The sequence below is a fragment of the Bacillus sp. FDAARGOS_235 genome (assembly GCF_002073415.2).
Taxonomy (GTDB): domain Bacteria; phylum Bacillota; class Bacilli; order Bacillales; family Bacillaceae_G; genus Bacillus_A; species Bacillus_A toyonensis.
Genome location: NZ_CP020437.2, coordinates 230,686 through 288,356, shown reverse-complemented (window position 1 = coordinate 288,356; position 57,671 = coordinate 230,686). Strand labels below are relative to the sequence as shown.

The following is a 57,671-nucleotide window of genomic DNA, read 5'->3' as shown; positions in this document are numbered from 1 at the left end:
TGTTTCAATTCGGCAAATTTGAGAATTTTTAAAACCTAATACTTTAAGTGCTCGATCTACAGAAAAATGAGTTTGGTTAGAAAAATACACAACCGCATTTTCTATGTCATTATTCAACTTGACCTGTCTCGCTACAGTAAGTGCAGTCAAATTAGCCATGGAACCGCCACTGACAAATAGCCCTTCAGCTGAATCAGGGAATCCTAGCATTGATTTTAACCAGTTGATTGTCGTTAATTCAATTTGTTCCGCACCTGCACCTACTATCCAAGCTGTAGGGAATACATTAAACCCACTTGCTAAAAAATCTGCTACTACACCAACATAATTATTCGGACCTGGCACAAAAGCCATAAAATGAGGATGGTCCACATGAGTAATTTGATTAAACACATTGTTATTAAGAAAATGAAGTAACTCTTTTGGGTTGGATCCGTTTTCTGGAATTGTTTCAATTAGATTGTCTCTAAAAATATTACTATCAATTGTTTCCGAAACTGGTTTACTTTTTAAATGATTCATATGATCAACAATCAAGTCCACAGCTTGATATCCTAACTGACGCATCTCTTCGGCTGATAACTGCAAGTTTTTTGTCATTTAGTTTACTCCTATTCTATTTAAAAAGGCGAGTTCTTGCTCGCCTTTTTATTTTTTATAATTTGTAATCACCGATTGCCTGTATTGGATTTTGAAGAATTGTGTTGATTAACTGATGGATGTGATTCAATATTTCCTGTATTTTTTCCGCTTCATATACGGTTTGATCATATCCAAACTTTATTGTAAGTTTCTCTTCAGGGAAGCACATAATTCCAAACTTTACATGCGGCTCATCAACAACTTCATAATCTGTGATGGCAAAATTTCTGTGTTCATTTGAAGAAAAGATAGCTGGGTTAGTCGGATAGTTTTCAAAAACCCAAAGATGGTCAGTCAACTGATTTTTTAATTCACTTTGTTTTTGTATATCAACAAATGAATAGTATGCATACTCATTACATTTCAATGTTTCTAGTTGTACTTTTTGCAGGAAGTCCACAAAAGATTGCGTTTCTGTCCATGCTAGTCGGATAGGCAAAACATTTGTGAACAGACCGAACATATTTTCAATCCCTTCTACTTCGGGAGGTCTGACTGATACTAGATTAGGTAATACTACTTCTCTCACTCCGTTGTATTTGCCAAGCAATATTCCCCATACAGCCAGTAATGCTGAATTCATAGTTATATTGTTTTTAGTTACAAATGTCTGTAACTGATTAGTCAAATCCTTATCTAATGTTAAATCCTTAAATATGAAATTTAACCCTTCACTTTGAGTTGGTACTTTCTTTTTAGGAATGCTAATTTTCCGATTGTATCCTGATAAATAATCCCGCCAAAAATGACGTGCTTTTTCATGATCACGTGTTACAGTCCAATCTATGAATGTCTCAAAAGGTTTCACCATAGGTAACTCTGCCGTAGTTCCCGCATTTATTGTTTCATAGAGCTGGAATAATTCGTCTATCAAAATGCTGACGCTCCAACCATCACATAATAGATGATGGGAACTCCAAACCACCTTATGCTCGTTATTACCTAGTTGGAATATACAGAGACGGGTCATGAGTTCATCATTTTTGAATCCTTGACTTAAATTTTCATTCATCCACTGGTCTAGGAATTCTTGCTGTTCTTGTTTCGTCATCTCAATCAAGTTTTTTATCTCTGAAATCATTTGAACATCTTGTAGAACAGCTTGCCAAGGTTGTGCTTGTTCATCTTGCACAATTATGGTTCTTAGAGAATCATGACGAGCAACTAATTGTTGGAAACACTGAATAAAGAGATTAATATCCAGCTCCCCCTCAAGTGCCCAAATTGTTTGTTCGAAATATGCATTTGTATCAGGTTCAGTCGCAGCATGCTCATAAATAACTTCCTGGAAAGGTGCCAATGGGTAAATACGTTCTATTTTTATTTCGGGCATTTTTTCTTGTATTTTGATGAGTGTATGTTGATTAAGCTGTTTATCTTTAACATTTAGTGATGTAACTTTATTATCGTTCATTTTGTTTACATCACTTGTTTGCGAATTTGGAAGATATTCTAGCTTTTTAACAAATTGAACCATGTCTCCTAATATAGGAAATGAAAATAAATTTTTTGGTTCTAGCTCAAATCCTTGTCTATACAGTCTGACGGAAACTTGAATAGCTTTTATCGAATCTCCACCTAAGGCAAAGAAATGATCATTTACTCCAATCCGATCTACTTTGAGTACTTCTTGCCAAACACTAGTTAATATTTTTTCCATTTCAGTTTTTGGAGCAATAAATACTTCACTTTTTTGTTTCGCCGGAGTAGGGAGTGCTTTTCTATCTAATTTCCCGTTTGGAGTCAAGGGCAATTGTTCCAAATAAACAAAATAAGAAGGAATCATGTAATCTGGCAAGTGATCTCGCAAATGCTTTCGTAGTTCTGTTGTGCTAATATTTTGCTCAGTTACCACATATGCGACTAAAAATTTTATTCCATACTCATCTGTCTGATCAATCACTACTGCATGTTCGACTTGTTTGTAAGTGAGAAGACAATGGGCGATTTCTTCTAACTCTACTCGATATCCTTGAATTTTGACTTGATAATCTTGTCGGCCTAAAAATTCAATATATCCCTCAGGATGCATTTTTCCACAGTCTCCTGTCTTGTATATAAGACCAAAATCAGGATGTGATACAAATGCTTCATTTGTTTTCTGTTCATCATTTAAATATCCTTTAGCAAGGCCCACTCCCCCGATATATAAATCCCCAATTACACCAACAGGGCACATTTTCTTTTCATAGTTCAACACATAATACGTTTGGTTTGCCAAAGGCATCCCGTATGGAATACTATTCCAATGTGATGCCACCTGATTGACCGGATAATAAATTGACCAAATCGATGCTTCTGTTGCTCCTCCTAGTGAAATTACTTCTGCAATTGGAAAATGTCGTTTTATTTTTTCTGGTAAAGAAAGTGGAATCCAATCTCCACTATGTAAAACTAAACGCAAGGAAGAATGTTCAAAATGAGAACCTACTTGCTCCAATGCCAAATCCATGATTGCAGGCACTGTATTCCAAATTGTAATTCCTCTACGTTCGACAGTACGGATTAATTCTTGCATGTCTCTTGGATCACGAATCATTACCAACATTGCACCTGTGCTCAAAGTTCCGAAAATATCGTATACAGATAGATCAAAACACATGGAAGAAATACCAATAGTACGATCATCTTCATTTACCTGATATTTTTGATTAATATCTTGAATTGTATTTGAAACCGCTTGATGAGTAATAATTACTCCTTTCGGTTTTCCAGTACTTCCTGAAGTGTAGATAATATAGGCAAGATCTTCCGGACCAGCAATGGCAGGCATATCTTCTGTTGTATATAATGACAAATGCCTTTCTTCATAAAGACTAGCTTCTAATAAAAGTTTGCATGTGCTATTTTCTAAAATATATGTTTGACGATCTAAAGGATGGTCAGGATCAATCGGTACATACGCGGCACCCGCTTTTAGAATACCTATCATATTAACAATTGTCTCAACTCGTCTTTGTGCTAAAAGACCAACTTTGTCACCTAGACCAATTCCTTGTTCTTTTAAAAAGTGCGCAACTTGATTGGAACGCTTATGAAGCTCCGAGTATGTTAACCAATCTTGTTCAAAAACCACTGCTACTTCATCCGGTGTGCGTTTTACTTGGTCTGTAAATAATTGATACAGAGTAGTTGAAGGTATTTTTTCTGTTGTCTCATTGTATTGCTCAGTTAAAGTTTGATCCGATTCTTTCATCTGCAAAGATGTTACGTCGCTTTGTTTCACCAATTGTTCCAATAAGTCAACAAATTGGGCGAACATTGCTTCTATCACATCAACATCAAACAATTCTTCAACATAGTTCCAGCTAATTAATAACTCTCCATTTTTTTCAATTACCACATTATCCAAATACACTTGTGGAGTCCGAGCATGAATATGGCGAAGTGAACCAAGCTGTTCCCAAGCAAAAGCACCCGCACCTGCTAGCATCGAGGTGAAAACAATTGGCATAACTGCTTTTGGCGTCATTTGATGATATCGAGTAAAATCTCGAATGAAATTAACTCCATCGTAATGGCGATGTTCAAGGCCATCTAATAAAGTAGATTGCGTTTCTTTTACTCTAGTAAAGAAAGATTGCTCTGGTTTTACATCAATATCCAACAAGATGAGTGAAGTGAAATCTCCCACAATTTTCTCTACTTCTTCATGAACAGGATAACGGTTAAATACAGTCAAATTAATTGCCAATCGATGTTGATTACTCCAATATGCCAACACATCACCATATATTGTACAAAGCAGAGCAGAAGGAGTTACTTCTTTCTCTTGTGCTAACTTTCGTAGCTTTGTCCATTTTTCATTGTCTAGGATTTTAGTAAGTGATTGGAATTTAGGAATAGCAATCTCTATCGGGTCCTTTTTTAACAGCAAGGAAGGCGCAAATGGAAAATCAGGAAGCTTACTTGTCCAATAATCTTTTGCTGTTTTATATTCTGTGCTTTGTTCCATTTCATTATAAATAAACATGTAATCTTGAAAATCAAAAGATAGAGGTCCTAATCTTTGCTCTGGTTTATAATAATAATGAAACAAATCCTGTCCAACAATGTTCATACTAGCTCCATCCATTAATAAAGCATCGTATCGAAAACATAATAAATACGTGTCTTCTTTTACAAGAAAGGCTTTTAATTCAAACAAAGGCCATTGCCCCAAAGGGAATACATGGTTAGTCATTCGAGAACGTTCTTCTCGCAAGCGAGCATTTTGTTTCCCATCATCTAAATCTATGAGGCTCACTATTTCAATCTCGTAATCAGGAACACTTTCTAATATTTGCTGTTTTCCCTCTGATAAAATTACAGCTCGCAACATTGGATGACGATGAATTACCTTTTGAAGACTTTTTGAAAGACGATTGATATCCAATTCTGTTTCATATTCAAAATATGTTTGAGGTGAAATACCACTTAATTCAAACTGTGAATTCCTTCCTAACATATACGCTGTCTGAACTTCTGTTAAGGGAAATGGCTTAGACAAATTTTTAACATGAGTTGGTCTATTTTCAAACCTTTCCTCTTTATGCTCTACCTCTATACAAGAACTAAGTTGAGCAATCGTAGGGTGCTTAAAAAAATCTGTTGTACTTATTTTCAAACAGTCTTTTCTTAATAAATTTATTACCTGTAATGCTTTAATCGATTCTCCTTTTAGTGCGAAAAAATTATCATGAATACCAATTCCCTCAATCTCCATAACTTTTTCCCATGCATGCACCAATTTTTGTTCAATTTCATTGCGCGGGGCAACGTATGGAATTGATACATAATCAGTTTGTGTTATATCCAATAACCTTTTCCTATCTACTTTCCCATTTGGATTCAACGGGATCTCTTCCACCTGAATCATTTTTTCAGGAATCATGAACTCAGGTAATTTATCACTTAAATATTTTCTGATTTCACCAAAAGGGACCTTATTATCCGATACATAGTAAGCAGCTAATAATTTCCTATTTCCATATACTTGATCAACAACAATAGCTTGGTTTATTTCTGGATACTCCCTTAACTGACTTTCGATTTCTCTTAATTCAATCCGATACCCCCGAATTTTCACTTGATGATCCATTCGACCTAGATATTCAAGCTCCCCATTAGGCAACCAACGAACAAGATCACCCGTATGATACATCATTTCTCCTACCATAAATGGACTCTGTACAAACTTTTCATCTGTCAGTTTAGGTTTACCAAGATACCCTCGTGCTACCGCCACGCCAGCAATGCAGAGTTCACCCGGAATTCCAAATGGTTTTAATTGACCATACTTATTCAATATATAGGAATGATAATTCGGATTGGGATTTCCAATCGTAACTTCTTTGGCAGTGCTTAAATCCTTTACTGTTGCACAAATAGTTGTTTCTGTAGGACCATAAATATTTAAAATCGTTGCTTCACTAATACATCGAATCTTTTCAACCAAATCAATGGAAAATGCTTCTCCTGCTAACAAAATAGATTTTAAATCTTTTAGAAAATTTGCCCCTTCTGGATCACTCAAAATAACTTCCATTCGCGATGGCGTTGACTCCCATAGATCCACATTATGCTCTTTGACCAAATGAGCCAATTCTTTTGTTGCAAACTGGTCCTCTGTAGCAATAACTACTTTCGAACCTTGAGTTAAAGGAAGACATATTTCTAACAGGGAAATATCAAAAGATACACTAGCAAGAAACAAGAATGAATGATTATCTTTTACTTTTTCTCTCATTACACTTAAAAAATGGACAAGAGATTTCTGTTCCACCATTACTCCTTTTGGATTTCCTGTCGATCCTGATGTGTAAATAACATAAGCCAAATCATTAGGATGACTTTCTCGAACTAAATTACTTTCTTCACCTTGGAAGAAATGCCCCTCATCAAGATACAGCACTTCACCCGCAAATTGTGGCAATTCTACTTCTGTTCGCTTGCTCAGTAAACATTTTGCTTGACTATCTTGTAACATATATTCAATTCGTTCATTTGGATAATTAGGATCGATTGGTAAGTATGCTGCTCCGGCTTTCAATATCCCCACCATACCAATGATCATTTCTAATGACCGATCCACCATAACCCCAATAATACTTTCTGTCGAAACATCTTTACTTTGAAGAATAGAAGCCAATTGATTTGCTTTCTTATTCAATTCTCTATATGTCAAAGATTGATCATTACAAACAACAGCAATTTGATCTGGGGTTTTTGATACTTGCTTCTCAAACAAATCTTGAAATGATTGAGACAATTCTATGTCCGCCTGACCTTGATTCAATTCTTTTAGCAACTCTTTCTCTTCTTCTGAAATGATACAAATATCTTTCACAGCCAAATTCGAATTTGTTGACACTTGCTTTAAAACATAAAGATATGAATTTGCAAACTGTTGCAAAGAAGAGAATGAATGAGACTTGAAAGAAATTTGAAATTCAAATTCATTATGTATTTCATTCCATTTTCTTCGTATCCATATGGCTAAATTATTCTCTGCGTATTCTTCTATCGAATTTTTATTATGTAATCCTTCCATCCCAATAACAATTTGAAAAGGAGTTAAATGGTGTTTCGCTAATAATTCAGAAAGTGGATAACTCTGATTGTCATACCCGAATAAAGTCGCTTGTTCAATCTGATTTACTACTTCTTTAAAGCTGTGATGAGGATGGATTTCACTTCCTAAAGGAATCAATTTATTAAGATTCTCGCTTTGTTCAAGATTTTTTTCAATTACAGGAATACCAATAGTAATTTTTTCTTGATCTGTATAGTGTGCCAAACAAATCCTTAACGTGGCCTGTAACCAACTAAATAATAATAAATCTTGAGACTTACTTACTTTTTGTATACTTTTACTAAACTCTACATTCATTATGACTTGAACGTGCTCGCAAGGATTTTCTTTATTTAGTTGGTAACCGCTATTAAATACAGAAAAATCGAGAACCTCGGAAGATAACTGCTCCTTCCAAAACGCCTCTACCCCTTTATTTTCATGAATCGAACTTCGATCTTTAATGTGCATTTTTATCTTTATCCCCCTAATATTCATTTCATCTATTCGTTAATTTTCAAGCCAACTTCAAGCCCATGGAGAAATACTTGATGGCTATCCAAACATAAAAATTGCTCAATCTCTTCAAATTTCATATGACCAACTGAACAAACGCCTAAATTCAAAGTCTCAGCCACCATATTTAAGGTAGCAGTGATAATACCAGACTCAATACAAGCAAATAAATATCCATCTGAACCGTATTTTGGGATGGAAGCGTTCGCATTATAAACCAAATAAACTGAAAAGGCAGACTGAGTAAATAAATCTTGGTTAATTAACTCATGATCACTTTTGATTACTTGATCAATATTATTTACAATCACAAGACAGTTTTTTGATGGGTTATAATAATAAAATCCAGCTTTCATACCTTCTATACGTTTTGGTTTTATATAAATAAAGATATCAATAGGGTAGAGCCCGCCTGCACTTGCGTAATGATAGTATATATTTTCTTTCCTAACCTGTTTTAGAGTTGATATGAATTGGGAAAATTCTAAAAAACTAATATGTTTTTTCATATCGAATTGGCGACAAGACCTACGCTCCTTGATTATAGTTGGTAGCTCATTTGTTGTTTCAAGTTGAATTTCGGCTGGTCGCGCGGAAACGTGCGTTCGATTCAATTGTTCACTCATATACATATCTAAATATTCTTTAGAAAAGCGAATCTGGTCGCTATATGGATTTGGAAAAATCTTTTCTTGTGTGGAAAATACTTCTCTTGGGTGTAATATGTTACTTACTAACACACGATTTTTTATCATAAGCTCTATTGTTTTTTGTGTCTCTTCTACATTTCCTAAAGAAAAGCGTTCTACTAGTTCACTAATTTTCACACCTTTTTGAGTCAAAAAATAAAACTCAGGAAACCACTCAGACAGAATACCTGTAAATCTCATTTCCCCTATCAAAACTTCATTATGCAACTTCTCCCAATGTTTAATAGGAGACCAATAATAAATTTTCTCGCTCATATAACCCTCCATAAACTTTTAACTTAATTTTCAAATACACTTTTCTAATCTACAAAAATAATTTTTAGATTCTTCCTCTTGTCTCGAAGTGATTATAAATACATGTACTTCAATAAAGCTTGAGAATAATAAAATAACTTTTTCTTCATTAAAATTTTTTATTTCATCATAAAAAATATTTTTTTATTAGACATTTCACATCCTTTCCCATAGTAATCCTATAAGGTATAAACCATTTAGAACATTGAGAATATTCGTGTATTTCCAATGTGAAATTATTGTAATGGATTGGAAAGCAGATGGATATAGTTATTAAACACAATAATATTGAGAAAGTTTTATTTGTTATAGCAATAAAATTTTCTAATGAGATTTATTACATATAGCTTAAGAAAAGAATTTAATATTTTTCTTTTGAAGTTAGTGTGAAAATGCAACTTACTTTTACATACAAGTTATTTACTAACATATCGTATTTAAAATAGAGAAAAGACACCTTAAATGGTGTCTTTTCTCTATTTTAATTCCATATACTTTTTCATCTTTGCTATTTTTTAAACGATTTGTAGGAATTAATACAAAGATATCTTCTCCTCCTACTGTTACAATAGAAATAATTTCTTGTCTATTTCCTTTATTAAATTGTAATATAATTACAGTATGTGAAATTATATTAATTTAATTTTAAAAGCGAAGTGAAAATAACCGTCACTTCGCTTTTTGCATGTACAATCCTTATTACATGTACTCAATTCAGTATATACTTCCACATGACTTGCTTTTATTTAATCGGTTTCGCTGTTTTTAAAACGAATGAACTTAATGCAGGAACTTTAATTTTATTATTATGGACAACATAAAGTGTTTTACTACCTGCCTGCTTACCATCTACTAGTACTTTCCAAGGACCTTTCGATGGCAAAGTTATGTCAACGGATTCTCTATTTGCATTGTGAGCCACCATAAAGTTTTCATTTTTATTCCCATTGCCCTTTCCATCTATTGAATAAGCTATAACATTTTTGGGAGCATCTATAAATGATATATGCTTTTTAATTTGCTCAGTAGATGTCATTCGAAAAGCTGGGTACTTTTTGCGTAAATCTATTAAGCCCTTCATATAATCTACTTCATTATTATATGCTGCACGGCGTAACCAATCCATCTGGTTAATTGAATCAGGAGATTTGTAACTGTTATGATCACCATATTTCGTGCGCATAAACTCTTGCCCTGCATGTAAAAATGGAATTCCTTGTGATGTTAATAAAATTGAAGAAGACAATTTGTGCATTTGTTTTCGCACTTCTGCACTGTCACCTGGATTAGTTAACTCAAGTTTATCCCATAATGTATGATTGTCATGAGCTTCCACATAAGTTAATACCTGTTCCGGATCTTGATAGGTAGACGAATTTGTATCATAGTCAATGCCTGCTGTAATGCCTTTTTTAATACGGTCTTCCATGTTTTGCTTTCCATTTACAAAACCATTTTCTTTCTCTTCAAATACACTACCTTTCAATCCATCACGTATATTATCGTTAAAATGAGCAATCCCTTTCATTTTCTCCGCGTTTTTTTGATTTGCTTTCAACTCAGCTGCAAGAGGTGTATTTAAATCCCAGCCTTCTCCATGCAGTATAATGGAAGGGTCAATTTGATCAACAGCTTTACGTATCTCATTCATTGTTTCATAATCATGAATGCCCATTAAATCAAAACGGAATCCATCTAAATTGTATTCTTTTGCCCAATATGTGACAGAATCAACCATAAACTTCCTCATCATTTTTCGTTCTGAAGCAGTATCATTTCCTACTCCAGTTCCATTTGCAAATGTTCCATCTTCATTGTATCGGTAATAATAACCTGGAACTAACTTATGAAAATTAGATTCAGCCGCATTATACATATGGTTATATACTACGTCCATTACAATACGAAGATTATTATCATGTAGCACTTGAATCATTTGCTTTAATTCAGTTATTCGAACAGTCGGCTCATATGGATTTGTAGAATAGGAGCCCTCTGGGACGTTGAAGTTTTTCGGGTCATATCCCCAGTTGTATTGTGGTTCATTTAAAGTTTCTTCATTGACTGATGCATAATCAAATATCGGTAAAAACTGAACGTGCGTAACACCAAGATCTTTCATATGATCAAGTCCTGTTTTTACACCTTCAGGCCCTTTTGTTCCTTTTTCTGTTACCCCTAAATATTTTCCTTTCTGTTTAATGCCACTTTCAGGTTGGATGGAAAGATCGCGTACATGCAATTCATAAATAATAGCATCTTCCGGTTTTTTAAATTCCGGTTTTTTATTTGCTTTCCATTTTTTCGGATTTGTTTCGTTTAAATCAATGACTACACCTTTATCTCCATTTACAGAAGCAGCACGCACATATGGATCAACTGCTTCAGTCCATTTATCCCCAATTTTCACCTTATACGTATAAAAGAGACCTTTTTGTTTCCCTTTAATTTCTGCTTTCCAAGTTCCCTTTTCACCTTGTTGCATGTTTATTTCAGTACCTATTTTATCGTTCCATTTTTTATATGTAACTAACTTTGCTTCACTCGCAGTAGGAGCCCATACACGGAATTTTGTATGTTGCGGGGAATATATATTCCCTAGATCGTTACCACTATAATAAAATAATTTATCAAACTCTTCGCTACGAATGACTTTACCGATTTCAGTATTCATATAAGCTAAGTTTTCTATTTTAACTTTGTATGTCTGTTTTAAATCAATTTTCTGTTCTGTAATTATTTTCACCTTATTAGTAATATCTCCACCATTTTTATCAAAAGGATTAATTTCCTTAATTTTAATGCCCTCAATTTCAATTTTCTGTTCCTTACTATTAAAAGGAACATTAGTCGTTACAGTGATTTCATTAAAACTATCAATAGTAGCTTTTTGAATTGTGAGATCTGAAGAAGGCTTAGAGTTATATACTTTTTCATCACCCGAAAGAATCCATACTTCAGCACGACCGTCCTTTATATTTTCAATCCAACGATCGCCACCATCTTTTTCCCACTCATTCGTACGAATAATAAATCCTACACGATTATAGTCACCATCTATTTTAATCTTTGCGTACTTTCCAAATTCATCTTCACCAGTAAATTCATATGATTTACCATTTGCATTTTCTCCCCACATCCAAAGATTCCAGTCTTTTGTGTTTCCAGACTGCTCTTTGTAATGAACGATAATTTCAGTTGTTTTTGAATTTGAAACTGCCTTCACATTCTGAAAAGAGAAAACAGATGATAACATAACGATTATAGTAAGTAATAAAACTGATTTGTTAATTAATCTTTTTGTTATTCGCACCACATACACCCTTTCTTTAAATAGTACGAGCGATTTATTATGCTCGTATAAATTACACTGCTTAAATTAAACTAGAAATCTCTTTTACTTCACCTCCATATTGGCTATTTTCACATATGTATTTCAATGACCTTTTAATACGAAAGCGTTTGCATTAAAACTTAAAAAAATAGATTTTTTATGCCTTTATATACTTATAAATACTAAAAGATCAGGGAAATCATTTTAAAGCAATCGTTTGTTATCGTTTTCATTCTATAGCACTTTCTATCAAGAGGTCAATATATTATTAATTTTCTGTTTTTATATACATTTAACCTTATATATTATTCGCAACGTATTGAAGATAGACAGCCTAATTATCGCTTAGTAAGTTTATTATCAATAATGCATTGCTGTGTAAAAAAACAGCTAATATCCTTAAAGTGGCATTAGCTGTTTTTCATAATGTATTAATATAAGAATGAAAATAATACTTCTAACTTACTTAATTTTTGCTGCATCAAATGCCTTTTGAACTGCTTGAACTTCAGCTGTATTCGCTCCATATTTATTAGTTGCCACTCGAATACATGCAGACTTCAATTCTTTGAAATTAGAAGTCATGTTTAACTCATCTGTATTTGCATAATAGAAAATATCAAACATTTTATCTTCACCAATTCCTTTAACAGTTACTCCGTTATGAGTTCCACCTTTTGCAATGAGATACGCAACTTTATTAATAATGCTTGAATTAAAATGAACGCCGCCTTGATCCCAGCCATTAAAATCGTTAAATTCACTGTAATCATCTGGATAAGGTACTCCAAGTGAAGATGGCACAGAAGCTGGGTTTTCCATATCACGGAAAACAGATCCGGTTTGTTCACCCATTGTCCAGTTAAATGTTCCGTTATTTACGTATTTCTCAATAGATGTTCCCATAATATCAGATAGTGCCTCATTGATTGCACCAGATTCACCGTAATATTCAAGATTAGATTCGCTAGAAGTAACAGCATGTGTAAATTCATGTCCAGCTACGTCATATGCTTTAACGATAGGATCGCCATATACAAGCATACTTCCATTATTAGCACTTAATGCATTCTGCCAATTTTTCGGATCGTTCGTATCTTCAGAATCCCAAGCATGTACAACTGAAACTACCTTTTGTCCCTTATTATCAAAACTATTACGCTTGTATTTATCTTTGTAAAAATCAAATACCTTTGTTGCTAAGTAATGAGCACTTACTGCTTTTGGATCGTTAAATGTTGTTGAAGTACTAGTTGCTAATGTACCAGGATAATAGCTTTCTTCTTTAGTAATATCTTTGTAATTCACATCATAAGTTTCAATTCCTTGCCCTCTTGTATAATCAGCAAGCGCATATTTGCCATTACTTTGTTTAGAAATACCAAATGAACGAGAAATACCTAAATCATCTTTTCCTGTTCCAGTTAATGATGTAAGACTGCTTTTTTTACTTTCCTTTAAGGCCCCAACTAGTTTTTCACTTGCTTTTAAGTTAGATTCTTGTACCATATTTTTTAACATATTGCCATTTTGCGCATTTACTAAATAAGTTCCAGAAACATAGTTTGGTGTTGCAGCTTCAAATGTAACTTGGTATGCATTGCTAGCTTGTCCATTATTTTCATCAACAAAAATAACTTCCTTAATTTCTGGCTCAGAAATAAACTTGATATCGTTCCCGTACTTCGTAAAAATATATTGTTTTGCTTCATCTTTTGATAGATTAATAGTTTTTTTCAATTCTTCTTGTTTTAAATTTTGCGCGCTATCACCTGAAACACTTTTAATAACCCCCTTATTATCTACGTGTGCGGTTAATTGATGGCCATATACTTCTTTTCCTTCATATGTTTGCTGGATACGTACGAGTGTAGTCCCATCATACGAATCACGTTTTTGAAGAACTTTATAATCTACTCCTGTTTCTCCATTGACTTGTTTTTGGGACAGAGCTTGTTCTGTTTTCTCCTTAAGTGCATCCTTTACTACATTTTCTGGTGCCTTTTGTGACGGTTGTGTAAGTTCACCCGAACGGAACGATTCCTCCTGAATTTGAACTTGTAGTTGATCTGTTTCCTCTGCATGACCTATTCCGTATGGTGCCACAGCTGTTAAAGCTAATCCTGTTGTTAATGCTACCTTAGTTAATGTCTTTGTGTTTTTCATTTTTTCACCTCGTATAATTTTTGAAATAGAAAGCTTGTACAAAGTATACTGTCTATTTATGTCGAAAAAAAGAGAAAATACAAAATTTATGTAATATTATGCAAAATTACATAAATTGTGGTCAATATTGTAAATAATTAACGGAACACATAAGTACATTAATTTGAATAAAAAAAGAATCCTTTTTGGCAGCGCTCATCCAATTGGTTAGTTATTAATTACCTATATTTATTCTAATAAAAGTACACTTACATCTAAATAACAACATAAAAACCCACTCTTTACTATTGTAAGAGTGGGTTTAATGCTATTAAAATAACAATTACTATAAGAAACCTTATAATTTATATTTTTTTAGTAATCCTACTAAGTTTTTTATAAAATTCACCTTTTGTCTTTGTATGATTAAACTGATTTGGATTAATATTAGCTTTTTGCGAGAGTGCTACAATCTCTTCTTTTGTAATTGAATCTTTAGTATTTATAGATGCTATATTTGTATATTTTCCATCTTCTGTTTTTGGAATTTCTAAAATCCCTTTATTTACAAGATCAACTACAGCTTTATGCTCTGAAGAATGTGTATCTACACCAGTAATTTTCCAATTACGCATAACTTTTGGCGTATATACACCGTTCTTTACCTCTTTTAAATACGTAATAGCAAGGTTACGAATGGTTCCACCTGTTTCTCCGAATGCATTCTCTTGTTTAGATGACCAAGTTTGTTCAAATTTACGTCCCTCTAAAGCTCCCCCTTTTGCCTGTAGAGCCTCCATTCTATACGCATTCATTCCTAGCGTCATAACATCGCTCATTTTAATCGGTTTATTTGTACGAATAGAGCGTAAATTTGTAATTCTACTACCATATGGCTTTGTTAAATCAATTTCGTATTTTACGCCTCCAAAGAAATCATTCGTACTGTATTTAGACGCGCGACGGTTTTTATCAAAACTAACTGTTACATCTCCGGCACGAGATGAGTTAAAATATCCTGCTGCCCATTCCATATAGTCTTTTAAATCTTTTCCAGTTATCTTGTAAACTGTAATTTCTCCCAAAGCATATTGATAATTATACGCAATATCTTTCTTCTTTATAGGCCCTATATCCAAACGGGCAGAATCATTATCAATTTGATGGGCTACTACATCCGCTTTACTGTAATGGAGCATAACTTCATGAAAGAAATCTGATAAAGGTGTCTCTTGAATCTGCACACTTGGAATACCCTTTATTTCATTTTCAGGAACAAGGTTTCTCCCTTTTAATTGAGCAACTACAACATTTGCATCTCCTCTTGCATACTCATGAAAAGGTGTTAATGTTTCTTCAAGTGCAGAATCAGATAATACTGTTGTTCCATCAGCATTTTTTACAGGTATAGCGGTAGCTGTTTTATCTTTTAAAACAAGCTTTCCATCTTGCTTTGTAAAAGTAAGGTCAATACGTGAAATATGCGTTCCATATTTATCTGGTTCTGTAATAATTACGCCATTTACAACTTCTTTTTTTACAAGTTTATGCATATGAGCCGCGAAAATAGCGCTTAGTTCCGGACAAGCATTCGCAATATCTTGAACACCAGTACCTGGGATTCCATTCTCATTTTCTAGTCCCATATGCATAACCCCTACCATTACATCTACTTTACCTTCTAATTCTTTAATTGCCTTTTTTGTCTCTTCTACTGGATTTTTCACTACTAAACCATCCAAATGATCTGTCCCTTTTTCAAAATCACTAATCATTGGTGTATTCATACCAATAATCCCGACTTTAATTCCACCTTTTTCAACAATCGTATATGCAGGAAGAAAACGCTCTCCATTTTCCTTATAAATATTTCCTGCTAACGTCTTTCCTTTATATTGCTCACTAACTTTTTTCAATGTATCTAATCCAAAGTTGAATTCATGATTTCCAAATGCCCAGGCGTCATATCCCATTGTATTCATCGCTACCATCATTGGCGATTGTGGCTTATCGTTGAATAATTCTACTGAGTTTCCTTGAATTGTATCCCCGGCATCTACTAATATGGTATTTGGATTTTCTTGACGTACCTTCTTTATAACCGTATAAAGCTGCGTCAAACTTCCACTCATATTTGCTCCATCAAGCGCATAATCCCAAGGCATAAATCTACCATGAATATCTGCAGTACCTAACAATGTAATGTTAACATCAGATTCCTCAGCCTTAGAAATAGCTGGTTTGACTGTTACTGCTGTTACAAGAAGCATAAGAATAATAAAATAGCATACATAGTTCTTCCATTTCATTTTTTGCATAATAACAATATTTCTCCCCTTTTTGTACTGGCATAAAGTTGCTTGAACTTTAAAAATGTAACTTATTATTCGGAAAAATTCAACTACAAAAGATAATTTTGGAGGTGGTTTTACTGTGAAAATATAGAGAATCAAATGCATATTTCCCCTAACAGAATAGTATGTTATCGTTTTCTAACAAAATACTTCTTCCTCCAACGTGTGAAGAGCGCTAAACCAACGGTAGATGTATATGTGCTTTCAAAATTTTGGACATATAACTCATTTTCGGATTTCATTACCAATTTACTTCCTTCTATATGAAAATACTGAGATCACTTCCAAAAATAATAACCCCGCTCTTCATTTAAGACGGGGTTCCACTTATACAGCAAATCGGATTCAGTTTTTTTTCGAATGTTCGTTTCCTCTTCAGGAGTAAGATCTGCTAGTTTCGTATTTTCTTCTGCTTATTAGTTGCGTTCAACTACATTCATCATAATTTTAATCAGGATTTGAATTTTATCACTCGAATCCTTGATACTATCCCAAATCGCCCAATAAAAAGATAATGATTTTTACTTTTCAACTTCACAAAGCAATTTTATCTCTTTAATTTGTTCTATATGACGCTGTTCATGCAAATAGATCAGTTCTATCCACTGATCTAGAAGTAATTCTCCAAGAGCTGGATGCATCACTGATTTTTTCGCTAATATAGATTCATCTTCTATTGTACGCAGGAAACGCATCAATTCTTTTCTAGCGTTGTTTAACAAATCAATCATTTGCTGTACTTCAAATGTTTCTATACTTGGTTCAATCATTTCTGGAGCTATAAATTTTATCGATCTATCTAATACAATAGCGTGAATTTCTTTACGCTCATTTTGGATACTATCCATCTTTTTTAATCCTGACGAAATAACTGTTATAACTCTCTCGTCTAATAAAACTAAGTGATGACAAACTTGTGCTATACTCCATTTATCCTGATCTGGTTTTCTATTAAATTGAGCATCACTTAACAAAGTAATTTCCTCAAATAATTGCTTTCTCGTTTCATCAAACTTGTCATTTACAAATGTATTCATGTGAATTCTCCTTTCATTAGAACCTACATACTTAGATTCCTACGTTAGAAATATTCTCTATAGAAAAAAGATTTTCCTTCACTACTATTTCAATCAAATCTTTTCTTGCTTTAATAGTTTCTCTAATTCACGACGAAATATATGCGTTTTCTCAAAATCCTTGAGGTTTTCATGTGCTACAGTTACACCATAATACTTTCCACTGAATCCTTTCGATACAACTACGTAAAACGTTCCTAATTATCAATCTAGCATTAAGTAAATGTAAAAAATCACCCTATTTATTCATTTTTCATGCGTATGTATGTACATTTGTTAATTTATTCGATATATTATGGGTATTGAATGATTACGAAAAGATAATAGGTCGCTCGTATAACACCTTATATTTTTATATCCGTGAAAACTGCAAAATGTATGAAATTCCATTTGTCAAATGAATTTAATGCGGAAGGAGGTTTGTGGTTACTTCATCGGGATATAATAATCAGTTTTGAACTGATAAAAATATAGGAGGCGACATAATGTTTCGTACGATTTCAAATTTCATGAGAGTAGCTGAGATAAGAAACAAAATTCTTTTTACACTAGCGATGCTAATTGTTTTTCGAATTGGCACATTTATTCCAGTTCCTCATACTAACGCAGAGGTATTAAAGGTACAAGATCAAGCCAACGTTTTAGGTATGCTAAACGTATTTGGTGGAGGAGCATTGCAACACTTCTCGATCTTCGCTGTAGGTATTACACCATATATTACAGCTTCCATCATAGTACAATTACTACAAATGGACGTTATACCTAAATTTTCGGAATGGGCAAAGCAAGGTGAAATGGGCCGTAAGAAGTCAGCTCAATTTACTCGATACTTTACAATCATTCTTGCATTCATACAATCCATTGGGATGTCTTATGGTTTTAATAATATAGCAGGTGGACAATTAATAACAGATCAAAGCTGGACTACATACTTATTTATTGCGACAGTTTTAACTGCAGGTACTGCATTTTTACTTTGGTTAGGTGAACAAATTACCGCTAATGGTGTTGGTAATGGGATTTCAATGATTATCTTCGCAGGACTTGTTGCGGCAATTCCGAATGTTGCTAATCAAATTTACTTGCAACAATTTCAAAATGCAGGCGATCAATTATTCATGCACATAATAAAAATGGTTTTAATTGGACTCGTAATTTTAGCGATTGTTGTTGGTGTCATTTACATTCAACAAGCTGTTCGTAAAATACCCATTCAATACGCTAAAGCTGTATCAGGAAACAATCCATATCAAGGAGCAAAAAACACTCATTTACCACTTAAAGTAAATAGTGCTGGTGTAATTCCAGTAATCTTTGCTTCAGCCTTTTTAATGACGCCGCGTACAATTGCGCAGCTCTTCCCTGATTCAGGCGTATCCAAATGGTTAGTCGCAAACCTTGATTTTGCACACCCAATTGGAATGACGCTTTATGTCGGTCTTATCGTTGCTTTCACATACTTCTACGCATTTATTCAAGTAAATCCTGAACAAATGGCTGAGAATTTGAAAAAGCAAAACGGTTATGTTCCTGGTATTCGTCCTGGTAAAGCGACAGAGCAATATGTAACCAAAATTTTATACCGTTTAACATTTATCGGTGCAATTTTCTTAGGTGCAATTTCAATATTACCACTCGTATTTACGAAAATTGCTACGTTACCACCTTCTGCTCAAATTGGTGGTACAAGCTTACTTATTATCGTCGGTGTAGCACTAGAAACAATGAAGACGTTAGAAAGTCAACTTGTGAAACGTCATTACAAAGGGTTTATTAAAAAAGTGAATTAATTATAAAAACACAGTTGGTTATTTTCCCAGCTGTGTTTTTGATTTTACTAGCCCGATAATATACAGGGCCGTTACATTATCCAACTACATTTCCTTCTCTAATAACCGTCCTTGTTTGAAATAAGTCCGTAGTGTTGAACGATTGGCCAAAAATACACCTATCAATATGAAACAAGCACCTATACCCATTGCAGGATTTAATGGTTCTCCTAATACAATATATCCTACAATAATTGCTATTAATGGTGATACATATAACCACGTCGATGGGAATACAGGATTTGTTTTTGATAAAAGCCAGTAATATAATCCGTGCCCACCAATTGATCCGATAAATATGAGGTATAAAATAGGCCACTGTACGCTCCATGAGGTTAATACAGTTACATTCGGCTGCTCTACTATGAATGATACGATTAGTAGCAAAATCCCTCCATAAAACATTTGAATACCATTAATAAGAAATGGTGATACACTTCGTAAATCCGAAAGTATTTCTTTTGAGCGAATAGAACCTATTCCGTAAAATAACTCCCCTACTACTAAAATAATACAAGCAATACTCCATATGAAACTTACTTCTTGATGCATTCCTGGTAAAGAAACAAAAACAACGCCTATTAACGCAATAATTAAAGCGAAAAATTGCTCCTTTTGCAATTGTTTCTTATTTCTTCTTGCTTGTAATAATAAAATCATCATAGGACCTGTTGCAGAAAGTACAGCAGCTAACCCAGAAGAAATATATTGTTCAGCCCAGTACAAAGATGCGAATGTCATGAACGTTAAACAAAAGCCAGCATACATAATACGTTTTGAAAATACATGCGGCATAATTTCTTTTCGCTTCAACTTAAATATAAACATCAAGATTACTCCTGCTAAAAAGAAACGAATTCCTGCTGAAAATAATGGAGGCGCTCCTGCTTCAATTCCGATTTTTATCGTTAAAAATGTTGTGCCGAAAATAATACATACTAAAATATAATTGAAAATGACCATTTTTCTTCCTCCTTTTTACTCTTAACATGAGTATAGAGGGTTTCGTGTATAACAGTGTATCTATGCTTATAACAGTTACATCAAATTGTAGTTGATTCTCTTTCTTTTTTTCGCTTTAATTAAATAAAAAAGAAACAAGGTGAAGCCATGAAGATTGTAATACGGAAAGAATCCAACATACCGTATTATCAACAAATATATATGCAAATTGTTGAAAGAGTACAAAGTGGCATGCTTTCATATGGTGACTCCCTTCCATCATTACGTTATATGGCCGAAGATTTACAAATTAGCTTATTGACTGTTCGTAAGGCGTATAAGCAGCTAGAAACGAAAGGATATATACGCATCGAGCAAGGAAAAGGCGCTTATATATATAAACGTGTAAAGAAAGAGTTCAAAACTATTCCTTATAAATGGCAACAAACGAAAACTATTAATGTTATGCGTTCTCAATATGCAATGAATCAACACCGAAAATATTATGATTTTTCACAAGCGATTTTATATCCACGTCTATTACCAAATCCATTTCTAGCAGACGAAATGCACAAATTGCTGGATAAAAATCCGATGTTACTAGCAACTTATGGACCTATTCAAGGCGATTATGAACTTCGAGTTGAAATAGTTAATTATCTAAAAGAACATCAGAAATTAGTGACAGACCCCTCTCAATTATTAATTACAAGTGGTGCCCAGCAAGGAATTGATTTGATCGCTCAAACATTATTCAAACCTGGAGATATAGTATTAGTAGAAAGCCCTTGTTATGGCGCAGCACTTGATGTTTTTCTCAACAAAGGAGTGCAGATTATACCTATTAGTCTTGATAAAAACGGCATTCGCTCAGACTTAATAGATGACCTTTGTCAAAGAAAGAATCCTGTTTTGTTATATGTGAATCCTACTTTTCAAAACCCAACAGGTACAGTAATGAGTAAAGAACGGAGATTGGAACTTATAGAACTAGCGGAGTTATATGAGTTTTTTATAATTGAAGATGATTCTTTCGGAGAAATATATTTTGAGGATGCTATAGTTCCTCCTCCAATCAAAAGTTTTGATACGAATGGTCATGTAATATATTTAAAAGGTTTTAGTAAAACGTTAGCACCTGGACTACGTATCGCTGCACTTATAGCCGATGGGCCTATTTTTGAATGGTTATATGCTGTGAAGGGTTCGATGGATATCGGTAGCCCGTTATTAACGCAAAAAGCACTACTTCCTTTCTTACGTGCAGAACGTATGAAAAATCATTTAGAAAAATTACGCACCGCTTTACAAATTAGACGCGATTTAACAATCGCTATATTATCGCCACTAAAAGAAATACACTTTAAAATACCAAATGGCGGCTTTAATTTATGGATTACACTTCCTAATACAATTGATCCTTTTAACTTATTACAAAAAGCAAATGAAGCAGATGTCTCTTTTTTACCTGGAACAGCTTGTCTATTAAATAACGATACAAATAATAACCAATTAAGAATTAGCTATTCCATGTTAAATGAAAAAGATATGGCGATTGGATTAGAGAAATTACATGATACAATACGAAACTTTAATTTTTAAAAGTATGTTCACTAGCCCATCAAACTAAGAAAAGCTAATACCCCAAAATAAAAGTACTTTGGGGTATTATAAAATTATGGAGTACTCCAATTTATCTTTATTCACTACAAGTCAATATACAGCGGCTATCATCATTCCACTTTAATTACAATCTTACCTCTAACATGTTGCCCTTCACTCAAAATATGAGCTTCTCTAACCCCTTCTTCATTAAGTGACACAACTTTACTTATGATCGGTTTGATTTTTCCATGTACAATTAAATTTGATAACTCTTCTAATTGTTTTCCACTTGGTTTTAGCCATAAAAATCCTGATTTTATCCCTTTCATTTTATAATTTGGTTCATGAACAATCGAAACTAGAACACCGCCAGGTTTAATAATTTGAAAACTTTTTTCTTGTACTTCGCCACCGATTGTATCTAATACAATATCAAAATCTGATAGTAGCTCTTCAAATTTATCTTTTTTATAATCAATAACGAGATCCGCTCCTAAATCCTTTAAAAATTCTTCATTTTTACCACTTGCAGTAGTTGCAACAAAAGCTCCAAATGATTTTGCAATTTGGATTGCCAAACTTCCGACACCACCAGCTCCAGCGTGAATAAATACTCGGTCATTTTCTTTTATTTTTGCGTAATCTACAAGACTTTGCCAAGCAGTAAGTCCTGCGAGTGGAATAGAAGCTGCCTCTTCAAAACTTAGGTTAGTAGGCATATAAGTTACTAAATCTGATTTTACCGCAATGAATTCAGCATAAGATCCCTTCCCTATATTTTCAGGTTTCGTAAACACTTTATCTCCTATTTTGAAACCTTCTACCTCTTCTCCAACCTCTTCGATAACTCCAGCTACATCTAACCCTAAAGTAATTGGAAATGAAAATTGCAATTGTTGTTGTAAGTCTCCTTTTCTAGTTTTCCAATCAACTGGATTAACAGATGTTGCGAGAATGCGTATTAATACCTCGTTATATGTAACAACTGGTTTTAAAATTTGTCTTTCTTTTAGTTCTTCAACACTACCATATTCATCAATAACAATTGCTTTCATTTCCTCTCCTCCTTGCTGTTTATTTTAATAACTTACAATTATTTTTCAAATTTTTTTGCTTTGAATGACAATAAACATGTTTAGAGGTGGTATTTATGCTACGCTATTAATTAATGTGAGTTCCAAATTCAATTTTGTGTACATCTTAGAATCATACAGAATTTTATTTTCTATGTTTGTAATAAAATCCAAAAGAAATGGAGATAACACTATGACCGAAAAGATGATTAAAACAAACGGGACTGATATTTGTACAGAAAGCTTTGGAAATCCTAATAATCCAGCAATTTTATTAATTATGGGAGCTACGTGTTCAATGGTTTATTGGGATGAAGAATTTTGTGAACAGTTAGCTAGCACAGGGAAATTTGTCATTCGCTTTGATAACCGTGATGTAGGACGCTCTGTTACATACGAACCTGGAACTTCCAATTATACGGTAACAACTATGGCTGAAGATGCAATTGGGGTGCTGGATGCCTATCATATTGATAAAGCGCACTTATTTGGTATGTCATTAGGTGGCATGATTGCTCAAATTGCCGCTGTAAAACATCCTGAAAGAATTTTAACGTTAACTTTACTAGCAACAAGTGTTATAGGCTCAGATAACAACACTCGCGATTTACCTCCGATGGATGAAAGAATTTTAATACATCACGCAAATGGTGCAAATTTAGATTGGTCAAATCAAAACGCTGTGACAGAGTATTTAGTTACAGGCTCTCGTCTATTGTGCGGCTCAAAACGTTCATTTGATGAAAACAGAGTTTATACACAAGTAAAACTCGAAATAGAAAGGGCTAACAATCTATTAAGTATGTTTAATCACGCTTTACTTCAAGGTGATGATGCTTATGAAGGTGTACTTAGCTCCATACAAGCACCCACATTAGTAATTCACGGAACTGACGATACAGCACTACCATTTGAACATGGTCTCGCACTTATTGATGAAATTCCAAACTCAGCACTTTTAACTCTTGAAGGAGCAGGACATGAAAATCATCCTGATGACTGGAAAAACATTATTCAAGCAGTAACAGAACATACATCTAAAATATAGATAAATAATAAATAGAAGGGGCACAAATTTGTATTGTGCCCCTTCTATTTATTGGACTAGTGGTACACTAACAAAAACCCATCACTGTATCCATATGTATAGTGATGGGCTTACCTATATTTTTCTATGTTTAAAAAAATGGACAATCTAATTGATCAACAGATTCCCATGATTTTTTTTTTACACTTTCGGTGGATTTATTCGCTTCTAGTGGTACGTTTTTAAAAGGATTTACTTCGACTTTTAATAAGGATGAGGGCTCCATATATAATGAGAAAACATGGCTATTTGGTAAAGTTTTTGACACATCAATATCTCCTACTTGTTTAAATAATTGCTGTGCTGCAAAGAAAAAGAAATTAGTTGGGTTTGATTGTTTATTAAGCCATGCAAGCATTTCAGGTGATACTGATTTATGAATATTGATTTTCACTCGATCACCACGTTTATATCGCCTAGATCGCATGTTGCCACCAACTAACTTATCGTTAAGTTTGTAAACCCTAACTCTTTTTGTTTATGTTCTCTATACTTTGGCGAACAAGTGTAGACCAATAATCCTCTTGCATTTGTAAATAATGGATTATCGACAAAGATTACATTTGTTAAACGCCCTTTTTGTTTTAAAATCATTTTCAAGCTATTTTTAATGATAACTGCGCCCCCGCCATAAATAAACACGTATGGATCGTCTTTCATATCATCAATTTTGTTAATAATATCTGTTGCGACACGCGCCGCTAATCCTAATAGTGCTGGTTGTGATTCCTCAACTAATAATGCATTCCTAGGATGTTTATCATTTAAATAAATTTGATTGAATTCTGTAATACTGTCAATCGTTTTTGTTGGATACTTCCGGTTCCATCTCGTAATAATTTGTAGTAACGTTTCTTTTACACCGTACGATAATCCTTTACTTAATTGCGGACGGAAATTTACCCCTAACGAAACAACTTCTTCTGTTGTCCCCGCTCCAATATCAAAAGACAATAAAGTTTTATCAACAAAATCTATTTCTGAAATTTGATTTTGTTCACATTCTATTTTATGTTTCACAACATTTCCTTCTTCATCATATACAATGCCCCACGTCCCAGAAGCGCCCTCAGGCAGACATTTACAAAACTCAATAGAAACATTAATAGTAACATCACGACCGTTCGGATAATGGAAAACAACTTTATGATTTCCCATATAACGTTTTGCATTTTCGGCAGCTATTTCTTGTGTAATAAGCTGCATAGGAAGAGCGACAGATAAATCATATCGAATGTTAATATGACTAGAAGTTGGACTTTGACGCATAGCACTTACTGCTAAACCCGATAGTATTGTAATAACCATTAGCTCATCCGTCGACTTATTCGATTTCTTCTCCACTTCAGTACCTTTTAATTGATCTTGAATGACTTTTTCTCCAACGATGTACCGTACATTATTTAACATTAGCGATGGAGAACTAATGGTCACATCGATATGATTTTCTAATTCAGATAATGACACATCCCCCTCATCTAACAATCCTGTAGGCTCACCTATATATAAAGAATAAATACTCGGAATAAAAATAGGGTCTTGCCCTTTCACCATTAACTTCAAACCGTTATTTCCTGCATCTGCACCAGCTTTTAAAAGTATAGACATAACTACCCCCTAAATTAATCTGACATCCCTTCCAAATATATGCGAGCCTATTCTTTTACATTCAAATGTAATGTAATTTTTTATTTATCATTAAAACAAAATACTATATACCTTCGCCTTGCTTGTAAAAAGTATTTGACATGAACCTTTTCCAATTTTATACTATAAATGGAAAGAGTTTTTTACAATCGTGGGGGTGTTGTTCTAATATGAATCGTAAAAAATTCATTTTAATAACAATTGTTTTATCATTAGTCGGAATACTTATACACGGAGCTTATAAATACATCAATGGAGGTGTAATTTTAGGTGGAACAATTTTTACAAGCGCTTTAATACTTAGCTACCTCATCAATCATATTACATGGGGAGATCCCCACGGTGTATCAGAAGAAAGTCAGGATGAAATGGGACAGCAAATTACATATAAAAGCTTTAAAATCGCGTATTTTGTACTTGTAGTTGTATTGTTCCTTCTATTACTCTTCTCGGAAGGTTTTTCTATGGGTTCCAATTTAGATGGAGTTAAAAACCTACCACTGTTTATCGCACTTTGTTCTTCATTCTTTATTTATCCTATTGTCGAACTCATAGTTGCAAAACAATATAAATAAAAGATGAGGTTTTCTATATATAGAAACCTCATCTTTTTATATTTACATACCCTCTACAATTGCTTTTAATTTATTAACAGTTCGCCAATTCCTTACTGTAGCTGGTGTATGTAACTTCTGAAATTGGTTCATTAATTTAGAATTCCGAATGGTATTTTTGAAATACAAATATACAACCTTCTCATCTATATAGCAATCTTCAAGTTCACTTTTGTACATAAGTAACTGCTTCCTCTCATCTTCAGAAAATGGATGAGCTAAAAAGGCAACGTGTATACTTTCTCCTTCTAACAAAGCATCCGCCTTATAAGGGGAATATTTTATAGTATTTATTAATTCTTCATTTGTTTTTAGGATGACTTGAACATCAAAATTAAATTCCTTTTTAATTTCAAATTCAATTTTTACTTTTAGAGCGTTTATATCTTCCTTAGATTCAAACACGATATTACCGCTTTGAATATATGTTTTCACTTGTTTTAATCCTATTGATTCAAACAATCGTTTTAAATCTGCCATTTTGATTATTTTATGTCCACCTACATTGATTCCCCTTAGTAACGCAATATAAATTGTCATATCATTACTCCTCGCATATTCATTGACCTTTCAACTATATATATTGAAACCTTTATCTTTTTTGATACCGACTTTCGTTTTTACTAACATAGCACAAAATAAAAAAAACTTACTACAAGAATGTTCAAGAGTAAGTTTTCTATCCCGTTATTTTATTATAGGTAAATGCATTATTATTTGTTGACCAATCGGTCCCATTCTTCTAAAGCCTCTATCTTCGAAGCCAACTTTTTCATATAACTTTTGTGCTGGCATATTTTTTTCATTTACAGCAAGTACAACTTCATTTTCAATTGGAAAATAACGTTTTACAAAATCTTTTAATAATGCCAATGATTTTTTAGCGTATCCTCTTCTTTGTTTATTATAATTTATAGAAAATGATGTTAAAAGTAAAGCATCTTCATTCTCTGTGAACTCTTGTACTCTTTCGCCTGTTTGTAATGCGAAAAGACCAACAGGTACCCCGTTGTAATCTAAAATAACAATTACATTTTTTGTGCGATCGCTTTTTGCTTTTTTCAATAATTCGCCTGGATCTGATGTGAATTGAACTTGTTCACTTGGTAAAGTAAATGATTGTATAATTTCTTTATACGTCTCCTTATACGGAACTAATTGTATTTCCCCAGTATGTATGTTCATGCTATACTCTCCCATTTTTATCAAATTAACTTAAACCTTGCTGTGATTTAGAATGCACTTTTCCATCCAAAAATGTAATTTCAACAAATGAATTTGGATTATTCCCCTTCCAAGCAAAAATTTGTTTAATTTGTGTAGAATGTTCTACCCCTTCTTCTATAAGTAAATTTCCTTCAAAACCGATTAAATCTTTCACTTCTGTATAAGTCATTCCTTCATCTATTTTTGAGAAATGATTTATATTGATAAATTCTTTCTTCTGACTTTCCATCACAGTAGAAGAAGTCGCTGTTTGCTTTTTCACTTCTTTCTTTTGTTCACAGGCTGTCATACTGAAACTTAGGCAGAAACCACATAAAATAAATGCACTTTTTTTCATCATAACAGTTGTCCCTCCCACAATAATTAAACCATATATTCCCTTAAAAATAAACTGAATATTTAATATTATATTTAAAAAGCCTCGTACAATTTAGTACGAGGCTCATTTTACTTATTCAAATGATTATTAGATTGGTCATTCTGTTCTTTTCTTAGCTCTTGTTCTTCATCTTTTGGTAATTGCTTGTCATTATCTTTAATTGGATTCGTTTCTCTATTTTCAATCATATCATTCGGAACTTGTGGCATCACGCGGCCAACAATTGCTGCTAATTCATCCAGTATACCTTCGCCAGTTTTCCCTTTTTTAATTTGCTTTCCAATTTGTTTCAGCCGTTCATACGTATCAACATCAGCTACAACGACTGCATTCGCACCATCCGGATCGTTTTTTAAACTTTCTGCAACAGAGTACTTAATTGACTCAACACGAGTTCGGTCTAGTTTCGCTTTTACATCAATACCTACAATAGCATATTTTCCAACAACTACTGCTGTTGCATCATTCACACCTGGCACACTTGCCGCTAAAGATGCTAAATGATCCGCTGCTTTTTCATTTGGCTTATTTGATTTGTTTGTATAATTAACATTTTTCATTGAGACATTTTTTTGTTCTGGCTTTTCATTTGGATTGTCTTTTTTTCCAATACTGCATCCAGTTATAAAAAAGCAAAGCATCAACACATATATTAGGATTTTCATTCTTTTCACCACTTTACTATTAAGGTTTAATCATAAATTTTTTCAACAGCTTGCATTTTTTTCACTTTTTCTTCTGCTCCGCTATTCGCATTGATGAAAATTTGATACGTATCTTTCCCTAACGTTCCAACAAATTCATAGCAAAGTACTTCATTATGCAAATCATTTACTACGACTGCTTTTCGCTCTTCCATCACTTTCACATCAGGGTTAATTTTCTTCCTTGCTTCTGCTGCAGTTAGCTTGGCAGACGGAATTGTTCGTTTTTGATGTGATGCTAAATATTCTTTTGCAGAAAATCCAACGATAGATCCGTCGTCTAAAGCAATTTTCATTTGGATTGCTTCCGGATAGATCCGTACGCCATTCTCATTTACTACATAAGTAAACACGCCGATAGTATCATATTGGGAACTATCATAAAGCTCCATATTATTAAACTTATGATCCTTTAAAAACGTCAATCCTTTACTTCCTGCATCGTTTAAACTAATTTTTTGTTCTTTAATTTCTCGATTATTCATTACCCAAATTGGATATCCGCCTTTTCCGGTAATATCCATGTAAAACTCATTATTCGTTGCAGAGTCTTTAATCTTCACACTATAGAATGATTCTTTCGCACCTTTTCCACTTTTCTCTACATCGACTTTTTCATTTCCTTTTAAATTTAAAAATGATTTTGCGATTTTTGCTGCTTCATCTTTAGAAATTGCCTTTCCTTCTGCTTCAAATCCACCTTTTTTATTTTTTTGTGCACTTGTAAAGGTCGGTCCGAAGTTTGTAGAAGAGTATGATGTTACGTTTTTCTCTACAGTTTTTAATCCATCAATAATTGTGTTATCTGCTGGATCGCGATTTGATGCAAGTGCCATTTCAACATCCATCCAGCGTAAATTATTTTTCAAAACAAGATGTTGTACTTTCCTTAGTTCATCTTGTATATTTCCCGCATTTGAATATAAAGTTTGCAACGTTTTATATTCTTGTTCATTTAACGGCTCTTTTTCTAAATCACGAATGGCTGCACGGTAACTAAAATCACCGATATTTGCTAAAAACTCTTCCGTTTTATTAAACGGCATTAATGTTAACGGGAGTTGTCCTACATCTGAACGAGCTTCAGATGTTAAACGCCATACATCTGCTAATGCAGGTGATAAAGATGAGCGTGAATTCATCGCAAGTGTTGTACCAATTTTATCGTGTAATAAATCAACTTCGTATGCTAAATCATGGAATGCTCGTTGATAACTATTTTCCGCTCGAATTAAAACCGCATTTTTCTCTTGGTGCTCTTTATAGCCCCAATATCCTGTTCCAACTACACCAACTGTTAATAATACAATGATAATACCTCTTAACATTATCCCACCTCCGCTCTATTTACAGAAAATATGTTTACCAATTTTTTTAATTTGTGGACGAGTCCAAATCCATTTACTTGTCGCAGTATCTGGGTTGAAATAATATAAAGCATTTCCTGTTGGATCCCATCCGTTTATCGCATCTAAAACCGCTTTTTTTGCTGTTTCATTTGGCGTTAAATATATTTGTCCATCTGCTACCGCTGTAAATGCTCTAGGTTCAAAGATTACACCTGAAACAGTATTGGGGAATGACGCACTTGTAACACGATTTAAAATAACAGCAGCTACTGCAACTTGTCCTAAATACGGTTCACCACGTGATTCCCCGTATACTGCATTTGCCATAAGCTGAATATCATTTTGAGAATAGCCGTTCGGAACATTTGTCCCTTTATTTTGAGGTGGTTTATTCTCTTGTGCAGAGCCACCACTATTTCCTTTATTCGTTGTCGTCCCTTTATTAGCAGTTGACTTGTCATACTTCGTTGCCTTCACGAGCATTTGCTTCGTTTTAGCTCCAGCTAAACCATCAACGGGTAATCCGAATTTCTCTTGAAAATTCCGAAGTGCCCAGTATGTACCCCATCCGAAAACACCATCCACTTTTCCCGTATAAAACCCGTTATATTTCAAACGAGATTGTAGTTCAATGACATCTTCGCCAGATGCTCCTCTTTGAATAACTTGATTAGAAAAAGCTTCTACATTCTTTAGTTGTATACTACTGACCATTAAAGACAGTCCTATGAACGCAAGTAAAACTGCTATTTTAAAAATAGCTTTTTGGCGCATAATTTTCCCTCCTTAATTACAGAAATGATTTCTTGGTTATGTTTTGTAAAAGCCTCGCTTTTATGTAAAGAAGACAAAAAAATCCAAACTTATATCGTTGAAAGAATATGTAAACAATATACAAAAAGGAGAAAAGGAGTTCATTATGAAGCAATTGTTAAAGCGTATCGCATTCGTCATTCTTTTATTAACAACATGTTTAAATATATATACCGGGTCATCGATTGTTCATGCACAACCGCCTTATGCAAAATGGGGTAAACTTGCTGTAGAAAAGACGAAAGAACAATATCCGAAAGCAGAGATTGTTGATTATCTTCATATAGGTAGAAAACCAAAAACGGTTCAAATAACTGTTGAAAAGTTTAAATTGTGGCTACGTGAAGATGGAAAAGAATATGGTGTTTTTGTTGATGTAGAATTTGAAACGAAGACAGAGAAATTTATAAAGTTGTCGTTTCAGAAGACGAGTAGATAAAGTAAAACTTTAATCAGTGGGGGGTTTGTTCATCTCCCACTGATTATTAGTTGAACCAATCGGGTTGATCCCCCATCTAACTTCTTTGCTTTCGCTGAATTTTGAGGTGGGGGTCTTACTGCCCCGTTAATGCGGGATAAAATGAAACCCCACTGTTAAAAACGGAAACAGTGGGGCTCCTTGCATTTCTAAAATTCTTTCCTAAAGTTTCGATTCCCTAAAAATCTTACCAATATACAAATAGCGCCAATTACAACCGCTATCCCTATACTGTATAAAAGTACTTTACCATACCCACCTATTCTTGGATCTAAAAACGGATATGGATACCAATTCACGATTGGGCCACGTATTAAGCTATATACAACGTAAAAAAACGGGAATAAGAGCCAACTTGCAGATTGTTTCCAAGTGATTTTCTTAATAGGTGGATTTAAAATCCAATCTAAAAGCATTGCAATCGGCATGATATAATGTAGCACTGTATTTACCCATGGTATTGCCGTTTGAAGTGACTCTTCTAATCCTCTTAATAGCAAAAAATAAATGAGTCCTGTCGTAAGTATGTATACCGTTGCCGCACCTCGAAGTATACTAAATTGTTCTGAGCGACCAAATGTAGCTGTTCCGATACTACTTAAAAGGAGAATACATACAACTAAAATGTTACTTTCAATCGTAAAGAAACTAAAAAAATTAACTGGATTGAACGGTTTCAATTGTGCCCTGATTATGAATTGCGTAATAATGGCACTACATGCTAGAAGACTTAAAAATAGTCTAAATAAAGATAAAGTTTTTTCATCCCTCATACATTCCCTCCTTTTCTTATATATAATTGGAATTTCCCTGTACATGCTCAATAAATAATTTTAATGGAACGAGCCCACGTTTTGGCATATGACTACTTATAATAGCTACTACTTCTAACTGAGGAATGATAACGATGTATTGTCCGCCGTACCCCATAGCGAAATATATACAATACGGTATGTGAAATCTTTCGTTATGTAATACCCACCAGTGATATCCATATGCGCCAACATGTTCATATGTTTCAAATTGCGCCCTACTTGACTCTTCTAACCATTTCGCTGATACAATTTCTTTCTCATTCCAATATCCATTTTGCAAACATAGTTTTCCTAATTTTAATAAATCGGTAGATTTCATTTTCATACCGAAGCCGCCGACATATATACCTTGCGGATCTTGTTGCCACTCATATTCGCTAATTTCTAATGGCTCAAATAAATATCTTTTCACAAACTGCTCTGTCGACATCCCAGTAGCTTCTTGAATAATATAGCTAAGTAAATGTGAAGAACCTGAATTATAATTCATTTTTGTAGCAGGTTCTTCAATTATTGGCTTTTCTAATATGTACTGTACCCAGTTCTCTGATTCTACAAAGTCATTTGGGAATACTACTCCATTCCCAAACTCTTTCCAATCCTCACCAGTAGTCATTGTTAATAAGTGATACAGCGTTAAATCATGTTTTTCCCCAGGTACATTTTCAATCCACTCTGTAATCGGTGTATGTATATCATTTATATAGCCCTTATCAATTGCAATACCAATTAATAAAGATATGATACTTTTTGTAATCGAATTTATTTTATATAAGTTATTTGCACATTCGGGTGTTTTATAATACTCAGTTGTTAATTCCCCTTTTTGATAAATAAGAAATGTATTCACTTTTTTCTTTTCAAATTTATTTTGTAGTTGCTTAAAATCCAAAAATCTTACCTCCATTAAAATAGTTACTTCATTTATTATATCTTGTTCCTTTTATTAAAACATAATTGTGCTCAAATAAAAAAATAAGCTTATCAGCCATAATTAGCTGACAAGCTTATTCCTATAATTTCGTACGAACATTCCAAAGTTCAGGGAAGAACTGTTGATCAAGTACTCGTTTTAAATAAGATACACCTGAAGATCCGCCAGTTCCCATTTTATTTCCGATAATGCGTTCTACCGTTTTCATATGACGGAAACGCCATTGTTGTAGCCAATCTTCGATATCAATTAATTTTTCAGCAAGCTGATATAAATCCCAATATTTCTTCACGTCCGCATACACTTCTATCCAAGCCGCTTCTACAGTTGCATCTTCTTCGTAAGGCTGCGTAATATCACGATTTAACACATCTTTATGAATTTGGAAGCCTTCTTTAACAAGCGCCTGTATCGCAACATCATACAAACTTGGTGCGTGTAGCGCTTTATGAAGTCGAGCGTGTAATTCTGGATCTTTTTCATAAATCTTTAATGCATGTGGTGTTTTATAACCAAGTGCGTACTCAATCATTCGATATTGATACGATTGAAAGCCTGAAGCTTGACCGAGTGAATCACGGAATTCAATATACTCAGATGGCGTTAATGTCGCAAGAATATCCCAAGATTGAATAATTTGCGATTGAATTTTTGATACACGTGCTAACATTTTAAATGCCGGTGCTAATTTATCGTTTTTAATCGATTCAATTGCTGCATTTAGTTCATGTAAAATAAGCTTCATCCAAAGCTCACTAGCTTGGTGAATAACGATAAATAACATTTCATCATGATGGTCTGATAATCTCTTTTGAGAAGATAGTAAACTATCTAATTGTAAATACTCACCATACGTCATATTTTCCTTAAAATCCGTGTGAATCCCTTTTTCCATAATTACCTTTTCATTTTCTTTCATATTAGTCAAGCACCCCTTTTATATGTTTCTACTTATATTGGTCTAATGACAGCTCGAACTGGACTTCCATCTGCATCTGTTAACGCAAGTGGTAATGCAATTAATTCGTAATCGCCGTCTGCTACATGATCTAGTACGACATTTTCTAAAATATGAATTCCATATTTAAACAATTGATGATGTGCTGCTAGTTCTTTATCATCTAACGGATCAACTGATGGTACATCCACTCCGATTAAACGAATTCCCTTATCAGAAAGAAACGGTGCAATATCAGCACGTAAATGCGGGATCACATCTGGAAATTCTTCTGCTTTACCATGTGAAGATGTACGTAATAATAGTCGTTCTACACCTTCTAAATGAAAACTTTCTAATTCTTTTTTTCCGATGCTTTCAAGATTAGAAACGTCAATGATTCGCGTAGGTCCGACATAAACTTGAACATCTAAATCTATTACTTTCTTTCCGTCATTATCAAAATGAAAAGGCGCATCAATATGAGTACCTGTATGAATACTCATCGTTAACTTTCCGACGTTTACTGAACCGCTCTCTTCTTTTGACCATGAAACTTCATACGAGAACGGTGTATCTCCTGGCCAAGTTGCAATATCATTATTTAATGGCTGTGAAATATCAATCCACTTTGATGTTTTCATTCTTATGCCACAACCTCTCGTTTATTTTCAAATTGTTTATACTCTTCCTCTTTCATAACTTTCTTTAAAATTTGAACAGACTTCCATACTTCTTCATACGTATTGTATAAAGCTACTGGCGCAAGTCTTATCCCATTTGGTGCTCTGAAATCTGGAATTACTCCATTTGCCTTTAGTGCTTTACAGATACGCGCTGCTTCCGCATGCTCTAAATAAATATGTCCACCTCGTTTTTCATCCTCTAACGGGTTTCCAATTGTAAATCCGAAATCTTTTAATTCATGATCAATTAAATCCAGCATGTATCTCGTAATATGTAAAGACTTTTTACGTAAACGTTCCATACCAGCATCTTTAAAAATTTCAAGAGAACCGATTAACGGTGCTGTACTTAATACGTGAGGTGTACCAATTTGATAAGCACCTGCATGATCAGCTGCAGTTAATGTATGCTCCATATCAAACTGTTTATCTTTTCTAGAACTAAACCATCCAGACAATCCTGGCAGTCTATTAAAATGTTTACTATTTACATAAAGACCTGCAACACCACCCGGCCCTGCATTTAAATATTTATAATTGCACCATACAGCGAAATCAACATCCCACTCTTTAAAATGATGTGGAATAGAACCAATTGAATGACATAAATCAAATCCGATATGAATGCCACGTTTATGAGCTTCCACTGTTAAACGTTTCATATCAAGAATTTGACCACTTCTATATAAGACTGAAGGTAATAAAATTAAAGCGATATCATCTTCCATTGCCTGAATAATATCTTCTTCAGAAAGTGTTCGACCATCTTGGCTTTTCACTCTTACTAAATGCTCATCTGGCTCTAAGCCTTTTAAACGAATTTGACTTTGAAGTGCATAAATATCTGACGGAAAAGTTAATTCATCCGCAAGAATTTTTGTACGTATTCCTTTCGGCTCATAAAACGTCGCAATAACTTGGTGTATATTCGCAGTTGTGGAACCGGTTACAATAGTTTCTTCTGGTAAAGCTCCAATAAGAGGTGCCGTCAGTTCACCTAATTTCTCCGAAAGGAAAAACCATGGATGTTCGCCTTCTGTCCAGCCATCAATGCCATACTCTTTCCATGAATCTAGTAAAGTAAGTAACGATTTTTCTGCTCTTTTCGAAAGTAGTCCTAATGAGTTTCCATCTAAATATATAGTTCCTTCTTTTTTATAGAATTCAGTTTGAAAATCTTTCAGTTCATCATGTTTATCACACTCAAGCGCATACTCATAAGTTGGTTGAAATGGTTCTTTATACATGGTGTCACCTTCTCTTAATTTTCTTTTTATTCTAACTAATTGAAATATATCACCTTAGTTGATATAACGTCAATGATATTATGTCAGTTGACTTTACATACTATCTTCTTTTACAATACAATTATATTTTCAGATATTTCAGTATAAAGAGGTGATTCTTTGAAAAACACTACTCTTTCAACAAGAAAACACCGCTCCTTAGAAACAAAAAAGAAACTATTACATTCGGGTTACACTATTTTTATTACTAATGGATTTCAGAAAACGACAATCACGCAAATTATTAAACATGCAGAAACTGGTTATGGAACAGCATATGTATACTTTAAAAACAAAGATGATCTCCTTATCGTGTTAATGGAAGATGTTATGAATCGTTTTTATAATATTGCTGGGCGCTCTTTCTTCCCTCAAACGAAAGCAGCAGCACGTGACTTGATTCAAAATCACGTTAGAGCATTCCTACAATTAGCAGAAGAAGAACGAGCTATTTTGCAAGTTGTCGAAGAAGCAATCGGATTATCAAAAGAGATACGTCAAAAATGGGGTGAGATTCGCGAACGCTTTATAAAAAGTATTTCGCAGGATATTACTTACTCTCAAGAAAGTGGATTAGCGCATCCTGAATTAAATAAAGAGCTCGTGGCACGCGGTTGGTTCGCAATGAATGAAATGTTTCTTTGGACTATTGTACAAAATAACAAAGAAATAAAACTAGAAGAAATAGTGTATACATTAACGGAGATGTATACAACGGGATTATATAAATAGCGCACTTCACATATTTAAAGTGTGCTATTTTTTCTTAAAATCATCATTCTAACTATAAATGGAATAGCCTATTATAATAATTGCGAGTATGTATGTGATTATTATAATCATAAAAATACAACCTGTTTTATTTTATTGTTTTAACCTACTCACAATTCCAATAATAAACTTATACTCAGCTCTACTTTTCCTTACTTTCTTAAAGCCCTCTTTCGTATCAAAAATAAAACACATTTTCCGAAACCAAACACGGACATAAAATGATTCAAAATAAATAGGTCTCACAATTCCTTTTTCCTCAAATTCAGTACCGTCTGTATTTTCGGTCTCTGTTCGAACGAACCATCTATTCCCGATACCAATTTCAATATACTTCACATACTAACCTCCTTTAGGGAATTTCCCGTCTAACTATTTTATTATTTCCCTGGGAAGCGCACATTCCGACAGAACATGAGCTCAAAAAGAAAAAGCAGATTACAAAAATCTACTTTTATAGATTAAATTTTTGCATTCGTTTATAAAATGTACTACGGGGTACATCCAATAGTTTTGCGGCTAACGAAACATTTCCGTTCGTCTTTTGAAGCGCTTCAATCATACTATCATGCTGTATTCTTTCACGGAAACTTAATGTATGTTCTTCATTATTTTCTGTTTGCAACTGGGATTGTCTTTCACTTCCCATCATTGTTTGTATCAAAAAAGCGACTTGTTTTTCGCATATTTCCCGTCCTTGCGACAAAATGTAAATGCGTTCTAATACATTTACTAGTTCTCGAATATTTCCGGGCCATGTATGTTGTAAAAATTGATTGCAAATACTCTTCGGAAATACAACATTCCAATTCTTCCGTTCGCAAAAGTGTTGTATAAAATATGGAATATCCTCTTTTCTTTCTAGTAACGATGGAACATATAACGGATAAACGTGCAAACGATAATATAAATCTTGACGGAATTTCCCTTCTTCTACTAACCGTAGTAAATCTTTATGTGTGGCAGTAATAATACGAATATTTACTGGTACCTCTTTTGAACTTCCTATTGGAGTTATTGTGCGTTCTTGTAAAACACGCAATAAGGCTACTTGCATCTCTGATGGTACTTCACCAATTTCATCTAAAAACAATGTTCCTCCATTCGCTTGTTCAAATTTCCCTTTATATCCTTGACGTCGCGCACCTGTAAACGCACCTTCAGCATAACCGAACAATTCACTTTCCATTAATTCTTTAGGCAAAGAACCGCAGTTAACAGCTATAAAGGGCCCGTCTTTTCTTGGACTATTTTCATGAATCGCTCTCGCAACATATTCCTTTCCTACTCCTGTCTCACCACATACATACACACTAGCATCAGTCGGTGAAACAAGCTTAATTTCTTCTAGTGTGTGTTGAAATGCTTTGCTTGTCCCGGTAACTCCTGAAAAAGTAATTCCTTTTATAAATGTGAAAGCAGAATATGTATTCATTTGTTTGTTTTCCTTTAAATACATACATTTCCCGATCATTCTTTCATTACTATATACTGGTATCTCTAATTTAGTTTCCAATCCATAGCGCATTAAATCTTCAAGTTTCATTCTTGACCAATTAGTTACTCGTTCCCGAACGCTCTTACTCGCAGAAACGATAACATCACGATGATTACAAATAACTACTTGTTCATCACTATCAATGACATCTAAAAAACGATGAATTAAGTGTAATTCATTTTGATGAACTCTTATGCTACATTCACGTTCTATCGCATGTGCAATTGAAGTTACCATACCGAGCATATATGGATGCGAAAATTCAATTGGACAGGAGAAATCTAGAACACCAATTAATTTCCCGTCATCGTTATGAATGGGAGCAGCCGCACAACTCCAGCTATGAGATGCCACGGAGTAATGTTCAGTACCACTTATCATAATAGCTTCTTCAATTTCTAATGCTGTTCCTATTGCGTTTGTCCCCACAGCTGCTTCCGTCCATTTTACACCTTCAATAAAATTAATATGTTTCGCTCGCTTTAACGTTTGTTTATTTCCACTTAAGGATAGAACATAACCATCTGGATCGATTAATAATGCCATCATTTGTAGTTCATCAATGGTTTTTCTCATATTTTGTATTTGAGGTAATGCTATATCAAGGAAAATTTCACTCTTTTTCTTTTGTTCTTGAAAAATGTTAGAAGACAAAATTTTCTGACCTTTATTCATATGAGGATTCACATTTGCTTGTTTACATCGATGCCATGACTCTGAAATTCTTTCGTTTATACGGTTCGAATCAAGGACTCCTTTATCAATAAACTTTTTCCATGTGTGTAAGTAAAACGGTGAAGCTAACATTGTATCATCTCCCTTTTAATTGTTTTGGAGATTTATTCCGCATTAACGGGCAGTAAGACCCCCACCTCAAAATTCAGCTAGAGCAAAGAAGTTAGGTGGGGGTCAGGCTGCCCGTAAAAGCCTGATTGGTTTAACTAATAATTAGTGAGGGATGAATAACACCTCCACTGATTAAAGTTTCACTTTATAAAACATACTTTTATTATAAAACTGAATAAAAGCGTTTTCAATACAACTAGAAAGACGACACAAATATGTTAATAATTTGAATATCTTAATGCATTTCTTTATTCTTTTTTAGTAGCACTATATTTTGTATAATGGACGCAAAGAAAATACATAACCAAAACCATTTTTGTGGATTACCATTTATAAAGAAAACAATCACGGCTGCAAAGAAAATAGTGGATGCTAAACTAAAATATAATTTTGTTTTAATTTCTATTATCCCTCTGTTACTTTACAGTACATACTAACTCTTCATTTTTCATCTCTACTATGTACTCCTGTAAAACATATTCTTTCCCGCCATGGTTTTCATACCATTCATGTATTCTTCTAACATGCCTCTCGTCACTTCTAATTTTCGATTCTATTTCTTTATACTGTTCATAACTATCATATTCCCATATGGCAAATACTTCAGACGTACCATTCTTATTATCTTTCATCCAGCGTCCTATTAGCCTAGAACCATGCTTTAATTGATTAGGTAAGTTTGTGTTATTGAAATGATCATTAAATACTTCTATGAATTCATTTTTCACTACATAGTACTTCCTTCTGTAAAACATACTTCTTCACCTCTTTTATGAAAAGTATCAGTAAACCTTCCCATCACTACCGTATTATAATACTTTCCATCCGATAGTCTTTTGTCATTTTTCAAAATGCCTTCTACTTCAAAACCTAATTTTTTATAAAGATGAATAGCTTTCTCGTTTGTCTCTAATACTTGTAAAGATATTTTATTTACTGCATTTTCGTCAGCCCATTTAATAGATTGTTGTAATAGGCTCTTACCCATTCTATATCCCCAAAACTCTTTTAAAATACAAACGCCAAACTCCACTTTATGAGATAATCTCTTAAAATTTGATCCTTCACATCTTGAAAATCCAACAATTCGATTGTGCACTTCTACAACTAAAAAGAGATTCTTCGTCTCTTCAATATCTGTTTTTATTATTTTTTGAAACCCTAGATTATCTATAAATCCCTCTCCAGCATCTCTATCCATATTTTCAGTTTCTCCATCAATCTGAACTCTAATTTTCGATAACTGCTCAGCATCTTTCTCAGCTGCAGAACGAATTGTATAAGTTAATCCATTTATATGAAACTTTTGCTCTTTTACAATCATGTCAAACTCCTTTCAAATGAATATAATGGCGCTATTACAACTTGTTTACCTTGTTTCTCAAAGTCCTGAACAGTTTCTTTACTAGCCTCTTCGTCAGTTATAATAATGTCAATTTCTTTTAGAGACTCTCCTCTTATAAAACAATCTATTCCAAGTTTATTATGCGGAACTAAACAAATATTTCTTCTAGCAATTTCACTTACTCTTTTACTAAAATAAGCAACTTCAGGTGTTGCAGTACTAATACCTTGTAATGAAATGCCTCCACCTGTAGAGAAATAAAGATCAATAGAAAATCTACTTATCAATTCAGAGGCAAGTGTATCAGTAATATTCCCTGAAGGTTTTACTTTTCCGCCAATTAAATACGTATCAATATTCTTATATTCTCGTAGATAACCAGCTATTTCTATAGAATTCGTAATAACTGTAAATGATACTTCCGGTAAATATTTCAGCATCGCATTATGAACGGAAGCCCCACCAATAAAAATTGAATCACCTTCTTTTATATAAGATACCGCAACTCTTGCAATTGTGTCCTCATATATTGAGCTATCACTATAACGTTTAGCTGGTTCCGCAGCTAAGTTTCTCACTCGCGTAAGTTCAATTGCACCTCCGTGCGTTCTTTTTAATAAACCATCCTTTTCCATAATAGACAAATCTCTTCTTATAGAATCAATAGACATATCAAATCTTTCCGCAAGATCTTTTACGATTACTCTTCCATCTGTACTAAGTAGTTCTAAAATTTTCTCCCGACGTTCTTCAGTAAACATATTATCACCACCGTTATTGAAGATTCAGAAATTTGAACTTTATGTTAATTATATGCACGTTTCTTCCGTTTCACAATATTTTCAATCCTTTTTCTTCCGTCTTTATGCAGGTTTTCTCTCTTTTTCTATTTTGTTAACTTTACATAAAATAAATGCACATTTGTATATTCTACTAAAAGACTTCTATTTATTTCCTTATTCATGTAAAATTATTCCTATGTTTTACTTTTTAATACAGAAAGGAATTACTATGAAATCATTAATCAAAACGACATGTACAGCATTATTATTTACAGGAATATTAACAGGATGTAATAGCAATACTACACCAAAACAAGAAAAGAGCGCTCTCGAAAAGAATGCAATGCACTATGGAGAAATAGTTAAAAACGAATACTATAGAGCAACAGTTGAAAATGCAAAATTTGAAAAAATAGACAAAGAGTGGCGCCTTACTACTCGTGTTATGATTAATAATGTTCGAGACGATGGACAAACTATTGATCTTTCGAAAATAAAATATTTCATACAAGATGAAAAAACTGGTCAGAAATATGAAGGTGAAGCTCATCCGATAGATGACGAGCACTATAAAAATGTTCCACACAAATTTTCTTTAACTACTGACGTTGTATTTGAAATGAAAACTTCTCCTAAAGACTTAAATAACATGTATTTGTATATTGATAGTAAAGTTGCTCCATTAACAAATACATATTGGAAGCTTGGGAATCTAGCATCAAAATAAAAAAACAGTCTTTATTGACTGTTTTTTTATTGTTGAACTTGTAAATACCATCTAAAGGAATTCTCTTTATTATTAGTTAATATACATGTAACTTAATCATTTTTTCTCAAGGAATACATCTGCTGCCCAAATCGTCACTTCTCTAAATGGACAGTCAAATAAAACACCTAGTTCAAAACCATCTTCAGTAAGAGCTATTTCATGATATAGCCACCAAGCACTTTCAAAGTTTTCAGGCATAGAACTCTTGGTTACTCCTATAAAAGTTACTTCAAGTTTATCAAATTCACTAAAAGTACCACTGCAATCTAATACGATAGACAAAGTATCTTCTGATTTTCTCTTTACTACTTTAATCACACTATCATGTAGTGACATCTCATGTAGCTGAGCGACATGAGACGGAAGTTTTTTCTTAATGGAATTAAAATGTTTTAAGTATGATTGATCTAATTGTGCCATTCTTGCCTCATAATCTGCTGTCCACTCTAACAAAAGTTTCTTTAATTCATTAGGTAGATATACTGAATCAAACATGTTGTTATGAATGTATGGATGTAGTGTTTCAGGAAGATAGTGTAATAAATCTTCTTTCCTTTCTTCTACTTCGTCTTTCAAACTTTGTATATAATCGGGATCTATGTCTTTCCATTCTTCTATTGACTCTATGAAATGCACAAATCCTGAAATTTGCATTTCTTTATACCAATCTTTTGTGAAATATTTCAATTACATCTCTCCTAAAACATTTTATCATCCAAGAAAAGCAATGTATCCGCTTATTATATCATTCCAATAATCATTTTTTCTAAAAAAAAAATGTAAAAATGTAAATATTCCGCCTATTTTTTCTAAAATTTCAGAATATTTACAAAAATAAGAAATTAGAATACATTTTAGTTGTACAAGATTCACCTGTACAAAAATCTAAACAAAAAGGGATGGTTATATGTTGAAGAAATTAGTAGCAGGAACATTAGTAGCGGGTTTTGCATTAACTGGCGGACTAGGCGTAGCAAGTGCTGAAGAAAAAGGTAACACAATTAAGTCATTTGATTATTTAAAAGTGGATGAACAGAATGTTACTTCATTTGCAAAATTAAGTGATCAGGATAAGAAAGACATCCAAATTACTATGGTATTACCAGAGCAAAATGAAAATGGAGATTGGCTAGCTTATGGTTTTACTAGTAGAGAAACATTGGATGCTTATATTGAAAAGGATAAAAAAGTACTTAAAAATAAAATTAATCCTTTAGGTAGTGGTGCTGGTAGTACTGATTTTTATGAACATAAAGATAAAGGTGGCCAATATATTTACTGGAGTAGCGGCTTTAAAAACTTACCATCTAGCTGGAACGACAGAATTTCTTCTGTAAGTACAGCGTCACCTTCTGCAAGTTATTCAACGACACTTTGGGAGCATACTTCTACACAAGGATATGGAAAAGGTGTTTTATTTAAACACGCTGATTGGTATGGTAAAACTGCTAATTTAGCTGCTGATTGGAACGATATAACTTCAGCTATTGAAATTAAATAGTAAAAATTCAAACCACTATTCTCTCATTCATTTAGAGAATAGTGGTTTATTATATTTTCATTTAAACATGTACAGCATGTCCTATCGCCTGCAATAAAGCTTCATGAATTGCCTCAGATAAAGTTGGATGTGCTGCAATATAACCTCTCATAATATCAGCGGTAACTTCTGTATGAATCATTACGGTGCCTTGACCAATTAGTTCAGTTGCACGAGGACCGATAATAGAAATCCCTACAATTTCTTGATATTTAGGTTCCACAATGACTTTTACTTTCCCCATTTGTTCTCCTAAAATAAGAGCTTTTCCATTCGCTGTAAAAGGAAATTCTCCGATAATAATATCACCATATTGTTCTCTTGCACCTTTTTCACTTAAACCGACGCTAGCTATTTCTGGAGCTGTGTATATACAACGAGGCACAGCACGATAGTTTACTTTCACATCTTCTCCGCTCGCATGTAATGCCGCTGTCGTTCCTTCATGAAAGGCTACGTGAGCAAGCTGTATTCCTCCAATAATATCACCGGCTGCGTAAATATGTGATACGTTCGTTTGCATATGCTCATTTACAGTAATCCCTTTATTTGAAAATTGAACTCCTGCTTTTTCTAATCCTAAATCTTGTACACGAGGTTTTCTACCAACAGAAACGAGAACAAATTCTGGAGTTACTTCGTGCATACTTCCTTCGTATTCAAACGAAGCCTGTTTCTTATAATTGTTTAATCCTTTTAAAGCTGCTCCTGTGAAAATTTCTACACCATCTTTTTCTAGTTTCTCTCTTAAAATGCTTGCGATATCTTCATCCTCACCAGGTAGTAATTGCGGTGCCATTTCAACAATCATTACTTTCGTTCCAAGACGACTATATATACTGGCAAATTCGCAACCTATTACGCCACCGCCAACAATAAGTAATGAAGCTGGTATGTTTTCAAGAGACATCGCATGACTACTATTTAAAATCCATTTCCCGTCGAATGGAGCAAAAGGTAATTCAGTAGGTTCTGAACCTGCCGCTATAATGAATTGTTCAACATCCACTATCGCTTCCTTATTCCTCTGCGTAACTCGTAGACGATGATCCGTTTCAAATTTCCCTTTCCCCTTTATAACTTTAATTTTATTTTTCTTCATTAAATATTGTATTCCTTGTACGAGCTGCACAACAATTTGTGATTTTCTCGTCTGTATTTGATTCCAATCAATTGATATACTTTGTTTGTCTACTAGTACACCAAAACGTTGAGCATGATAAACAATATTGTATACATCAGCACTTTCTAACAAAGATTTCGTAGGCATGCACCCGACATTTAAACAAGTTCCACCAAGATCAGCTTCATCAATAAGAGTAACATCTTTCCCAGTTTGAGCTGCGGTAATTGCCGCCACATATCCAGCAGGTCCGCCTCCAATAACCACTAATTTATTCATTCTCTCACCTTCTCTTTATAAAAGAATTGTTACAGGTTGTTCTAAGTATTGTTTAATTGTGCGTAAAAATGCAGCTGCTGGTGCACCATCTAATACACGATGATCGAATGTTAAACTTAAAGGTAACATACTACCTTTTTTTATTTTCTTTCCTTTATATACTGGAACATGTTCAATTGCACCTACACCTAAAATACCAGTTTCAGGTGTATTTAATACTGGCGTAAAATATTCGATACCAAAGCTTCCTAAATTACTAATTGTAAATGTCGTTCCTTGCATATTATCACTATTTAAACTACCTGCTCGTGCCTTTTGTGCCACATTTTTAATCTCTTTAGATAACTCTACTAAAGATAGATTATTTGCAAAGCGAATAGCCGGAACGACTAAGCCGTTTTCTAACGCTACTGCCATACCTAAATGAACATGTTCAAATTGATGGATTGCATCATCTATATAAGCGCTGTTCATTTCCTTATGCTCCTGAAGCGCTAATACAACAGCACGAGCAACCAAATCAGTAATGGTTAGTTTGTTATCGTACCGTTTTTGTACAACTTCCGCTATTTCTTTATGTAAAGCAACTAAATCCGTAACATCTACTTTCATCGTTAATGTCAATTGTGCGCTATTTTGGAGGCTTACTTGCATACGATTTGCAATTGTTTTCCGCATACCGGTAATAGGAATTACTTTACTTTCTTCTTTTACAAACATTTCTGGGATAGCAACTTTTTCTTCAAGTACTTTTAATACATCTGCCTTTGTAATTCTCCCACCAGGACCTGTTCCTATTAATGTGGAAATTTCAAGATTTTCAACTGTTGCCATTTTCTTTGCTACAGGAGATATTTTTATTCTTTGTTTCTTTGATCTTTCTTCCGCGTACGGTTCAGGATGTTGTACATTTTGAGGTTCTACTTTCGGTATTGATTCTTCTGTAGCATTTACGGTTTCATTTACCGATACCTGTTCATTTGGTTTTCCGATGTAACATATTACAGTACCAGGTGGAACTCCTTCATCTTCACTTACAGTTATATCCAGTACCGTTCCATCAGCGGGTGCTTCTATTTCTGTTTCGATTTTTTCAGAATTAATACTAGCAATTAATTCACCTTTTGCTACATTATCACCAGCTTTAATATTCCAACTCGTAATAATACCTTCTTTCATCGCCATTCCTAATTTCGGCATTACAACTTCTACAGCCATATTTCTCTCTCCCTTCTCATCGTTTCATTACACATTCAATAAAGAACGGTCCCCAATCATTTCTGATACAGTTTCAATTACTTTCTCTGGCGTTGGTAAATATAGTTTTTCAAGTGGTGGTGAGAACGGAACTGGTGTATGTGGTGCTGTAATTCGTTTAATAGGTGCATCTAATAAATCGAACCCTTTATCCGCTACAATTGCTGCAATGTCTGTTGCGATACTACATCTTGGGTTTGCTTCATCAATAACGATAAGACGATTTGTTTTTTCAACAGATGCTAAAATTGTATCTTCGTCAAGCGGTGATAAAGAGCGTGGATCAATAACTTCTACCTCAAGTCCTTTTTTCGATAATTGCTCCGCAGCCGCAAGCGCAGTATGAACTTGCTTCCCAATTGCGACAATCGTTATATGAGAGCCTTCCCGTTTAATATCTGCTTTTCCTAAAGGGATTGTATAATATCCTTCTGGCACTTCACCTTTCATATTGTAAAGTGTTTTATCTTCAAAGAAGATTACTGGATCATCATCTTCAATTGCCGCTAATAATAAGCCTTTTGCATCATACGGGGTGGACGGAACGATAACTTTAATACCTGGAATGCTCGTAAATAACGCGTATAAACTTTGAGAATGCTGAGCTGCTGCGCTAAATCCAGCACCATGCATCGTTCGAATTGTAACTGGTACTTTTGCTTTTCCACCAAACATGTAACGGAATTTTGCACCTTGGTTTAAAACTTGATCAAGACAACTACCGATAAAATCATTAAACATTAATTCAGCGATCGGACGTAATCCCGTTGCCGCCGCTGCCATCGCAGCTCCCATATAACCAGCTTCAGAAATTGGTGTATCTAAAATACGATTTCGGCCAAATTCTTGTACAAGCCCTTTCGTAACGCCAAGAACACCGCCCCACGCTTCATCATCTTGTAAATGATCAACTTGTGCACCACCCGCAACGTCTTCACCTATTAAAATTACATTTTCATCACGGTGCATTGATATTTTCATCGCTTCATTGATAGCAGTTGACATACTTACTGTTCTAGTCATTATTTTTCACCCTCCTCTTATTTGTAAGAAACGTATACATCTTTTAATAATTCTTCATCCTCTGGATATGGACTATTTTCACTAAAATCAATTGATCGTTGCACTGCTTCGTCTACTGCTTTTTCCATATCAACAAGTTCAGATTCCGTTAATAAACCTTCATGAATTAAATGCTTACGGAAATTCACAATCGCATCTTTTTCATTTAAATGTTCTTCTTTTTCTTCTGAGGTTTTATACGTTTGTGCTTCCCCTTCGAAATGGCCGTAATTACGATATGTCATACATTCAATTAAAGTTGGGCCACCGCCATTACGTGCACGTTCAACAGCCTCTTCCGCTGCTTTATATACCGCTAGTAAATCTTTTCCATCTACTTGAACTCCCGGAATGTTATATGCTTTTGCACGATCAGCAATAGAATCACAACTTGAAGCATATTCAAATGTAGTTGCTTCACCGTAACCATTATTTTCAGCGATAAAAATAACTGGTAACTTCCAAATCGCCGCTAAATTAACCCCTTCATGGAATGTTCCTTCATTATTTGCTCCGTCACCGAAGAAGCAAACACTTACATCTTTCGTTCCTTTATATTTAGCTGTTAATGCTGAACCGCAAGCAAGTGGGAAACCCCCGCCTACAATGCCATTCGCACCAAGCATTCCTTTATCTAAATCGGCAATATGCATGGAACCGCCTTTACCTTTACATAATCCTGTCGCTTTCCCGAAAAGTTCAGCCATCATACCATTTAAATCACAACCTTTTGCAATACAATGTCCGTGACCTCTATGTGTACTTGTAATACTGTCACTATCCGTTAAGTGGGCACATACACCAACTGCTACCGCTTCTTCTCCAGCATATAAATGAACGAAACCTGGTAAAACACCTTGCGCGAACAATTCATGTACCTTATCTTCAAATTTACGAATCTCTAACATTTTTTCATACATCCAGCGAGCTTGTTCTTTCGTAATTTCATTCCCTTTACTTTCAGTTGTTTTTAACATGTCCAGCCCTCCTATTTTCTTGTTCATCTATTATATTGCAAGAAGCGTGCCAAATTCTAACCTTGATTTAATAGACTTTCTCTTCTTTTTAAAAATAAAAAAGTGGACAAAGCGAGACAGCTGTCTCGTTTTGTCCACTTTTGTTCACCTTACTAGAGAATCATTCGCTTATTCACTATCAAAACTTTTTTGTAGTTTCCGGATGTAAATAATTTGACCAATATGATACGCATTATGAGTAGTTACATTACCTAGCACTTCCCACCACTTCGCGGATACAGGAAATCCAACTACATCACTTTCAACCTTGTCTTCATTAATGAGATTTTGCCATTGTAACAATTTCTCTAATAATTTTTCCCTTAACTCTTCGAATGTTTGATTATCTGATAGCATAAAGCTTTTGTTATTGTCACCAATAGCGGGTACCGCATTAACATTTGATTCTTTATACCTAGTTTGCCACGTTGAGTTCCAATACAGTAAATGTTGTACAATTTCTGCTATACTATTACTCTCTTCATTCGGTTTCCAGAAAGCTTCTCTCTCTGATAAATCCTTCACTGCATCTGAAAATGGCATATACCAACTAGGATCATTCGCATTTGCTAACAACTGATCTGCTAATACGTCTTTCACATGGACCATTTTTTTTCCCTCATTTCATTGGCTTATATAATACTTACTTCTCTATATACGCTGAGTCTACACAATTCCCTTTTTAAATCATTCCAATACATATATAAATGAAAAAACTAAAGCACTTTATCATATAATCTTATTAAAACAACATGTATCATTAATAGATTTTATTCCTATAACTCGTTATGATAAAAGAAAAAGAAAGCGAGCGACCAATGAATAAAAAAATCGCGGTTATTACAGGAGCATCAAGTGGATTCGGACTATTAACGACACTTGAACTAGCAAAAAAAGACTATATTGTCATTGCTACAATGCGAAACCTTGAAAAACAAGTAAACTTACTATCTCAAGCTACTAAACTAAACTTACAACAAAACATAAAAATTCAACAATTAGATGTAACAAATCAAAACTCTATACATAACTTCCAAGTGTTTTTAAAAGAAATTAATAGAGTAGACCTCCTTATAAACAATGCAGGATATGCAAATGGAGGATTTGTAGAAGAAATTCTAGTAGAGGAATATCGTAAACAATTTGAAACGAATCTTTTTGGCGCTATATCAATCACTCAGCTTGTTTTACCATATATGAGAGAACAAAAAAGTGGAAAAATCATTAATATAAGCAGCATTAGCGGCCAAGTTGGATTCCCTGGTTTATCTCCTTATGTATCTTCAAAATATGCATTAGAAGGCTGGAGTGAATCCCTTCGCTTAGAAGTAAAACCTTTCGGAATTGATGTTGCTTTACTTGAACCAGGTTCTTATAACACAAACATATGGGAGGTTGGTAAACAACTAGCTGAAAACCAATCTGGTACAACATCTCCTTACAAAGAATATATGGATAAAATACAAAAACATATTAATAGCGGTAGTGATACATTTGGTAATCCGATAGATGTTGCTAATAAAATCGTTGAAATTGCTGAAGCAAAGCGTACTAATTTACGATATCCAATTGGAAAAGGTGTAAAATTTATGATTTTTGCGAAGAAGATTCTTCCTTGGAGATTGTGGGAATTTCTTGTTTTGAGGAGTTTTAGGAAGATGTAAATAAAAAGAGTAGCTATCAAGATAAATAATGGTAGCTACCCTTATTAAATATTCATCATTAAAAACCCAAACGATATCAATATGTAGAAAGAGGATCAAAATAAAACAACATTGAAACCATAAAAACAAATGCAAAGAATCCAATTATAGAAAGAATATATTCCTTTGTCTCTCTGTTATACTTCCATTCCATCCATACGCGTAATAAGGAAATTGCTCCAAAATAAATAAGTACAACAATTCCTATATTAGCATTTTCTGCTTTGAACAGATAAATAAAACTTAATATAAGATATACGATAAAAAGACCTATTTCTAATTTTACATGTAAACTATTTACATGCTTATATATCCAAACATTGCCCTTTGGCATATTTAATTTTCTTCTTAAAAACTTTTCTAAAAAATATCCTCCAATTATCATACTAATAACTATAATCCAAATAGTAGAGTTGCCCATTGCATTCCCTCCTATTAAATTAATTATATTTTTAATAAAGTAGACTATATAATTTTTCCATGTTTCGATAATGTTTTCATTTTCTTTATGCTTAAGTAGTAGTTTTATCAAGACATGTTTTATGTATTGTACAACAACAATCTATTTCTCATCCTTTTTGTTTCAGGATGTTTAACTTTTTTCTTGCTATTCTTTCATAATCGAATATGGATAGTACCTATAAAATTAATAGAGCCATTTTTATAATTGACGGACCCCCCTCCTTTTATTTTCTCCGGCTGATCACTCGGATACGTAGCATTCTTTTTATTTTCAACATCCCAACTAATAATTGTTGCACTATCTCGCCCCAATTGATGATGCACGTGTTCTAAAACATTGTGAACATTTTCTTTAAGCTCTATCTTATTTTCATTCATATCGTTATACAGATTTAATGGCGTTTCATAACGACGTTCCCCACATTCTAATACCCCATCTGTCACCATTACAATTCGATTGTTGCCAGTACGTAATTCACGAATTCCTGATGAATAGCAAGGTACAGGTAATTCAAATGTATTTACATTGCCAATCCATTCGTAAAAATGACGTTGATTTAGTGCGTATTGCCCTAATTTATGTAATTCATCATGAAATACATAAACGAGACAGTCTCCAATAGATAGCCACCATATATAGTTTTCTTTTCTTACACATAGTAAAAAAGCTGTTTCACCTTTAACTCTTTTGCACTTTTCTTTAAATGAGGAGGATTGAAAAATTGTAAGTATATGATTTGCAACTGATTGAAAAACTGTTTCAATTCGTTCATTCATCATTATTTTTATATTTTCATATTCTTTTTCGATTGTATGTATAACTAAATCAACACTTTCTGCGCTATTATGCCCGTCTAAAATAGCTGCAAATTCCCAATCATCATTTGACCAAACTAACGCACCGTCTTCATTCTTTTTTGCTCCGGCACTTATATTCCCACCGTATTTACCAAGTACAATGTCATCATATTGCTTAACTGAGATTTCCCCTAAACACATTTCCGTATTTCCAACCCATGAATATTGGTTATTATTTGTTGTATGCATACTCATTTACCATATACTTTCGTATTCTTTCACATAGTTTTTTAATTTCTTCAGAACCTCCATATGGTGCACCAGTCCAATTTGCTACTTCAGTAGGCGACCAAAATTCTCTTGGTGTATCCGGATAACGGGGAATAATATGCATATGTAAATGCGGTACACCATTACCCGAAACAAACGTGTAAATATGTTCTGCACCTTCGTTTTCTGTTAGCGCTTTACTTATTCTACTTGTTATAAGTCCAAATGCTTTCGCCTCATCTTCATTTAATTCAGCAAGACCAGGTACATGTCTTTTTATATCAATCATTACGTAACCGAGATATGTTTCTTCTGTATCCCAATGGACATGTCCAACGTATATAAGATCGTCTTCATAAATAGCGTCACCTGGAACTATAATGTTTCCTTTATGTTTTTCACAAATGAAGCAGTTTTGTTCTGCTGGATTGTATATTGACATATCCATCACCATCCTTTTTATATATAATATCATAAAAAAAGGAAAAAACAGGTTTTTTATTCCGAAAATTCAATCTTTTTAATTAGGAATTTTTACATTATTTCATTTTAATAATTTGCACCTCATTCCTTCTTCAAAACCGCAATCCCCATTCCAATTACAATCCCAATCGCAATTCCAATTACTACATTATCAGTAAATAAGCCAGGTACTACGCCGATTACAACGCCTATAGCGACACCAATTGTCATTGCATTATTTCTTTTTTTATTATTAGCCAAAATAGCATCTCCTCTCATCATTTCTCCCAATATAATATTTACATGAATGTTGCTATTTCCTAATATATTTTCTATCCCACTTGAAAATTTCCAAAAAATGTACTTTATTACTTTTCCATTCCCCCTATTTAATCCTCTTTATATGAAAGAATTTTCAAGTCACCATTACATCTACATAGGCATTTACTATAAGAAAGATCAGTTATTCATTGAAGGAGGAACGATTCAAATGTATCCTCATTGGAATCCAAATATAAATCAACAATATGCTTACTCCCCCCATCCCGTAAGAAATACACTGCATCACGATTCTCAATATATGATGCAGCGCATCGCAAGTCTTGAAAGCCAATTAGCGAAATTAATCTCATTAATCGAAGAAAATAATCAATTAATAAAATCAATGGAACAAGAAAAAAATCAAGTTTGTGCACCAGCTGGCGGTTCTGTTATTGTTCGTATGTAATCTTTTCGAACAAAAAACACACTTTGTATAATAAAGTGTGTTTTTTTTTGTTATTTTCTTTTTTGGTGAAATCCTTGTGTAATGCGGTCTAATATAATCGCGATGACAACAATGGCTAGTCCCGCTTCAAATCCCATTCCGATATTAACTTGTGTTACAGAACGGTACACATCTACTCCTAGTCCTGGTGCTCCTACAAGTGACGCTGTTACAACCATCGATAACGAAAGCATAATACTTTGATTCACTCCGGCCATGATCGTCCCAGTTGCGAGTGGTAATTGTACTTTAAATAGTTTTTGTGATGCTGTGGATCCAAATGCATTCGCTGCTTCAATTAAATCTTCCGGAACTTGTCTAATTCCTAAGTCTGTAAATCTGATTGTTGGTGGCATCGCAAAGATTACTGATGCAATTATGCCAGGTACTACACCTACTCCGAAAAATGTAATCGCTGGTATGAGATATACGAATGCGGGCATTGTTTGCATAAAATCTAATGTTGGTTTTAAAAACTTTGAGAAACGCTCATTTTGAGATGCTAAAATACCGATTGGAATTCCGACAATAATCGAAATAATAACAGACGTAAGTACGAGCGCTAATGTTTGCATCGTTTGTGCCCAATAGTTAATATTTAAAATAAATAACAATCCGATGAGTGTAAAAATAACTAAAGATAATTTTCTCGTTGTGTACCAAATGAGGAAACATAGTATAATAATCATCAATATAGCTGGTATTATTGTTAAAAAATTAGTGAGTAAATCAACGAATCCACCGATAATATAAGAGAATCCTCGGAACAAGCCTTCAAAGTTCTCATATAAACTTGCAACAAACGAGTCGACCCATTCCCCTAATGGAATACGCGGTATACTATTCATCGTCTTTCACCTCTTCCTCAATGTTACCTGCAAGAGCTTGAATGACACTTTCACGTTTAATAATTCCTCTTAACCTTTTCTTCTCATCAATAACGGGTAACGGATATTTCATCTCTGCCATTTTTGCATACGTCTCTTCAAGTAAAGTATCTAAATAAACGTGCGGAATATCGTTAAGTAATAAATCAGCAATCGGCCACTGTTTTTGTACTGCTTTACTTGCATCATCTGCGGTTAATATACCTAAAAACTCATACTTTTTGTTTACAACATATACTGTAGAAACGCCCGCATTTCTCATAATTTGCAGTGCCACACGAGGTCCACGGTCAATTAATAAAGTCTCCGGTCGTTTTAATATAGACTCCGCCGTAATTACTTTTCCTAAATTCACATCCGCAACAAATTTCTCTACAAATTCATTAGCAGGGCTCATCATAATTTCTTCAGGCGTTCCAATTTGAACAATTTCTCCATCTTTCATTAATGCAATACGATCTCCAATTCGAAGTGCTTCATCTAAATCATGAGTAATAAATATTATTGTTTTCTCCATTTTATCTTGTAGCTCTAACAATTCATCTTGCATTTCTTTTCGAATAAGCGGATCTAATGCACTAAATGATTCATCCATAAGTAAAACATCCGGATCATTCGTAAGCGCTCTCGCAATACCAACTCGCTGTTGCATCCCACCACTAAGTTGACTTGGATAATTGTCTTTATGATGATCGAGTCCCACTAACTTAAGTGACTCTAACGCTTTTTTCTCTCGTTCTTCTACTGGAACTCCTTGTATTTCTAATCCGTATGCAACATTTTGTAAAACAGTACGATGCGGAAATAGAGCAAACTTCTGAAACACCATACTCATTTTCGTTCTTCTTACTCTTCGTAATTCCTCTTTCCCCATAGTTGCGATGTCTTCACCATCTATGTAAATATGACCTGCGGTTGGCTTAATTAATTGATTTAGCATGCGTACTAACGTTGATTTCCCGCTACCCGACAGCCCCATAATAACGAATATTTCTCCAGAGAATACTTCAAACGTTGCCTTTTTCACACCAACATTCATTCCGGTCTCTTTTAAAATTTCGGATTTGCTTTTTCCTTCTTTTAATAAGGAAAGGGCTCTTTGCGGGTGTTTCCCAAATACTTTTGTTACGTTTTCAACACGCACCTTTGTATTATCCATGTCACTACTCCTTTTCTACCCATCTATTTACATAGTGTTGCGATTTTACAAAGAAATATTACATAAAAATGACATTCATAAGATTTCTTTAAAATTCTCGTTTCCGTTCATAATAAGAATGCTTACTTATACATTTAATTAAAAAGGCAAACGTTTCTTAGGAGGTTTTCAATGAGAAAGAAAATATGGCTTATATGCCTTGCATTATTTATTACTATGATTTTCACCTCATGTAATGCAACAAATGCAAATTCGAAAGGAAAAATTAAACTTGGTGTAACAAGTTGGAAAGAAAATATTGCAACTGCAAACATGTGGAAAGTGTTATTAGAACAAAAAGGCTACAAAGTTGAACTCATGTATTTAGAAAAAGCGGCAATTTGGACTGGTGTCGCTCGTGGTGATGTTGATGCAAATTTAGAAGTATGGCTGCCTGTTACGGATAAACCATTAAATGATCGATATAAAAATGACATTGTCTTAAAATCAAAATGGTATGAAGGTACAGGGCTTGGCCTTGTCGTTCCTTCTTATTTGAAAAACATAAACAGTATCGAGGATTTAAATGCACATAAAGATGAACTAGATAACAAAATCGTCGGAATCGAACCTGGCAGCAGCCTAATGAATTTAACAAATAAGGCGATGAAAGAATATGATATTAAACTAAAACTTGTCCAATCTTCAGAAGCTGCGATGATGAGTGAATTAAAAAAGGCATATACGAAAAAGAAACCAATCGCTGTTACGCTTTGGAATCCTCATTGGGGTTTTTCAGAATTTGATTTAAAATATTTAAAAGACCCTAAGAAAGTATATGGTGAAAAAGATGACATTTATTACTCCGTTCGTAAAGGTTTCGAAAAAGATCATCCGGATATTGTGAAATACTTTGATAAATGGAAAATGAACGATGAGCAACTTGGTACATTAATGGTCATGTTAAATAAAACGAAAGATCCAGAAGAAGCAGCACGAAAATGGATTGAAAAGAATCAATCGTTAGTTGATGAATGGATAAAAGATTAATAAAACAGGCTAGAGAATTCGCATATTCTCTAGCCTGTTTTATCTTATTTTTTCGTAACAACATCATCTACAATCCCATATTCCTTCGCTTCTTCTGCAGTCATAAAATAATCTCTTTCTGTATCATGTGCTACCCTTTCAATCGGTTGCCCTGTTTTTTCTGCAATCATTTTATTAATATCATGCTTTAGCTTTAAAATTCTTTTTGCTGTTATTTCGATTTCAGTTGCCTGCCCTTGCGCACCACCAAGCGGTTGATGAATCATAATTTCACTGTTAGGCAATGCAAATCGTTTTCCTTTTGCACCTGATAAGAGTAACAACGCACCAAATGATGCTGCAAATCCCATACAAAGTGTTTGCACGTCTGGTTTAATTAAGTTCATTGTATCTAATATTGCAAAACCTGCTGTCGTTGATCCGCCTGGGCTATTAATGTATAAATATATATCTTTCTCTGCATCTTCCGCTTCTAGAAATAATAATTGAGCTACAACACTACTCGCTACTTGATCGTTAATTTCTGAACCGATAATAATAATTCGGTCTTTTAATAACCTTGAATATATATCATAGGAACGTTCTCCTAATTTCGTTTGCTCTACTACATATGGAATTGCATTCATTTTAAATCCCTCCAATAATTGTTATGCCGCACAAAGCATACAACTGTAGGAAGAAGGGTTTTTCGCACTGAATAATAAGACAGGTTGTTTAGTTGGTAACTTCGTAAAATCTATTGTTGGAAGAAGCTTAGTTAACAATTCCGGCCTTTCTTCACGAATAGACGTTACAACAATATCAATATCTTCTGTGAATTCAACGATTTCTAGCCCTTCTTCACTTACAGTTTTCAGCCTATTTCTACTCCGAAATAAAGAAGCTTTCACTGCTCCTTCCGATACAGAACATACTTTAGCGATATCAGCGATACTATATTGAAAAACATCCTTTAATAATAAAATTGTGGATTGTTGTACATTTAATGAAGATAATACTTTCCCTACCATTTCATGCAAATCTGCAATTTTTTCATGTGGTTCTTCGAAAGTAATTTGTTCCCTTATTTTTTCATGAACTGATTTTGACTTTATCTGGTCTAACCAACGATTTCTAGCTATTTTATATACAAGTGTCATGCAAATATCTTTATTACTATATTTTTGAAGAACTTTACAAACTGTTTCTTGGGCGAGATCTTCCCCATCCCATCTGTTTTTCGTTAAAAACGTACAATACCTTTTTAACTCTGCATAATTTTCAATCAAAAAATTTATATTTGAATGATTCATATCGATATGTTTCTTAAACAATTGCGTTACTTTTGTGCACAAAATAACCACTCCTTTTCAGCGCTTACTTAATAAACGATTGATGAAACAAAAAAGTTACGGGACTTAAAAAAAAATAATGTTTATATTCAATAATTCGCGGTCATAAATATGTTATGTACAATTTTACGTGAGGAGGAACAAATTTGCCAAAATTAACAATTGAAGGTGCTGGCACTTTTGATGTGAAAGAAGGAACAAAGTTAGTATTAGCAATTGAAGATAACGGTGTAAACATTCTTCATCGTTGTGGTGGAAATGCACGTTGCACAACTTGCAGAGTAGAAATTATAGCGGGTGATTTCTGTGAAGCGAGTGCGAATGAAAAAAATGCGATGACAGAAAAAGGGATTGAAGATCATTTACGATTATCTTGTCAAATGCGTGTACATAAAGATATAGTCGTTCGTCCGGTACTTACAGTTGAAAATTCAGGATTAGCTACCGGTCCACGCCCAGCGGAGTAAAATGATGAATTTAAAACAAC

The 57,671-nt window shown here is 33.9% G+C and carries 54 protein-coding genes (2 of these 54 only partly in view); 13 read left to right on the top strand and 41 right to left on the bottom strand.

The features are described from left to right. The 7 genes from A6J74_RS03075 to A6J74_RS03040 form a co-directional block, all read right to left on the bottom strand. Positions 1-600 carry the beginning of a pyridoxal phosphate-dependent decarboxylase family protein gene (locus A6J74_RS03075; RefSeq protein WP_000164821.1) on the bottom strand. 855 nt of this gene lie to the left of the window's left edge, so only the first 600 of its 1,455 coding nucleotides appear in the window; the start codon lies at positions 598-600; the stop codon falls past the left edge of the window. 55 nt (positions 601-655) lie between these two features. Beyond that, positions 656-7,666, bottom strand: coding sequence for a non-ribosomal peptide synthetase (locus tag A6J74_RS03070; protein ID WP_000547623.1), 7,011 nt, complete (start codon positions 7,664-7,666; stop codon positions 656-658). Between the two features lie 32 nt (positions 7,667-7,698). Further along, positions 7,699-8,676, bottom strand: a complete 978-nt coding sequence (locus A6J74_RS03065) for a SagB/ThcOx family dehydrogenase (RefSeq protein WP_001290973.1) — start codon at positions 8,674-8,676, stop codon at positions 7,699-7,701. A 781-nt stretch (positions 8,677-9,457) separates the two neighbouring features. Next, entirely contained in the window at positions 9,458-12,028 is a 2,571-nt protein-coding gene (gene pulA / locus A6J74_RS03055; RefSeq protein ID WP_001223298.1) for a type I pullulanase, read from the bottom strand. A gap of 483 nt (positions 12,029-12,511) precedes the next feature. Continuing rightward, the gene (locus A6J74_RS03050; protein WP_000799180.1) at positions 12,512-14,215 is read right to left on the bottom strand and encodes a M4 family metallopeptidase; all 1,704 of its coding nucleotides are present in this window, start codon (positions 14,213-14,215) and stop codon (positions 12,512-12,514) included. A gap of 344 nt (positions 14,216-14,559) precedes the next feature. Next, on the bottom strand, positions 14,560-16,512 hold the full coding sequence (locus A6J74_RS03045; protein WP_002038889.1) for a bifunctional metallophosphatase/5'-nucleotidase: 1,953 nt from the start codon (positions 16,510-16,512) through the stop codon (positions 14,560-14,562). Positions 16,513-17,069: 557 nt separating this feature from the next. Continuing rightward, positions 17,070-17,585 carry a DinB family protein gene (locus A6J74_RS03040; protein ID WP_001091625.1) on the bottom strand — a complete coding sequence of 172 codons (516 nt, stop codon included), beginning with the start codon at positions 17,583-17,585 and terminating at the stop codon, positions 17,070-17,072. A gap of 524 nt (positions 17,586-18,109) precedes the next feature. Between A6J74_RS03040 and secY the strand changes: the two genes are divergently transcribed. Beyond that, a complete protein-coding gene (gene secY, locus A6J74_RS03035) occupies positions 18,110-19,414 on the top strand; it encodes a preprotein translocase subunit SecY (protein ID WP_000490108.1) in 1,305 nt (434 codons plus the stop codon). A gap of 84 nt (positions 19,415-19,498) precedes the next feature. Here secY and A6J74_RS03030 read toward each other — a convergent pair whose 3' ends face one another. Further along, positions 19,499-20,416 carry a DMT family transporter gene (locus tag A6J74_RS03030; RefSeq protein ID WP_000234345.1) on the bottom strand — a complete coding sequence of 306 codons (918 nt, stop codon included), beginning with the start codon at positions 20,414-20,416 and terminating at the stop codon, positions 19,499-19,501. Between the two features lie 147 nt (positions 20,417-20,563). Between A6J74_RS03030 and pdxR the strand changes: the two genes are divergently transcribed. Beyond that, complete coding sequence (gene pdxR, locus A6J74_RS03025; protein ID WP_000706568.1) at positions 20,564-21,997, top strand: MocR-like pyridoxine biosynthesis transcription factor PdxR; 1,434 nt, start codon at positions 20,564-20,566, stop codon at positions 21,995-21,997. 131 nt (positions 21,998-22,128) lie between these two features. On the opposite strand, the gene A6J74_RS03020 is transcribed toward pdxR, so the two are convergent. After that, complete coding sequence (locus tag A6J74_RS03020) at positions 22,129-23,055, bottom strand: NADP-dependent oxidoreductase (protein WP_000644551.1); 927 nt, start codon at positions 23,053-23,055, stop codon at positions 22,129-22,131. Between the two features lie 211 nt (positions 23,056-23,266). On the opposite strand from A6J74_RS03020, the gene mle reads away from it, so the two are divergent. Then, positions 23,267-24,121 (top strand): BCA family alpha/beta fold macrolide esterase, encoded by an 855-nt coding sequence (mle, locus tag A6J74_RS03015; RefSeq protein WP_000136875.1) that lies wholly within the window; start codon positions 23,267-23,269, stop codon positions 24,119-24,121. Between the two features lie 130 nt (positions 24,122-24,251). Here the strand turns inward: mle and A6J74_RS03010 are convergent, their stop codons facing one another. Together A6J74_RS03010 and A6J74_RS03005 are read right to left on the bottom strand one after the other, a co-directional pair. Next, a complete protein-coding gene (locus A6J74_RS03010; protein WP_001257765.1) occupies positions 24,252-24,587 on the bottom strand; it encodes a hypothetical protein in 336 nt (111 codons plus the stop codon). An 11-nt stretch (positions 24,588-24,598) separates the two neighbouring features. Further along, the gene (locus A6J74_RS03005; RefSeq protein WP_000025612.1) at positions 24,599-25,768 is read right to left on the bottom strand and encodes a ParM/StbA family protein; all 1,170 of its coding nucleotides are present in this window, start codon (positions 25,766-25,768) and stop codon (positions 24,599-24,601) included. A 209-nt stretch (positions 25,769-25,977) separates the two neighbouring features. On the opposite strand from A6J74_RS03005, the gene A6J74_RS03000 reads away from it, so the two are divergent. Then, a complete protein-coding gene (locus A6J74_RS03000; protein WP_001080325.1) occupies positions 25,978-26,382 on the top strand; it encodes a DUF2178 domain-containing protein in 405 nt (134 codons plus the stop codon). A gap of 42 nt (positions 26,383-26,424) precedes the next feature. Here the strand turns inward: A6J74_RS03000 and A6J74_RS02995 are convergent, their stop codons facing one another. The 6 genes from A6J74_RS02995 to sleB all read right to left on the bottom strand — a co-directional run bounded on the left by A6J74_RS02995 (position 26,425) and on the right by sleB (position 30,854). Then, positions 26,425-26,961: a DUF1697 domain-containing protein gene (locus A6J74_RS02995; protein ID WP_000158250.1), complete on the bottom strand. Its 537-nt coding sequence runs from the start codon at positions 26,959-26,961 to the stop codon at positions 26,425-26,427. A 147-nt stretch (positions 26,962-27,108) separates the two neighbouring features. Beyond that, positions 27,109-27,606: a GNAT family N-acetyltransferase gene (locus A6J74_RS02990; RefSeq protein WP_001020893.1), complete on the bottom strand. Its 498-nt coding sequence runs from the start codon at positions 27,604-27,606 to the stop codon at positions 27,109-27,111. 25 nt (positions 27,607-27,631) lie between these two features. Then, positions 27,632-27,988 (bottom strand): hypothetical protein, encoded by a 357-nt coding sequence (locus A6J74_RS02985; RefSeq protein ID WP_000976449.1) that lies wholly within the window; start codon positions 27,986-27,988, stop codon positions 27,632-27,634. Between the two features lie 107 nt (positions 27,989-28,095). After that, positions 28,096-28,692: a YhcN/YlaJ family sporulation lipoprotein gene (locus tag A6J74_RS02980; RefSeq protein WP_000698005.1), complete on the bottom strand. Its 597-nt coding sequence runs from the start codon at positions 28,690-28,692 to the stop codon at positions 28,096-28,098. Positions 28,693-28,718: 26 nt separating this feature from the next. Next, positions 28,719-30,059 carry a germination protein YpeB gene (ypeB, locus tag A6J74_RS02975; RefSeq protein WP_000943731.1) on the bottom strand — a complete coding sequence of 447 codons (1,341 nt, stop codon included), beginning with the start codon at positions 30,057-30,059 and terminating at the stop codon, positions 28,719-28,721. Positions 30,060-30,074: 15 nt separating this feature from the next. Next, positions 30,075-30,854: a spore cortex-lytic enzyme gene (gene sleB / locus A6J74_RS02970; protein WP_001249050.1), complete on the bottom strand. Its 780-nt coding sequence runs from the start codon at positions 30,852-30,854 to the stop codon at positions 30,075-30,077. A 145-nt stretch (positions 30,855-30,999) separates the two neighbouring features. Between sleB and A6J74_RS02965 the strand changes: the two genes are divergently transcribed. Continuing rightward, a complete protein-coding gene (locus A6J74_RS02965) occupies positions 31,000-31,332 on the top strand; it encodes a YqzG/YhdC family protein (protein WP_000811610.1) in 333 nt (110 codons plus the stop codon). 188 nt (positions 31,333-31,520) lie between these two features. Here A6J74_RS02965 and A6J74_RS02960 read toward each other — a convergent pair whose 3' ends face one another. From A6J74_RS02960 to kynU, 5 genes are all read right to left on the bottom strand, one after another. Beyond that, positions 31,521-32,144 carry a Pr6Pr family membrane protein gene (locus tag A6J74_RS02960; RefSeq protein ID WP_001204119.1) on the bottom strand — a complete coding sequence of 208 codons (624 nt, stop codon included), beginning with the start codon at positions 32,142-32,144 and terminating at the stop codon, positions 31,521-31,523. 16 nt (positions 32,145-32,160) lie between these two features. Further along, a complete protein-coding gene (locus tag A6J74_RS02955) occupies positions 32,161-33,078 on the bottom strand; it encodes a serine hydrolase domain-containing protein (RefSeq protein WP_000346270.1) in 918 nt (305 codons plus the stop codon). A 121-nt stretch (positions 33,079-33,199) separates the two neighbouring features. Then, positions 33,200-34,039, bottom strand: a complete 840-nt coding sequence (gene kynA / locus A6J74_RS02950) for a tryptophan 2,3-dioxygenase (RefSeq protein WP_000661949.1) — start codon at positions 34,037-34,039, stop codon at positions 33,200-33,202. Between the two features lie 32 nt (positions 34,040-34,071). Beyond that, the gene (kynB, locus tag A6J74_RS02945) at positions 34,072-34,701 is read right to left on the bottom strand and encodes an arylformamidase (protein WP_000858202.1); all 630 of its coding nucleotides are present in this window, start codon (positions 34,699-34,701) and stop codon (positions 34,072-34,074) included. Between the two features lie 2 nt (positions 34,702-34,703). Further along, positions 34,704-35,990 carry a kynureninase gene (gene kynU / locus A6J74_RS02940; protein WP_000276279.1) on the bottom strand — a complete coding sequence of 429 codons (1,287 nt, stop codon included), beginning with the start codon at positions 35,988-35,990 and terminating at the stop codon, positions 34,704-34,706. 159 nt (positions 35,991-36,149) lie between these two features. On the opposite strand from kynU, the gene A6J74_RS02935 reads away from it, so the two are divergent. Continuing rightward, positions 36,150-36,761 carry a TetR/AcrR family transcriptional regulator gene (locus tag A6J74_RS02935; RefSeq protein WP_000799613.1) on the top strand — a complete coding sequence of 204 codons (612 nt, stop codon included), beginning with the start codon at positions 36,150-36,152 and terminating at the stop codon, positions 36,759-36,761. Positions 36,762-36,893: 132 nt separating this feature from the next. Here A6J74_RS02935 and A6J74_RS02930 read toward each other — a convergent pair whose 3' ends face one another. The 5 genes from A6J74_RS02930 to A6J74_RS02905 form a co-directional block, all read right to left on the bottom strand. After that, positions 36,894-37,139, bottom strand: coding sequence for a DUF3977 family protein (locus A6J74_RS02930; RefSeq protein WP_000873853.1), 246 nt, complete (start codon positions 37,137-37,139; stop codon positions 36,894-36,896). 115 nt (positions 37,140-37,254) lie between these two features. Next, the gene (locus A6J74_RS02925; protein WP_000881389.1) at positions 37,255-39,105 is read right to left on the bottom strand and encodes a sigma-54-dependent Fis family transcriptional regulator; all 1,851 of its coding nucleotides are present in this window, start codon (positions 39,103-39,105) and stop codon (positions 37,255-37,257) included. Positions 39,106-39,560: 455 nt separating this feature from the next. Continuing rightward, on the bottom strand, positions 39,561-39,899 hold the full coding sequence (locus A6J74_RS02915; protein WP_000499990.1) for an NIPSNAP family protein: 339 nt from the start codon (positions 39,897-39,899) through the stop codon (positions 39,561-39,563). Next, positions 39,872-40,468, bottom strand: a complete 597-nt coding sequence (locus A6J74_RS02910) for a GNAT family N-acetyltransferase (protein ID WP_000635700.1) — start codon at positions 40,466-40,468, stop codon at positions 39,872-39,874. Before A6J74_RS02910 ends, A6J74_RS02915 begins: the two co-directional genes overlap by 28 nt. Continuing rightward, the gene (locus A6J74_RS02905; RefSeq protein WP_000493650.1) at positions 40,465-41,250 is read right to left on the bottom strand and encodes a DeoR/GlpR family DNA-binding transcription regulator; all 786 of its coding nucleotides are present in this window, start codon (positions 41,248-41,250) and stop codon (positions 40,465-40,467) included. Before A6J74_RS02905 ends, A6J74_RS02910 begins: the two co-directional genes overlap by 4 nt. Before the next feature lie 250 nt (positions 41,251-41,500). Between A6J74_RS02905 and A6J74_RS02900 the strand changes: the two genes are divergently transcribed. Further along, positions 41,501-41,998, top strand: a complete 498-nt coding sequence (locus A6J74_RS02900; RefSeq protein WP_000838463.1) for a hypothetical protein — start codon at positions 41,501-41,503, stop codon at positions 41,996-41,998. A gap of 96 nt (positions 41,999-42,094) precedes the next feature. Here the strand turns inward: A6J74_RS02900 and A6J74_RS02895 are convergent, their stop codons facing one another. Beyond that, positions 42,095-42,727 carry a DUF4085 family protein gene (locus A6J74_RS02895; RefSeq protein WP_000873424.1) on the bottom strand — a complete coding sequence of 211 codons (633 nt, stop codon included), beginning with the start codon at positions 42,725-42,727 and terminating at the stop codon, positions 42,095-42,097. 220 nt (positions 42,728-42,947) lie between these two features. Between A6J74_RS02895 and A6J74_RS02890 the strand changes: the two genes are divergently transcribed. Then, the gene (locus A6J74_RS02890; protein ID WP_000914451.1) at positions 42,948-43,541 is read left to right on the top strand and encodes a hypothetical protein; all 594 of its coding nucleotides are present in this window, start codon (positions 42,948-42,950) and stop codon (positions 43,539-43,541) included. A gap of 61 nt (positions 43,542-43,602) precedes the next feature. Here A6J74_RS02890 and lpdA read toward each other — a convergent pair whose 3' ends face one another. From lpdA to A6J74_RS02865, 5 genes are all read right to left on the bottom strand, one after another. Beyond that, positions 43,603-44,982 (bottom strand): dihydrolipoyl dehydrogenase, encoded by a 1,380-nt coding sequence (gene lpdA, locus A6J74_RS02885; protein WP_001038361.1) that lies wholly within the window; start codon positions 44,980-44,982, stop codon positions 43,603-43,605. A 15-nt stretch (positions 44,983-44,997) separates the two neighbouring features. Continuing rightward, positions 44,998-46,200 (bottom strand): dihydrolipoamide acetyltransferase family protein, encoded by a 1,203-nt coding sequence (locus A6J74_RS02880; protein WP_000257790.1) that lies wholly within the window; start codon positions 46,198-46,200, stop codon positions 44,998-45,000. 27 nt (positions 46,201-46,227) lie between these two features. Then, positions 46,228-47,262 carry an acetoin:2,6-dichlorophenolindophenol oxidoreductase subunit beta gene (gene acoB, locus A6J74_RS02875; RefSeq protein ID WP_000198878.1) on the bottom strand — a complete coding sequence of 345 codons (1,035 nt, stop codon included), beginning with the start codon at positions 47,260-47,262 and terminating at the stop codon, positions 46,228-46,230. 17 nt (positions 47,263-47,279) lie between these two features. After that, entirely contained in the window at positions 47,280-48,278 is a 999-nt protein-coding gene (gene acoA, locus A6J74_RS02870; protein WP_000921287.1) for an acetoin:2,6-dichlorophenolindophenol oxidoreductase subunit alpha, read from the bottom strand. Between the two features lie 168 nt (positions 48,279-48,446). Further along, positions 48,447-48,926: a DinB family protein gene (locus A6J74_RS02865; RefSeq protein WP_000233795.1), complete on the bottom strand. Its 480-nt coding sequence runs from the start codon at positions 48,924-48,926 to the stop codon at positions 48,447-48,449. A 209-nt stretch (positions 48,927-49,135) separates the two neighbouring features. On the opposite strand from A6J74_RS02865, the gene A6J74_RS02860 reads away from it, so the two are divergent. Continuing rightward, on the top strand, positions 49,136-49,981 hold the full coding sequence (locus A6J74_RS02860; protein ID WP_001034822.1) for an oxidoreductase: 846 nt from the start codon (positions 49,136-49,138) through the stop codon (positions 49,979-49,981). A gap of 76 nt (positions 49,982-50,057) precedes the next feature. On the opposite strand, the gene A6J74_RS02855 is transcribed toward A6J74_RS02860, so the two are convergent. The 4 genes from A6J74_RS02855 to A6J74_RS02840 all read right to left on the bottom strand — a co-directional run bounded on the left by A6J74_RS02855 (position 50,058) and on the right by A6J74_RS02840 (position 52,291). Next, a complete protein-coding gene (locus A6J74_RS02855) occupies positions 50,058-50,441 on the bottom strand; it encodes a DUF4181 domain-containing protein (protein WP_000528453.1) in 384 nt (127 codons plus the stop codon). A gap of 194 nt (positions 50,442-50,635) precedes the next feature. Continuing rightward, positions 50,636-51,535 (bottom strand): PP2C family serine/threonine-protein phosphatase, encoded by a 900-nt coding sequence (locus tag A6J74_RS02850; RefSeq protein WP_002155698.1) that lies wholly within the window; start codon positions 51,533-51,535, stop codon positions 50,636-50,638. Next, on the bottom strand, positions 51,513-51,998 hold the full coding sequence (locus A6J74_RS02845; RefSeq protein ID WP_002093704.1) for an HIT family protein: 486 nt from the start codon (positions 51,996-51,998) through the stop codon (positions 51,513-51,515). The genes A6J74_RS02850 and A6J74_RS02845 overlap by 23 nt, the downstream gene beginning before the upstream one ends. 116 nt (positions 51,999-52,114) lie before the next feature. Continuing rightward, complete coding sequence (locus A6J74_RS02840) at positions 52,115-52,291, bottom strand: glycine zipper domain-containing protein (RefSeq protein WP_001213777.1); 177 nt, start codon at positions 52,289-52,291, stop codon at positions 52,115-52,117. A gap of 211 nt (positions 52,292-52,502) precedes the next feature. Between A6J74_RS02840 and A6J74_RS29705 the strand changes: the two genes are divergently transcribed. Further along, entirely contained in the window at positions 52,503-52,739 is a 237-nt protein-coding gene (locus A6J74_RS29705) for a hypothetical protein (RefSeq protein ID WP_000283217.1), read from the top strand. 50 nt (positions 52,740-52,789) lie between these two features. On the opposite strand, the gene A6J74_RS02830 is transcribed toward A6J74_RS29705, so the two are convergent. Then, positions 52,790-53,626: an ABC transporter permease gene (locus A6J74_RS02830; protein ID WP_001084772.1), complete on the bottom strand. Its 837-nt coding sequence runs from the start codon at positions 53,624-53,626 to the stop codon at positions 52,790-52,792. After that, positions 53,619-54,824 carry a quaternary amine ABC transporter ATP-binding protein gene (locus A6J74_RS02825; protein WP_000370604.1) on the bottom strand — a complete coding sequence of 402 codons (1,206 nt, stop codon included), beginning with the start codon at positions 54,822-54,824 and terminating at the stop codon, positions 53,619-53,621. The genes A6J74_RS02830 and A6J74_RS02825 overlap by 8 nt, the downstream gene beginning before the upstream one ends. 171 nt (positions 54,825-54,995) lie before the next feature. Here A6J74_RS02825 and A6J74_RS02820 point away from each other — a divergent pair, with 171 nt between their 5' ends. After that, positions 54,996-55,853, top strand: coding sequence for a glycine betaine ABC transporter substrate-binding protein (locus A6J74_RS02820; protein WP_001227651.1), 858 nt, complete (start codon positions 54,996-54,998; stop codon positions 55,851-55,853). Positions 55,854-55,897: 44 nt separating this feature from the next. On the opposite strand, the gene clpP is transcribed toward A6J74_RS02820, so the two are convergent. Then, the gene (gene clpP, locus A6J74_RS02815) at positions 55,898-56,479 is read right to left on the bottom strand and encodes an ATP-dependent Clp endopeptidase proteolytic subunit ClpP (RefSeq protein WP_000991620.1); all 582 of its coding nucleotides are present in this window, start codon (positions 56,477-56,479) and stop codon (positions 55,898-55,900) included. Between the two features lie 21 nt (positions 56,480-56,500). After that, on the bottom strand, positions 56,501-57,187 hold the full coding sequence (locus A6J74_RS02810) for an RNA polymerase subunit sigma-70 (protein WP_000337530.1): 687 nt from the start codon (positions 57,185-57,187) through the stop codon (positions 56,501-56,503). Positions 57,188-57,330: 143 nt separating this feature from the next. Here A6J74_RS02810 and A6J74_RS02805 point away from each other — a divergent pair, with 143 nt between their 5' ends. Beyond that, entirely contained in the window at positions 57,331-57,651 is a 321-nt protein-coding gene (locus tag A6J74_RS02805) for a 2Fe-2S iron-sulfur cluster-binding protein (RefSeq protein ID WP_001125384.1), read from the top strand. Between the two features lie 4 nt (positions 57,652-57,655). Then, positions 57,656-57,671, top strand: partial view of a ribose 5-phosphate isomerase A gene (gene rpiA / locus A6J74_RS02800; RefSeq protein ID WP_080609287.1) — the 5' end (the start) only. 647 nt of this gene lie beyond the right edge of the window; the window shows 16 of its 663 coding nt (coding positions 1-16); its start codon is at positions 57,656-57,658; the stop codon falls past the right edge of the window.

Bases quoted from the DNA above. Each gene is read 5' to 3' on its own strand.
- A6J74_RS03070 (WP_000547623.1), bottom strand. From the start codon at position 7,666: ATGCACATTAAAGATCGAAGTTCGATTCATGAAAATAAAGGGGTAGAG.
- A6J74_RS03065 (WP_001290973.1), bottom strand. From the start codon at position 8,676: ATGAGCGAGAAAATTTATTATTGGTCTCCTATTAAACATTGGGAGAAG.
- A6J74_RS03050 (WP_000799180.1), bottom strand. From the start codon at position 14,215: ATGAAAAACACAAAGACATTAACTAAGGTAGCATTAACAACAGGATTA.
- A6J74_RS03045 (WP_002038889.1), bottom strand. From the start codon at position 16,512: ATGCAAAAAATGAAATGGAAGAACTATGTATGCTATTTTATTATTCTT.
- A6J74_RS03040 (WP_001091625.1), bottom strand. From the start codon at position 17,585: ATGAATACATTTGTAAATGACAAGTTTGATGAAACGAGAAAGCAATTA.
- secY (WP_000490108.1), top strand. From the start codon at position 18,110: ATGTTTCGTACGATTTCAAATTTCATGAGAGTAGCTGAGATAAGAAAC.
- A6J74_RS03030 (WP_000234345.1), bottom strand. From the start codon at position 20,416: ATGGTCATTTTCAATTATATTTTAGTATGTATTATTTTCGGCACAACA.
- pdxR (WP_000706568.1), top strand. From the start codon at position 20,564: ATGAAGATTGTAATACGGAAAGAATCCAACATACCGTATTATCAACAA.
- A6J74_RS03020 (WP_000644551.1), bottom strand. From the start codon at position 23,055: ATGAAAGCAATTGTTATTGATGAATATGGTAGTGTTGAAGAACTAAAA.
- mle (WP_000136875.1), top strand. From the start codon at position 23,267: ATGACCGAAAAGATGATTAAAACAAACGGGACTGATATTTGTACAGAA.
- A6J74_RS03010 (WP_001257765.1), bottom strand. From the start codon at position 24,587: ATGCGATCTAGGCGATATAAACGTGGTGATCGAGTGAAAATCAATATT.
- A6J74_RS03005 (WP_000025612.1), bottom strand. From the start codon at position 25,768: ATGTCTATACTTTTAAAAGCTGGTGCAGATGCAGGAAATAACGGTTTG.
- A6J74_RS03000 (WP_001080325.1), top strand. From the start codon at position 25,978: ATGAATCGTAAAAAATTCATTTTAATAACAATTGTTTTATCATTAGTC.
- A6J74_RS02995 (WP_000158250.1), bottom strand. From the start codon at position 26,961: ATGACAATTTATATTGCGTTACTAAGGGGAATCAATGTAGGTGGACAT.
- A6J74_RS02990 (WP_001020893.1), bottom strand. From the start codon at position 27,606: ATGAACATACATACTGGGGAAATACAATTAGTTCCGTATAAGGAGACG.
- A6J74_RS02985 (WP_000976449.1), bottom strand. From the start codon at position 27,988: ATGATGAAAAAAAGTGCATTTATTTTATGTGGTTTCTGCCTAAGTTTC.
- A6J74_RS02980 (WP_000698005.1), bottom strand. From the start codon at position 28,692: ATGAAAATCCTAATATATGTGTTGATGCTTTGCTTTTTTATAACTGGA.
- ypeB (WP_000943731.1), bottom strand. From the start codon at position 30,059: ATGTTAAGAGGTATTATCATTGTATTATTAACAGTTGGTGTAGTTGGA.
- sleB (WP_001249050.1), bottom strand. From the start codon at position 30,854: ATGCGCCAAAAAGCTATTTTTAAAATAGCAGTTTTACTTGCGTTCATA.
- A6J74_RS02965 (WP_000811610.1), top strand. From the start codon at position 31,000: ATGAAGCAATTGTTAAAGCGTATCGCATTCGTCATTCTTTTATTAACA.
- A6J74_RS02960 (WP_001204119.1), bottom strand. From the start codon at position 32,144: ATGAGGGATGAAAAAACTTTATCTTTATTTAGACTATTTTTAAGTCTT.
- kynA (WP_000661949.1), bottom strand. From the start codon at position 34,039: ATGAAAGAAAATGAAAAGGTAATTATGGAAAAAGGGATTCACACGGAT.
- kynB (WP_000858202.1), bottom strand. From the start codon at position 34,701: ATGAAAACATCAAAGTGGATTGATATTTCACAGCCATTAAATAATGAT.
- kynU (WP_000276279.1), bottom strand. From the start codon at position 35,990: ATGTATAAAGAACCATTTCAACCAACTTATGAGTATGCGCTTGAGTGT.
- A6J74_RS02925 (WP_000881389.1), bottom strand. From the start codon at position 39,105: ATGTTAGCTTCACCGTTTTACTTACACACATGGAAAAAGTTTATTGAT.
- A6J74_RS02915 (WP_000499990.1), bottom strand. From the start codon at position 39,899: ATGTTTTACAGAAGGAAGTACTATGTAGTGAAAAATGAATTCATAGAA.
- A6J74_RS02910 (WP_000635700.1), bottom strand. From the start codon at position 40,468: ATGATTGTAAAAGAGCAAAAGTTTCATATAAATGGATTAACTTATACA.
- A6J74_RS02905 (WP_000493650.1), bottom strand. From the start codon at position 41,250: ATGTTTACTGAAGAACGTCGGGAGAAAATTTTAGAACTACTTAGTACA.
- A6J74_RS02900 (WP_000838463.1), top strand. From the start codon at position 41,501: ATGAAATCATTAATCAAAACGACATGTACAGCATTATTATTTACAGGA.
- A6J74_RS02890 (WP_000914451.1), top strand. From the start codon at position 42,948: ATGTTGAAGAAATTAGTAGCAGGAACATTAGTAGCGGGTTTTGCATTA.
- lpdA (WP_001038361.1), bottom strand. From the start codon at position 44,982: ATGAATAAATTAGTGGTTATTGGAGGCGGACCTGCTGGATATGTGGCG.
- A6J74_RS02880 (WP_000257790.1), bottom strand. From the start codon at position 46,200: ATGGCTGTAGAAGTTGTAATGCCGAAATTAGGAATGGCGATGAAAGAA.
- acoB (WP_000198878.1), bottom strand. From the start codon at position 47,262: ATGACTAGAACAGTAAGTATGTCAACTGCTATCAATGAAGCGATGAAA.
- acoA (WP_000921287.1), bottom strand. From the start codon at position 48,278: ATGTTAAAAACAACTGAAAGTAAAGGGAATGAAATTACGAAAGAACAA.
- A6J74_RS02865 (WP_000233795.1), bottom strand. From the start codon at position 48,926: ATGGTCCATGTGAAAGACGTATTAGCAGATCAGTTGTTAGCAAATGCG.
- A6J74_RS02860 (WP_001034822.1), top strand. From the start codon at position 49,136: ATGAATAAAAAAATCGCGGTTATTACAGGAGCATCAAGTGGATTCGGA.
- A6J74_RS02855 (WP_000528453.1), bottom strand. From the start codon at position 50,441: ATGGGCAACTCTACTATTTGGATTATAGTTATTAGTATGATAATTGGA.
- A6J74_RS02850 (WP_002155698.1), bottom strand. From the start codon at position 51,535: ATGAGTATGCATACAACAAATAATAACCAATATTCATGGGTTGGAAAT.
- A6J74_RS02845 (WP_002093704.1), bottom strand. From the start codon at position 51,998: ATGGATATGTCAATATACAATCCAGCAGAACAAAACTGCTTCATTTGT.
- A6J74_RS02840 (WP_001213777.1), bottom strand. From the start codon at position 52,291: ATGAGAGGAGATGCTATTTTGGCTAATAATAAAAAAAGAAATAATGCA.
- A6J74_RS29705 (WP_000283217.1), top strand. From the start codon at position 52,503: ATGTATCCTCATTGGAATCCAAATATAAATCAACAATATGCTTACTCC.
- A6J74_RS02830 (WP_001084772.1), bottom strand. From the start codon at position 53,626: ATGAATAGTATACCGCGTATTCCATTAGGGGAATGGGTCGACTCGTTT.
- A6J74_RS02825 (WP_000370604.1), bottom strand. From the start codon at position 54,824: ATGGATAATACAAAGGTGCGTGTTGAAAACGTAACAAAAGTATTTGGG.
- A6J74_RS02820 (WP_001227651.1), top strand. From the start codon at position 54,996: ATGAGAAAGAAAATATGGCTTATATGCCTTGCATTATTTATTACTATG.
- clpP (WP_000991620.1), bottom strand. From the start codon at position 56,479: ATGAATGCAATTCCATATGTAGTAGAGCAAACGAAATTAGGAGAACGT.